We start from the raw sequence: 56,269 nt of genomic DNA, 5'->3' as shown, positions 1-56,269 counted from the left end.
GGCGGTGTTCGGGGAGGACCGGGTGGTCGCCGAGCCCAGCCTGGACGCGGCGGTGGAGACCGCGGTGGCGCTGGTCGAGGAGAGCGACGGCGGCGAACCGCTGGCCGGCGGCGGTGTGCTGATCACGGGTTCCGTCGTCACAGTCGGCGACGCGCGGACGTTGTTCGGGAAGGAGCCCGCGTGAGCGAGGAGAAGACGGTCCGGCCCCCGGCGAAGGACCCGATGAAGTCCTTCCGCGGGGTGATGGCCGGGACGCTGATCTGCGAGGCCATCACGGTCGGCCTGGCGCTGCCGGTGATCGCCAACCTGGGCGGCGGCATCGGCACCCTCGCGGGCTGGGGGATCATCGTGATCGCCGTGCTGCACGTGCTGCTGTGCGGCGTGCTGAAGCGGCGCTGGGCGGTGCCGGCGATCCTGGTGCTGCAGGTCGCGCTGGTCGCGTACTTCGTCGACACGGTGGCCATCGGCGTCATCGGCCTGCTGTTCCTCGCGTTCTGGCTGTGGGCGCTGTGGCTGCGCAACGACGTGGCCCGGCGCATGGCCGAGGGCCGTCTGCCCAGCCAGCAGCAGTAGCGGCGATCCGAAAAGAGAGCAGTGCTCTTGACAAGGGCGCTCCGCTCGGTCATTGTTGTCTTGTGAGAGCACTGCTCTCGAAATGGACAACCGATCTCGGAGGAGTGTTCCCATGAAGCGCACCGCCTGGGCCGTCGCCGGCGTCTTCCTGCTCGCGTTCGCCGTGTTCGAGGCCGTCAAGCACGGCGGCTGGACCGTCGGCGCCCTGCTGCTCGGGCTGATCGGGCCGGACCTGACGTTCCTGGCCGGGATCGGCGCGCCGCCCGCCGAGCGCGGCGTGCTGCCGCGCCGGGTGGTGCCGTTCTACAACGCCGCCCACCACTGGGCAGGTCCGGTGGTGCTGCTCGTGGTCTTCAGCTTCGTCGCGAGCCCCGCCGCCTTCACGCTCGGGCTGGCCTGGCTCGCGCACATCGTCGTGGACCGCGCCTTCGGTTACGGTCTGCGCACGGCCGACGGCAGGCAGCGCGCCACCGCGTGATTTCACCGTCCGGTCAGCCGGAGTTGGCCCGTCGGCCCCCGAGCCCGCATAGAACTCCGGCATGACCGAACAGACCCGCCGCTCCGCCCTCAGAACCGGCCTCGTCGGCGCCGGTGTCCTCGCCGCAGGCGTCCTCGGCAGCCCCTTCGCGAACGCCGCCCTCGTCCGCAAGGACCGCCCCGTCCTGACACACGGCATCCAGTCCGGCGACGTGACCCCGAACTCGGCACTGGTCTGGACCCGTGCCGACCGGCCGTCCCGCATGATCGTCGAGGTCTCCCGCGACCCGTCGTTCCGGCACGCGCGGACCGTCCGCGGCCCGCTGCTGACCCCGGACACCGGCGGTACCGGCAAACTGCGGATCTCCGCGCTCGCGCCGGGCACCGAACTGCACTACCGGGTCACCGCCGAATCGCTCGACGGCCGGGCCACCAGCGAGCCGCTGACCGGCACGTTCAAGACCGCGCCGGTGGGGCGCAGCGACGTGCGGCTGACCTGGTCCGGCGACGTGGCGGGCCAGGGCTGGGGCATCAACCCGGACATCGGCGGCATGACCGCCTACGCCGCGATGCTCGCCCGCAAACCGGACCTGTTCCTGCACAGCGGCGACACGGTTTACGCCGACGGCCCGCTCACCGAGACGGTCACGCTGCCCGACGGCCGCGTCTGGCGCAACATCGTGACCCCGGAGAAGACGAAGGTCGCCGAGACGCTCGACGAGTACCGCGGCCAGTTCGCCTACAACATGCTCGACGCGAACGTCCGCGCCTTCACCGCCGCCGTACCCAGCTACGTCCAGTGGGACGACCACGAGGTCACCAACAACTGGTACCCGGGCGAGATCCTGGACCTGCCGCAGTACACCGAAAAGCGCGTCGACGTGCTGGCCGCGCGGGCGTTCCAGGCGTTCCACGAGTGGCAGCCGATCGACCCGCGCCAGGCGGTGGACGGCCGGGTGTACCGCAGCTTCACCTACGGCTCGCGGCTGGAGGTGTTCGTGCTGGACATGCGGACCTACAAGGACGCCAACACCGCGGACCCGACGAAGCCCGGGCAGATCCTCGGCGAGAAGCAGGCGAAGTGGCTCGTCGACGGCCTGTCCCGCAGCCGCGCCACGTGGAAGATCGTGCAGGCCGACCTGCCCATCGGACTCGCCGTGCTGGACGGCTCCACCGGCATCGAGGGCGTGGCGAACAACCGGCCCGGTGCGCCCGCAGGCCGCGAGAGCGAGATCGCGTGGGTGCTGCGGGAACTGGCGAAGCGGAAGGTGCGCAACACCGTATGGCTGACCGCCGACGTGCACTACACCGCGGCGCACCACTATTCGCCGGACCGCGCCGCGGTGCAGGATTTCGACCCGTTCTGGGAATTCGTTTCCGGCCCGCTGCACGCCGGCGCGTTCGGCCCGAACACGCTCGACCCGACCTTCGGCCCGCAGGCCGTTTTCGTGCATGCCCCGCCCGCCGCGAACACCTCGCCGATGGCCGGATTCCAGCATTTCGGCGAAATCAACATCGACGGCGGCTCGGGTGAGCTGCGAGTCGATCTCCGCGACGGCACGGGCGCCTCGCTGTGGTCGACGACCCTGGAACCGCAGCGCTGACCAGGCCAGTAGGCTTCGGGCAATCCGTGCACGTGATGAAGGAGAAACACAGTCGTGAGTGAACGCACGCTGGTTCTGGTCAAGCCCGACGGCGTACAGCGCGGCCTCGTCGGCGAGGTCATTTCGCGCATCGAGCGCAAGGGGCTGAAGCTGGCCGCGCTGGAGCTGCGCACCGTCGAGCGTTCGGTCGCCGAGGAGCACTACGCCGAGCACAAGGACAAGCCGTTCTTCGGCGACCTGCTGGAGTTCATCACCTCCGGCCCGGTCGTCGCGATCGCCGTCGAGGGCGTGCGGGCCATCGCGGCCTTCCGCCAGCTGGCGGGCGGCACCGACCCGGTGGAGAAGGCCACCCCGGGCACGCTGCGCGGGGACTACGGCCTGGAGACCCAGTTCAACCTGGTGCACGGCTCGGACTCGCCCGAGTCGGCCGAGCGCGAGCTGAAGCTCTGGTTCCCGGACCTCTGAGCAATCGCGGGGGCTTCCGGTGGGATTGATCCTTACCGGGAGCCCCTTCCGGGAATTACCATCTGGGGCATGGCCGCAGGCGATGGCGATGTCCCGAAGTCGGTGCTGGCGCGCGGCCTGGTGTTGCTGGACGCGTTCGAACCCGCCGATGTCGAACTCTCCCTGGCCGAACTGTCCGCCCGCACGGGGCTGCCGAAGCCCACCGCCCACCGGATGATCGCCGAACTCGTCCGCTGGGGCGGGCTGGAACGCCACGGTGCCTCCTACCGGCTGGGAATGAAGCTCTTCGAGCTCGGCCAGCGCGTGCCGCGGCGGCGTGAACTGCGCGAAGCGGCGTTGCCGTACCTGCAGGACCTGTACGAGGCCACGCACGAGAACATCCACCTCGCGGTGCCGGACGGCGGTCACACGTTGTTCCTGGAGAAGGTCACCGGTCACCGGTCGACGCCCATCCGCTCGCGCGTCGGCGGCCGGATGCCGGTGCACTGCACCGCGACCGGCAAGGTCTTCCTCGCGCTCGGGCCGCCGGAGTACTTCCGGCGCGTCACCGAGGCCGGGCTGGCCCGCAAGACGCCACGCACGATCGTCGCGCCCGGGTTGCTGCGGCGGGAGCTGGACCGGGCTGTGGAGCGCGGGTACGGGGTCAACCACGAGGAAGCCGAGGTCGGCGTCGCCGCGGTGGCCGCGCCGGTGTACGACCGTCGGCGCAGGCTGGTCGCGGCCGTGTCGATCACCGGCAGCGCCGAGCGCCTCGACGTGGAACGGCTGGCGCCCGCGGTGCGGACCGCCGCCTCCGCGCTGACCCGGGAGCTGGCCGCGCCGTAAACCGATCGAAACTGTCGGTGCCCGGTCGTACTGTGCTTGGTGTGGACGAACCGAGCATGGTGCAGGCCAAGGCGCTGGTGAAGCGCTTCGGCGACTTCGAAGCGGTGCGGGGGATCGACGTCGAGGTCCGGCGCGGGGAGGCGTTCGGCTTCCTCGGGCCCAACGGTGCAGGGAAGTCGTCGACGATGCGGATGATCGCGTCGGTGTCGCCGCGGTCCGACGGTGATCTGAAGGTCCTCGGCATGGACCCGAACGTCGAGGGCCCGCGCATCCGCGCCCGGCTCGGGGTGGTGCCGCAGCAGGACAACCTCGACAACGAGCTGACGGTGCGGCAGAACCTGCACGTCTACGGCCGCTACTTCGGACTGTCCAGGGCGCACGTGCGGCGCAAGGCGGTCGAGCTGATGGAGTTCGCGCAGCTGTCCGACCGCGCCGAGGACGAGGTGGAGCCGTTGTCCGGCGGCATGAAACGCCGGCTGACCATCGCCCGCGCCCTGGTCAACGATCCCGAGCTGCTGCTGCTCGACGAACCGACCACCGGGCTGGACCCGCAGGCGCGGCACCTGTTGTGGGACAAGCTGTTCCGCTTGAAGGCGCAGGGCGTCACGCTGATCATCACCACGCACTACATGGACGAGGCCGAGCAGCTGTGCGATCGGCTCGTGGTCATGGACGGCGGCCGGATCGTGGCCGAGGGCTCGCCCGCCGAGCTGATCCTGCGGTACTCCACCCGCGAGGTGGTGGAGCTGCGGTTCGCGCCGGGGGAGGAGGTGCCCGCGGACCGGGTGGCCGACCTGGCCGACCGGGTCGAGGTGCTGCCCGACCGCCTGCTGCTGTACACCGCGGCGGGCGAGGCGGCGCTGGAGCAGGTGCACCAGCGCGGGGTGCGGCCGCTGTCGTCGCTGGTGCGGCGGAGCACGCTGGAGGACGTGTTCCTGCGCCTGACCGGACGGACGCTGGTGGACTGATGAGCGTTTCGTCGACGGGCCGGGTCGTCCCGGCGTGGCAGGGCGCGTGGTTGCGCGTCGAGGGGTACTGGGCGTGGTACCGCCGGTACTGGAAGTCCAATGTGTACTCGACCGGCCTGCAGCCGCTGTTGTTCCTGCTGGCGATGGGGCTCGGGTTCGGCTCGCAGGTGCAGGCCGGGCCCGCCACCGGCGGTCTGTCCTATGTGCACTACATCGCGCCCGCGCTGCTGGTGTCGGCGGCGATGCAGAACGCGGTGGGGGAGTCGACGTACCCGGTGCTGTCCGGGTTCAAGTGGCAGAAGGACTACCTGGCGGTCACGGCGACGCCCGTGTCGCCGGGGCAGGTGCTCGGCGGGCACCTGATCTGGGTGACGTTGCGGCTGTTGCTGTCCGGCGCGGTGTACGCCCTGATCGCGGTGCCGTTCGGGGCGTGGCTGAACGCCGGGGCGGCGCTGGTCGTGGTGGTCGGAGCGGTGACCGGCCTGGCGTGTGCCGCGCCGGTGACGGCCCTGGCCGCGACGACGTACGACGAGGGCGTCCGATTCAACGCCGTGTTCCGGTTCGTGGTGATGCCGATGACGTTGTTCGCGGGCACGTTCTTCCCGATCGAGCAGATCCCGGTGGCGCTGCGCTGGCTCGCCTGGATCTCCCCGCTGTGGCACGGCAACGAACTCGCGCGGGGCGTCACCCTCGGCGGCCTGGAGCCGCTGCCGGCGCTCGGCCACCTGGCGTTCCTGGCGGCCCTGTTCACCGTGGGGGCGTTGCTGGCGCGCCGCTACTTCTACCGTCGCCTGGTGGTGTGACGATGCCCGCCTGCTCCCCACCCACCACCCGACTCCGGCCGACCACGCGAGAGCCCCGATGACCACACTCACCGAAACCCCGCGCCGCGGCGTCCTCCTCCGGATCCTGCCGCCCGGCCTCTACGCGGGCCGCGCCAGCAAGCTCGTCGAGCGCTCGATCCTGGCCTACTCGCGCATGTGGCTGGTCTTCGCGTCCGGCGTGCTGGAGCCGCTCCTCTATCTCGTCGCGTTCCAGATCGGCTTCGGCAGGCTCGTCGGCGACGCGACCGGCCCGGACGGGCAGCCGATGAGTTACGTCGCGTTCGTCGCGCCCGCCCTGCTCGCCTCGTCCGCCATGAACGGCGCCGTCTTCGACAGCACGTTCAACGTGTTCTTCAAGTTCCGCTACGCCAAGACCTACGACGCGATGCTGGCCACCCCGATCGGCCCGCTGGACATCGCGATCGGCGAGATCTCCTGGGCCGTCCTGCGCGGCGGGCTCTACTCGGTCGCGTTCTTCGCCGTGATGGCCGCGATGGGCCTGGTCACCTCGGCGTGGGCGTTGCTGCTGATCCCGGTCGCGCTGCTGATCGCGCTGGCCTTCGCGGCGATCGGCATGGCCTGCGCGACGTTCCTCCGCTCGACGTCCCAGTTCGACTACATCCAGCTGGCCGTCGTCCCGATGTTCCTGTTCTCCACGACGTTCTACCCGCTGTCGGTCTACCCCGGGCCGCTGCAGGTGGTGGTGCAGTGCTCGCCGCTCTACCACGGGATCCAGCTGATGCGGGAATTCGCGGTCGGCGCCCTGCACCCGGGCATGATCGGCCACGTCGCCTACCTCGTGGCGCTGGCGATACTCGGCATCTGGGGCGCGGCCCGCCGCCTCAGCGGGCTGCTGCTGCGCTGACCCGTGCCGGGTGAGGTGCCCGCCGGCCGCGCCCGTTGCCGCCGCCTCGGGGCGCCCTGCACCCCGGCATGGTCGGCCACGTCGCCTACTTGGTGGCGCGATCGGGCATCTGGGGCGCGGCCCACCGCCTCAGCGGGCTGCTCCCGCCTCGAGACCCGTGCCCGGTGAGGTGGTAGCCCGCCGGGCACGGCACCGGCCGCACCGTTGCCGCCGCCTCGGGACGCCCTGCGCGTCGGCATGGGCGGGTCACGTCGTCACTTGATGGCGCGGCCGGGCATCCGGAGCGCGGCCCACCGCCTCAGCCGGCTGCTCCTGCGCCAGCCTGCGCCCACTGTCGCGGGAAAGCGCCGGACCACCCAGCACCCGGCGTGATCGGCCACACCGCCTCACAAATGGCGCGGTCCTGGCCATCCGGCGCACGGCCCACCGTCAGCCGGCGCCGACCCGCACCATCCCGTGCCCGTAGAAGCCGTTGTAGCCGGTGTACCCGGCGCAGAACGCGTCCTGCCGCCCGTCGCCGGTGAGGTCGTAGTCGGCGGGGCAGGGCACCGGCCGCGCGCGGTCCTCCAGCGCGCGCCGCAGCTGCCGGGCCGTCGACCCGGGCCGCTCGGCCGCGAGCACCGCCGCCGCGCCGGCCACGTGCGGCGCGGCCATCGAGGTGCCGCACATTTCGCCGTACCCGCCGGGCGTGGTGGACAGCACGCACCTGCCGCGGTCGCCCCCCGGCGCGGTCAGGTCGACCACACCGAGCCCGTACGAGCTGTACCCGGCTTTCACCTCGTCCGGCCCGACCGCCGACACGGCCACCACGTCCCGCAACGCGGCCGGCAACGCGTCGCACCCGCCCGCCCGGGACGCCGGGGTCAGGTCCACGGCGTCGTTCGTCGCCGCGGCCACGTTCACCGTGCCCCGCGACGCCGAGTAGGCCAGCGCCCGGCCGACCGCCTCGCGCACCGCCTCGCGCTCCGGTGACCAGGTGCACGACGAAGCCCACGTGTTGATCGCGAAGCTGCTGTTGGTGACCGCCATCCCGCGCTCGGCCGCCCACATCAGCCCGCACACCACGGCTTCCGGGGTGACCAGGCCCCGGTCGTCGATGACCTTGACCGACGCCACCCGCGTCCCCGGCGCGACCCCGGTCGTGCCGCGCCCGTCGTCGGCCGCGGCGATGATCCCGGCGACGTGGGTGCCGTGCGCCGACGTCGTGGCCCGCCACGCGCGCTCGGCCGGGTCGGGCACACCGCTGAGGCAGCCGGCCGAGTCGCCCCGGTCCAGCGCGTCCACGAGGTCGGGGTGGTCCGGGTCGATGCCCGAGTCCAGGACGCCGACCACGACGTCCGGGCTGCCCGCGCCGGGCCCGCCCACCGCGGCGAGGTTCCACTGCTCACCGGCCCGGTCCGCGGACGGCACCTCCGACGGCGGGATCACGCGCAGGCCGGGCCGCACCGGCCGCTGCCCGGCCCGCCGCTCGTGCTGCGCGCTGTAGGCACGCCCGGGGCCGATCCGCGGCGCGAAGTCCGGGTCGCCGGAGGTGGCGACGCCCACACCGATCTGCGGGTGGTATCCGATCAGCTGCCCGCACGCGGCCCGCGTTTGGGCCCGGGCCGCGGGTTCGGGCGTGTCGCGGTCGAAGACGACCAGGTAACGCACGTCGCGCCCGCTGTCCGAGCACGCCTGCTCCGGCTCCGCCGCCGCATGGGCCGGCGCCACCACCAGCACGGCGCACGCCACCGCCACCAGTGATCGTCCGAAGCCGGGCAACGGGGACCTCCAACAGGGCGAACAGCGGCCGGGGAGCCGTCGGCGTCCTGCCGCACGCTAAGCCACCCCGCGCGGCGGCGACAAGCGCACGCCGCAAGTTCGCCCGGCCGTGGTCACGTGCCTGTTGGCACCGAGTACGCCGCACCGGACGCACCGTGTGGGATACTCGGCTTGGCTGCTTCCGCCGACACGCCCGCGACCTGCGGTCCGTCCGGGGGTTGCGGTCCGGAGACAGGCCGGAAGAGCGCCAGGTCGTCGCCGCCAGGAACCACCTGGGTGGCTCGACGAGCGGCAGGCGGGCGGGAACCGCCGGCTCGGACGGCCCGTCACCGAGCGGACCTGCCATCGGCGGGTGCCGGACCCCGGCACCGTCGGGGCGAGACGAGGCACAGGATTCCCGCCGGCGGTGACCACCCCGGCGGAACAGACAGGAAGGGCCCCTGTGCGGCCGCGTCCGCCAGCCCAAGCGGCTGGGACGCGCCCGGGGGCGGAGGAGATGTATGTCGAACGCGGACACACCCGCCGAGAACACCGGCGGGAACACCGCCCTACCCGCAACCGGCCCGCTGGGCGAGTTGCCGCCCCGCGTCCGGGTGCACGCCCTGGCGAAGCTGCTCGGCTCCAACAGCCGGGTCGTGCTGGCGAAGCTCACCGAACTGGGTGAGACGGCGCGCAGCGCGCAGTCGAGCGTGCCGCGGGAGGTCGCGGTGAAGGTCGCCGAGGCGCTCGCCCCGGCCGACGAGCAGGCCGCCGAGGAGGCGGCTGCCCCCGAGGCGGTCGCCCCGGCCGAGGACGCGGCGCCCGACGCCGTTCCGGAGAGCACGCCCGAGCCGGTCGTCGAGACACCGGCCGCCCCCGAGCCCGCCACCCAGGCGACGCCGGAACCCGAGACCGCGCCGGCGGCCGCGGCACCCGAACCCGTCGCCGAGCCCGAGCCGGTGCGGCAGCCGCAGCGCCCGCCGCACATGCCGGTCTTCGCGGCCCCGTCGCCGGTGTTCCTGCCGCCGGAGGCCGGCGCCGTCGAGGAGGAGCCCGCCTCCAAGGCGGAGCGGGCCGCCGAGGTCAAGCCGGTGGACGAGGACGCCGACGAGGGTGAGGACGGCGCGGGCCGCCGTCGCCGCCGCCGGGGTCGTCGCGGCCGTGGCCGGGGCAAGGGCGGCGACGAGAACGCCACCGAGACCACCGAGGCCGACGAGACCGCGCCGGCCGAGGAGACCGCCAAGGCCGAGGACGAGGACACCGCCGACGAGGGCGAGCCGTCCGAGGACACCGACGAGACCGAGGGGTCGAGCCGTCGTCGCCGTCGCCGTCGCCGCCGCAAGGGCTCGGACGGGGACAGCGCCGACTCGACCACCGACGACCCGCCGAACACCGTCGTCCACGTCCGCGAGGCGAAGGCCGACGAGAAGAGCAGCAGCAGCTCGGACGGCGTGCGCAGCGTCCGCGGCTCCACGCGCCTGGAGGCGAAGCGCCAGCGCCGCCGGGACGGCCGCGAGGCGGGCCGCCGCCGCGCGCCGATCCTGTCCGAGGCCGAGTTCCTGGCCCGCCGCGAGTCGGTCGAGCGGACGATGGTGGTCGCCGAGCGCGGCGAGCACACCCAGATCGGCGTGCTCGAAGACGGTGTCCTGGTCGAGCACTTCGTGACGTCGCAGGGCAGCGGCTCGATCGTCGGCAACGTCTACCTGGGCCGTGTGCAGAACGTGCTGCCCTCGATGGAGGCCGCGTTCGTCGACATCGGCCGGGGCCGCAACGCCGTGCTCTACGCGGGTGAGGTCGACTGGGACGCCGCCGGCCTGGAGGGCAAGTCCCGCAAGATCGAGCAGGCCCTGTCCACCGGTGACAACGTGCTGGTGCAGGTCACCAAGGACCCGGTCGGGCACAAGGGCGCCCGGCTGACCACCCAGATCTCGCTGCCGGGCCGTTTCCTGGTCTACATGCCGTCGGGCGGCGCCACCGGCATCTCGCGCAAGCTGCCGGAGAACGAGCGGCGGCGGCTGAAGGACATCCTCAAGCGGATCGTCCCCGAGGACGCTGGCGTGATCATCCGCACCGCGTCGGAGGGCATCAGCGAGGAGGAGCTGGAGCGCGACGTCCGGCGGCTGAAGGCGCAGTGGGAGGTCGTCAAGGAGAAGGCCGACGCGGCCACCTCCGGCAAGAAGTCGTCCGCCCCGGTGATGCTCTACGAGGAGCCGGACCTGCTGGTCAAGGTGGTCCGCGACCTGTTCACCGAGGACTTCGTCTCGCTCGAGGTCCAGGGCGACACGGCGTGGGAGACCATCCGCGCCTACGTCGAGCACGTCGCGCCGGACCTCACCCCCCGGCTCAAGCGCTACGTCGGCACCGGTGACGTGCTGGCCGAGCACCGCATCGACGAGCAGCTCACCAAGGCGCTGGACCGCAAGGTGTGGCTGCCCTCGGGTGGTTACCTGGTCATCGACCGCACCGAGGCGATGACGGTGATCGACGTCAACACCGGCAAGTTCACCGGTTCGGGCGGCAACCTCGAGGAGACGGTCACCCGCAACAACCTGGAGTCGGCCGAGGAGATCGTGCGCCAGCTGCGGCTGCGCGACATCGGCGGCATCATCGTGATCGACTTCATCGACATGGTGCTGGAGTCCAACCGCGAGCTGGTGCTCAAGCGGCTGACCGAGTGCCTCGGCCGGGACCGCACGCGTCACCAGGTCGCCGAGGTCACCTCGCTGGGCCTGGTGCAGATGACCCGCAAGAAGATCGGCACCGGCCTGCTCGAAGCGTTCTCCACGACCTGCGAGCACTGCAAGGGCCGCGGCGTCATCGTCTCGACCGAGCCGGTGAAGTCGGGCAACGGCGGCAACGGTGGCGGTCACCAGCACGGCGGTGGTGGCGGCGGTTCGCGCCGGTCGCGCGGCCGGGCCAAGGTCGAGGAGCCGCAGGCGGAGAAGACGCCCGAGCCCTCGCCGGTGCAGCGGGAGAGCACGATCTCGGCCGTCGAGGCCATGGCCAAGGCCGCGAAGATCGCCTCGACGAAGACCGAAGGCGGCGACAAGGCGGAGACGGGCGCGGCCCCGGCCGACGCGGCTCCCGCCGAGGCCCACGGCGCGGAGAACGCCGCCTCGTCCGGCAGCGACCGCTCCGAACGGCGGTCCCGCTCCCGTGGGAAGGCCCGCGCGGAGACGGCTCAGCCCGAAGCCCAGACCCAGCCGAACGCGACGGTCCAGCCCGAGGCAGCACCCCAGCCGGAGACCGCGGGTGCGCCCAGTTCGCAGGCCGAGACCAGGCCGGAGGGCGCTCCTGCTGAGGCGCAGCCGCAGTCCGGGACGGCCCACGAGGCAGCTGCTCAGCCCGCGGTTCAGGCCGACGCAGCGGCTCCGTCCGCGCAGGCCGGTTCCGAGGCGCAGCCCGCGCCGTCGGAGCAGCCTGGAGCAACGACCCAGCCTGTGGCGCAGGCCCAGGGCGGGGCGGAGCAGGCCGGCCCGGAAGGCGCGGTCGAGCCCCCGGTCGAGGCGCAGCCCTCGCCGGAGGCAGCGGCGCAGCCGCAGACCGATGAGCCGGCCGCCGCGGAGCAGGCGAAGCCCTCCCGCGCCCGGACCCGACGCGTCGCCCGCAGGCCCGCGGCGCCCCCGGAGCCGGTCCAGGCCACCACCGAGACGCCCCAGGTCACCACCGTCCCGGCCGGCCCCGTGGCCGGCGGACCGGCGCCCACCCTGGAAACGTCCAGCCCGGAAGCCACCGGGCAGGAGGACTCCGGCGAGGCGTCGCCCGAGGTCAGCGTGCCCACCCCGGCCACCAGGACGGCCCGCAGGCGCCCGCGCCGCGCGGCCTCCCGTCCGGCCGGGCCGCCGGTGCACGCGTCGGACCAGAGCTGATCCACCTACGTGAGCCCCGGTGTCAACCGGCACCGGGGCGTCACGTAACCTGTAAGACGGCCCGTCCCCGGACGGGCTATGGCGCGATCACCGGACCGCACACAGCGGGACGTGGCGCAAGCCCTCACCCATTGTCGAGTTAGCAGGAGACTTCCGTGTCGGCGTACGCGATCGTCAAGACCGGCGGCAAGCAGTACAAGGTGGCCGTCGGCGACGTCGTCGAGGTCGAGAAGCTCGAGGGCAAGCCGGGCACCGAGCACTCTTTCCCCGCCGTGCTGTACGTCGACGGCAGCGATGTCACGGCGGATGCCGAAGCACTCGCGAAGATCTCGGTCACCGGCAAGGTCGTCGAGCAGACCAAGGGTCCCAAGATCCGCATCCACAAGTTCAAGAACAAGACCGGCTACCACAAGCGGCAGGGTCACCGTCAGAAGCTGACCCGCGTCGAGGTCACCGGAATCACGAAGTAAGGAGCTGCAGGAGCCATGGCACACAAGAAGGGTGCGTCCAGCTCCCGCAACGGGCGCGACTCCAACCCCCAGTACCTCGGCGTGAAGCGCTACGGCGGTCAGCTCGTGAACGCCGGTGAGATCCTGGTCCGCCAGCGCGGCACCAAGTTCCACCCCGGCCTGAACGTCGGCCGTGGCGGCGACGACACGCTGTTCGCTCTCGCGGCGGGCACCGTCGAGTTCGGCGCGAAGCGTGGCCGCAAGACGGTCAACATCGTCCCGGCCGAGGCCTGAGGGTCCGGCTAGACAACCCAGCACCTTCAGCGAGGGGCGGGCCCGGAACAGATCCGGTCCCGCCCCTTGTTGCTGAAGATGGCTGATATCCCTCCGAAGAAACGAGAAGAGGCTTCACGATGGCGTCCCGGTTCGTTGACCGCGCGGTGATCCACGTCGCCGCGGGCGACGGCGGGCACGGCTGTGCCTCGATCCACCGCGAGAAGTTCAAGCCGCTCGGCGGCCCCGACGGGGGCAACGGCGGCAACGGCGGCGACGTGCGACTCGTCGTCGACCCGAACGTGCACACGCTGCTCGACTTCCACTTCCACCCGCACGCCAAGGCCACCAACGGCCGCCAGGGCCAGGGCAGCCACCGCGCGGGCGCGGCAGGCGAGACCCTGGAGCTCAAGGTGCCCGACGGCACCGTCGTGATGTCCGAGGACGGCGAGGTCCTGGCGGACCTGGTCGGTCCGGGCACGACGTTCGTCGCCGCCCAGGGCGGCCGCGGCGGCCTCGGCAACGCGGCGCTGGCGTCCAAGGCGCGCAAGGCGCCCGGGTTCGCGCTGCTCGGCGAGCCCGGCGAGGAGCGCAGCCTCGTGCTGGAGCTGCGCTCGGTCGCCGACGCCGGTCTGCTCGGCTTCCCGTCGGCAGGCAAGTCGTCGCTGATCTCGGTGCTGTCCGCGGCCAAGCCGAAGATCGCCGACTACCCGTTCACGACGCTGGTGCCGAACCTCGGCGTGGTGAACGCGGGCGACACCGTGTTCACGATGGCCGACGTGCCCGGTCTGATCCCCGGCGCGAGCGAGGGCAAGGGCCTCGGCCTGGACTTCCTCCGCCACATCGAACGCTGCGCGGTGCTGGTGCACGTCGTCGACTGCGCGACCTACGACCCGGGCCGCGACCCGGTGTCCGACGTGGACGCGCTGGAGGCCGAGCTGGCCCGCTACACCCCGGCGCTCGGCGGCGAGCTGGACTCCCGGCCGCGGGTCGTGGTGCTCAACAAGATCGACGTGCCGGACGCGGCCGAGCTGGCCGAGATGGTGCGTGGCGAGTTCGAGGCGCGCGGCCTGCCGGTGTTCGAGGTTTCCACGGTGACCCGCCAGGGCCTGCGTGAGCTGACCTTCGCGCTCGCCAAGGAGGTCGAGAAGTACCGGGCGGCGCAGCCGGAGGCGGAGCCGACGCGGATCGTGCTGCGGCCGGTGGCGGTCGACGACTCGGGCTTCACCATCGAGGAGGACCCGGAGGAGCCGGGCGGCTTCATCGTGCGTGGCGCGCGCCCCGAGCGGTGGATCCGGCAGACCGACTTCGGCAACGACGAGGCCGTGGGCTACCTCGCGGACCGGCTCAACCGGCTGGGTGTCGAGGACGCGCTGGCCAAGCGCGGCGCCGAGCCGGGCTGCCCGGTGACGATCGGCAACATCACCTTCGAGTGGGAGCCCTCCACGCCGGGCGTGGCGGCGCGCATGACGGGCCGGGGCACCGACGCGCGGCTGGAGCAGAACAACCGCGTGTCGGCCGCCGAGCGCAAGGAAGCCCGGCGCATCCGCCGTGACGGGCCGGACCAGCCCGAGGACGAGGACGCGACAGCACGATGAGCGTGGCCCGCAAAGCCGTCGCGGCGGCGGAACGGCTGGTCGTCAAGGTCGGCTCGTCGGCGCTGACCACCGCTGGTGACGGGCTCGACGTGACGCGGCTGAACGCGCTGGTCGACGCCATCGCGGCGCGGATCGCGCAGGGCAGCCAGATCGTGCTGGTGTCCTCGGGTGCGATCGGCGCCGGGCTGGCGCCGCTCGCGCTCGGCAAGCGACCGCGGGACCTGGCGACCCAGCAGGCCGCGGCGAGCGTCGGCCAGTTGCAGCTCGCGCACGCCTACGCGGAGTCGTTCGGCCGGTACGCCCTGACGGTGGGCCAGGTGCTGCTCACTTCCGACGACGTCGTGCGGCGCGCGCACTACCGCAACGCGCAGCGGACTTTCTCCCGTCTGCTGGCGCTCGGCGCGGTGCCGGTGGTCAACGAGAACGACACGGTGGCCACCGAGGAGATCAAGTTCGGCGACAACGACCGCCTGGCGGCGCTGGTGGCGCACCTGGTCGGCGCCGACGCCCTGGTCCTGTTGTCCGATGTGGACGGTCTGTACGACGGGGATCCGCGGTCGGGTTCGACGCGGCGCATCGCCGAGGTGACCGGCCCGGCGGACTTGGAGGGCATCGCTGTCGGCATGTCCAGTTCGGGGCTCGGCACGGGCGGAATGGTGTCGAAGCTGGCCGCGGCGCGCACGGCCGCGTCAGCGGGGATCCCCGTGCTGCTGGCCGCGGCGTCGGACGCTTCGCGGGCGTTGTCGACGGCCGAGGTAGGTACCGCTTTCCGGGCGGCCGACAGCCGGCTGTCCGCGCGCCGGTTCTGGCTCGGCTACGCCGCGGGGACGCGGGGTCGTCTGCACCTGGACGACGGTGCGGTGGCCGCGGTGGTGCGCCGGCGCCGGTCGTTGCTGGCGGCGGGGGTCACCGGTGTCGACGGTGATTTCGAGGCGGGCGACGTGGTGGAGCTGGTCGACGCCGCGCAGCGTGTGGTGGCCCGTGGCGTGGTGGCGTTCGACGCGGGGGAGTTGCCCGAGCTGATCGGCCGGTCCAGCCATGAGCTGCCGGAGGAGCAGCGGCGGGAGGTCGTGCACGCCGACGATCTGGTGCCGTTCCGCCGTTAACGCAGTTCCGTGCCCTTCGTTTCGGGGAGGGTGAGCAGCACGAGGAACGCGATCACCGCGCCGGCCGCGACGTACCAGAAGAACAGGATCGACGCCCCGGCCGCGGAGAGCGCGCTGATGACCAGCGGTGCGGTGCCGCCGAACACGGCGACGGTGAGGTTGTACCAGGCGCCGATGCCGAGGCCGCGCAGTTCGGTGGGGAACAGTTCGCTCATGATCGCGGGCGCGAGGCTGGACAGGGCGGCGTAGAGCCCGAGGCCGACGCAGAAGACGACGAGCAGGTTGCCGAGGCCGGGTTTGACCAGTGTGGACAGCGGCACGATGAGGATCGCGGTGGCCGCGGACCACGCGAACAGCTGGGGTTTGCGGCCGATGCGGTCGGAGAGCGCGCCGTAGGGGTACTGGAGCGCGACGAACAGCGCGGTGCCGATGGACAGGGCGAGGAAGACGTCGACGTCGTTGGCGTGGCGGGTCTTGACCGCGAAGGGCGTGAGGGCGCTGAAGAACGTGTAGTAGCACAGGGTCGACAGCATCGTGATGCCGACGAGCTGGCCGACGGCCTTGGGGTGTTCGCGCAGGGTGGTCAGCAGCGGGCGGCGGACGCGTTGCGCGCGGCCCTTGTTCTGCTCGAACTGTTCGGTCTCGGAGAGGCTGCGGCGCAGCCACAGGCCGACGATGCCGAGGACGCCGCCGAGCAGGAACGGGATGCGCCAGCCGTAGGAGCTCATGGCGGCCTTGTCCATGGTGCGGGCGAGGACGAACCCGAGCACGGACGCGAGCAGCACCGCGGAGCCGGTGGAGATGTAGAAGAAGGACGAGTAGCGCCCTCGCCACTTCGGCGGCGCGATCTCACCGAGGTAGGCGGAGGCGTTGGACACTTCGCCGCCGAGGGACAGCCCCTGCGCGATGCGTGCGAGGAGCAGCAGGATCGGTGCCAGCCAGCCGACTTGCTGGAAGGTGGGCAGGATCGCGATGACGATCGAGCCGCCCGCCATCAACGTGATGGTGAGAATCATGGCCGGCTTGCGGCCACGCACGTCGGCGAACCGGCCGAGCAGCAGACCGCCGAGGGGCCGGAAGAAGAAGGCGAGCGCGTAGGTGGCGAACGTGTTGATCTGGGCGAGCAGGTCGTTGCCCGCGGGGAAGAACGCGGTGGCGAAGTAGATGCTGAACGTCGCGTAGATCGTCCAGTCGAACCACTCCAGCGCGTTGCCGACGCTGGCCGCGAACAACTTCCGGACGGGCAGCCGGTGCCGGACTGCTGTGCCCACCTTCGACTCGACCATGGCGCACCTCCACGTTCACCCGATGGGGTCGGACAATGCCACACCTCGGCCGCGACCGAAAGATTCTTTTCTGCCGGGAACGTGCTGAGCAGGGCTTTTCTCCCCGGGGGATGTCGAAGTGACACCCACGTGGCCGATGCACCCACACCACGATCTCACCCGCGCTCGCGGCACCACCCGACCCGCCGTCGGGGTGCCGCGCGGCCCGCCGTCGGTGTGCCATGCGACCGGCCGTCAGGGTGCCATGCGGCCCGACGGCGGGTGGCAGCTGGCCCGTCGTCGGGGCGTGACCCGGCCCACCGCGGCCCGCCGTCGGGGCCGTGACGCGGCCGCCATCGGTGCGCCGCCTGGCCCGCCGTTTGGGTCGCGACGCGCCCGTCGGGCGCCGCCCAGCCCGCCGGTCGGGGCGACGCCCAGCCCGCCGGTCGGGGCGCCGCTTGGCCGGCAGTGCCGCCCAGCGGCCCCGCAGCCTGTCCGGTCCGCAGTGCTGCCGGGCGAACCTTGCCGCCTCAGCGGCCCGGCCCTGCCAGGGCGAGCCTCGCCGCTTGCCCCGCAGGCCGCTCGGCGCGCGAGACCGCGGGCGAGCTTTGCCGCTTGGCCTGCAGCCTGTCCGGCCCGCAGTGCTGCCGGGCGAGCCGTGTCGCCTGCCCGATCGTGCCGCTGGGTGACGCGTGCTGTCCGGTCAGCCGGGCGTGCCCAGCCTGGAGAGTCGCAGCGCTGCCGTGCCACGTCGCCCGCCAGGCGCCAGCCGAGGCCTGCTGGCCGGGGCAGCGGGGCTGCCCGCCCGGAGCTGGCCGCGCGGCCAGCTGTGCCGCCCCGGGTGGTGGGTGGCGAGCTGTGCCGCTCCGGCTGGCGGGGTGCGTGGCTAGCCGTGCCGCCCGACTAGCAGGGAGGGCTGCGCCTGCTGCGACACCGATGGGCCTGCCGTGCCGCCAGGCGTGGCCTCAGTGTCACCAGGGCGCTGTCTTGATCGGCACCGATCAGGCCCGCCGCCGCGCGCCGCGCCGTCCTGATCGGCCCTGGCCAATGTGGCCGGCTGGCGAGGCTGTCGCTGAGCGAGGTGCCGTGCCGGACTGACCTGCCATCACATCTCTCCGGCACACGCTGGTGGCCAAAGCGTTGCGCCGCCGTGCTCTCCCAAGGCTGGGCGTCGCGATCAAGAATTCCCCGTCAAGTCCCTCCCTTCAGTTTGTGCTCGCCAGTGCGAACGGCAGCACTGCAGGCGCCCCGCCCTGACGCAGGAGCCGGGCGGCCAGCGTCATGCTCCAGCCGGTGTCCACGAGATCGTCCACAAGCAACACCGGACCCTCCACACCGGACAACTCCGCGGCCAGCGCACCCGGCACCGCAAGCGTTTGCCACAGGTCCGCGACCCGCTGTGCGCTGTTCGCCCGGCGTGGACGCCCGCCCCGGCTCTCCAATGCGCCCAGGAAGCGCAGCCGCCCGATCTGCGCCAGCCGGGTCGCCAGGTCGTGCACCAGGCGCGGCCGGGTCGCGGAGGGCATCGCCACCACTGCCGCCGGCCGCTGGTCCCACTGCCAGGACGCCAGAACCTGGACGCACGCCTGGAAAATGCGGTCCGGCACCTCGCCGTCGGCGGCCCGCTCGCCGACCAGCTCGCGCAACGGCCCGCTCCACCCGACGTCCGTCAGCCGTCCAAGCGTGCGTCCCGGCTCGGCCAGCTCACCCTTCCCGATCCGCCCGGACAGCGGCACGTCGAGCGAAGCCATACCCGTCGGCCACTGGCGACGCGGGCTCACCTCGACCCCCGGCCGCCGGAGCCGCTCGTCGGTCTTTTCCACCGCCTCCGCCGAAACGGTGACGTCCCGATGCTCACCCGTGCAGTTGTCGCACCGGCCGCACGGTTCGGCGAACGGGTCGTCGAGCTGGCGACGCAGGAACTCCATCCGGCACGAAGTGGTGGCCTGGTACTCCAGCATCGCCTGCTGTTCCGCCCGCCGCGCCTCGGCGACGCGCTCGTACCGTTCGCGTTCGTAGTGCCAGTCCTGCCCCGTCGCCTCCCATCCGCCTTTGACGCGCCGCACCGCGCCGTCCACGTCGAGCACCTTCAGCACCATCTCCAGCCGGGACCTGGACAGTTCGACCATCGGCTCCAGCGCCACCGTCGACAGTGGCCGGTCGGCGTAGGCGAGCGCGTTCAGCACCTGGTTGACGCGCTGCTCGTCCGGGAACGCGAGCGAGGAGAAGTACCGCCAGATCTCGGCGTCCTCCGCGCCCGGCAGGAGGATCACCTCGGCCCGCCGCACGCCACGGCCGGCACGGCCGACCTGCTGGTAGTAAGCGATCGGCGAGGACGGCGCCCCGACGTGGACGACAAAACCGAGGTCGGGCTTGTCGAACCCCATGCCCAGCGCGGACGTCGCCACGAGCGCCTTGACCCGGTTGGCCAGCAGGTCGTCCTCGGCCGCCTCGCGATCGGCCGGCTCGGTCTTGCCCGTGTACGCCGTGACCGAGAACCCGCGCTCGCGCAACATCTCCGCGATATCGTGCGCCGCGGCGACGGTGAGCGTGTAGATGATCCCGGAACCCGGCAGCTCGCCGAGCCGGTCCGCCAGCCACGCCAGCCGCGCCTGCGGGGTGGGCAGCTTCGCGACCGACAGGTGCAGGCTCTCCCGGTCGAGCGGACCGCGCAGCACCAGCGTGTCTCCGCCCTGACCGAGCCCGAGCTGTTCGGCGACGTCGGTGACCACCCGGTCGTTGGCGGTGGCCGTGGTCGCCAGCACGGGCACATCCTCGGGCAGCCCCGCGAGCAGCGTGCGCAGGCGGCGGTAGTCCGGCCGGAAGTCGTGACCCCAGTCGGAGATGCAGTGGGCCTCGTCGACGACGAGCAGGCCGGCCGTGGTGGTCAGTTTCGGTAATACCGTGTCGCGGAAGTCGGGGTTGTTCAGCCGCTCCGGGCTCACCAGCAGCACGTCGATCTCGCCGGCGGCGATGCGCGCCTGCACGTCGTCCCACTCCTGCTGGTTGGCCGAGTTCATCGTCGCCGCGTGGATGCCTGCCCGCCCGGCCGCTGCGATCTGGTTGCGCATCAGCGCCAGCAGCGGGGAGATGATGACCGTCGGACCCGCCCCTCGCTCGCGGAGCAGGGCCGTGGCCAGGAAGTACACGGCCGACTTGCCCCAGCCAGTGCGCTGCACGACGAGAGCGCGCCGGTGGTGGGCGACCAGGGCCTCGATGGCTGTCCACTGGTCGTCGCGCAGGGTCGCGCCGTCTCCGGCCAGTGCCCGGAGCAGCGTTTCGGCGCGTTCGCGCAGGAGGTGAAGGTCCACGGGTCAACGTCTACCCGAAGGCTGCGACGAAACCGAGCCGAGTACCGCACGAGTGGACCAGTCGTCGAGTAATGTGACGCAAGACACAGCGAATGTCCGCATCAGGACACCCGAACGGCCGAGTCTCCTAGCTGTCGGGGTTCACTTGCGGGTTCGCCGGCGCCTCCGGAGGTTCCCCTCGAACCGCCGGCGGAGCGAGGCGCGCGGGTGCTGTTACCGGGGAGCGGGGCAGTACCCGCGCACTCGCGCTTCTACGATCCGTTCATGTCACCACGCCGAATCGGGGTCATGGGCGGCACGTTCGACCCCGTCCACCACGGCCACCTTGTCGCGGCCAGTGAGGTGCAGTCCCGGTTCGACCTCGACGAAGTGATCTTCGTGCCGACCGGCCAGCCGTGGCAGAAATCCGGCAGGCAGGTCACCAGGGCCGAGGACCGGTACCTCATGACCGTCATCGCCACCGCCTCCAACCCGGTCTTCTCCGTGAGCCGGGTGGACATCGACCGTGGCGGCGAGACCTACACCGTCGACACCCTGCGTGACCTCAAGGCCGAGTACCCCGAGGACGAGCTCTTCTTCATCACCGGCGCCGACGCGCTGGAGCAGATCCTGACCTGGCACAACGCCGACGAGCTGTTCACCCTCGCGCACTTCATCGGCGTCACCAGGCCCGGGTACAAGCTCAACGACCACCACCTGCCCAGCGGCAAGGTGAGCCTGGTCGAGGTGACCGCCATGGCCATCTCCTCGACCGGCTGCCGCGAACGCGTCGAGCACGGCGAACCGATCTGGTACCTGGTGCCCGACGGCGTCGTCCGGTACATCGACAAGCGCGGGCTGTACCGCAAGCCTGCCTGACACGCCGCCGGGGCCGCGGACGGCGGCAGGTACCCTCGGTGGACCGACGGTCTCAGGATGAGGGAGCACAGGAGTGGCAGCGACGTCCCAGGCACGTGACATCGCGACCGTGGCGGCGTACGCCGCTGCGGACAAGAAGGCCACCGACGTGGTGGTGCTGGACGTCTCCGAGCAGCTCGTCATCACCGACGTGTTCGTCATCGCCTCGGCGCCCAACGAGCGCCAGGTGGGCGCCATCGTCGACAACGTCGAGGAGAAGCTGCGGGAGGCCGGGCACAAGCCGGTCCGCCGCGAAGGCGCGCGCGAGGGCCGCTGGGTCCTGCTCGACTTCGTCGACGTCGTGGTCCACGTGCAGCACGACGAGGAGCGCTCGTTCTACGGCATCGAGCGGCTGTGGAAGGACTGCCCCCGCATCGAGGTCGACGGGCTCGCCGAGGCCGTCGACGCCGGGGACGCCTCGTGAGTTTCCGGCGCCTCGTGCTGTGGCGTCACGGGGAGACCGACTACAACGCCGCCGGCCGCATGCAGGGCCACCTGGACTCGGCGCTCACCGAGGTGGGCTGGAACCAGGCCCGCTTCGCCGCGCCCGCGCTCGCCCGCTTCCAGCCCGACCTGGTCATCTCGTCCGACCTGCACCGGGCCATGGACACCGCGATGGTGCTCACCGAGGCGATCGGGGTGCCGTTGCGCATCGACAAGCGCCTGCGGGAGACCCACCTCGGCGAGTGGCAGGGGCTCACCGGCGCCGAGGTCGACGAGGGCTGGCCCGGCGACCGCGCCATCTGGCGCGTGGACGCCACCTGGGCGCCCCCGGGCGGCGAGTCCCGGGTCGAGGTCGCCGAGCGCGCCTCCGAGGTCGTCAGCGACCTGCTGGCCAGTGACGACCCGGGTGAGACCGTGCTGCTGGCCGCGCATGGCGGCCTGATCACGGCGCTCACCGGCAAGTTGCTGGCCCTGCCCGTCGCGGCGTGGCCGCAGCTCGGCGGGATCGGCAACTGCCACTGGGTCGAGCTGGGCCTGCGCGACGGTCACTGGCGGCTGCACGCCTACAACGCCGGAATGCTCGGCTGAGATGCCGAGGCTGCTGGTCTTCGGGGACTCGCTGAGTTTCCAGGGCCCGGAAAGCCCCTGCGCTGCCGACGAGCCGCGACTGTGGCCGAACATCGCCGCCTCGGCGCTCGGCGGTAGCGCGGAGCTCGTGGCGTCCGCGGGCTGGACGGCGCGCGACGCATGGTGGGCGATGATCGGCGACCCGCGGGTGTGGGCCGATCTGAAGCACGCCGACGTCGTGGTGCTGGCCGTGGGAAGCATGGACACGCTGCCGTCGCCGCTGCCGACCTACCTGCGCGGCGGCCTGCGTTACCTCCGGCCGTCCGGGCTCCGCCGCGCCGTCCGCAAGGCGTATCTGGCCGCCCAGCCGCGGCTGGCGGTCGCGATGCGCGGCCGCCCGCGGGTCCTGCCCGCGAAGCTGACCGTGCACTACCTGGACCGGGCGGTCTACGCGCTGCGCATCCTGCGGCCGGAGCTGCCGATCGTGGCCGTCCTGCCCAGCGTCCACCGCGCGTCGTCCTACGGCAACGTGCACACCGGCCGGGAGGAGACGGCGGCCGCGATCGCCGCCTGGTCGCGGCGGGTGGACGTGCCCTTGCTGAATCTGGCGGAGGTCGTCGGGGAGCACGTCCTGAGCGGCCGCGGCAACCCGGACGGGATGCACTGGGGCTGGGAGGGGCACGCGCTCGTGGGCAAGGCGATGGCCGCGTTGATCGGTCCGCTCCTGGCCCCCGGCGAATCGCCCGCCGGCACGTAGGCTGACCGTCGTGCCGGTTGCCGTCATCACGGATTCCACCGCCCATCTGCCCGAGGGCTTCGCCGAGCGCCACGCCCTGCGCGTCGTCCCGCTGCACGTGCTCATCGACGGGGTCGCGGCGCTCGACGGTGTCGAGGTGGGGGCGGCGGCGCTCGCCGAGGCGCTGGGGCAGCGCCGGATCGTGACCACGTCGCGGCCGACGCCCGGCGAGTTCGTCAAGGCCTTCCGCGAAGCGCTGGAGGCGGGCGCGGACTCGGTCGTGTCGATCCACCTGTCCAGCGAGATCTCCGGGACCTGGGAGTCCGCGGTGCTGGCCGCGCAGGAGGTCGGGCCGGACCTGGTGCGGGTCGTCGACTCGCGGGGAACCGCGATGGGACTGGGGTTCGCGGCGTTGCACGCGGCGCGCGCGGCGTCGGCCGGCGCGTCGGCGGCCCAGGTGGAAGCGGCCGCGACGGCGGCCGTGCGCTGTTCGGAGACCCTGTTCGTGGTCGAGACGCTGGAGTACCTGCGGCGGGGTGGCCGGATCGGCGCGGCGGCGGCGCTGCTGGGCACCGCGCTGGCCATGAAACCGGTGCTGCACCTGGACGACGGCCGGATCCAGCCGCTGGAGAAGGTGCGCACGATGAACCGCGCCACCGCGCGCCTGGTCGAACTCGCCGAGGAGGCCGCGCGCGGGGAGCCGGTCGAGGTCGCCGTGCACCACCTCGCCTCGCCGCGGCGGGCGGTGGAACTGGCGAACCGCATCGAGGAGCGGCTGACCGTCGTCGACGGTTGCGTGGTGTCGGAACTGGGTGCCGTGATCGGCGCGCACACCGGGCCGGGTGTGGTCGGCGTCGTGGTGCAACGGAATCCGGGCGGCCCTGGCTCTATTTGACGAGGAACGTGGCCGTGGCCATGAGAGCGGAAACCGCCGTTCCCGCGGCACCGACCGCCGCGGCGCGGTTGGCCACATTCCCCCAGAACCGCCCCAGCAACTCCGCCCACCTTTGCCGCTTGACGACCATCTTGAGCTTCTCCCATTTGTGCGATCGGTAGCTGCAGCCCATCAGCAGTCCGTTCGCGTTGTTCCGGCAGGGCAGGTTGTTGCGAGTGGGTGCCATACACCACGTCGGGGCGGCGAAAAGCATGTAGAGAAACGCTAGCGAGGATCCCGCGATGATGAACGGGAGTCCGACGTCCTTGCTCGTCCAACCGTATACGACCGCGGCAAGCAGGAAGTAGCCCCAGAACCGGAAAACAGCTCGCCTTGTTCTTCTTCGCTTCGATCTCCCCATGGGGAGCAAGAATATGAAGTGGCCATGATCAGTTACAGGTTCTTTCGTGTTGCGCTCGTGTCATCCGCCGCTACCTTACGTACGAATTGCACTGGTGTTATTGGTTCGGTCGTGGAACTCGGGCCGCTACCGGAGTAGTCGCGCGATGATGGACGGGCGCGAACCCTTTACCATGCCACACGGCACCGACAGAAAACCGTGGCGTCGCGGTAGAACGCGCCACTTGTCCACAGACCCCTACTTGTCCACAGCCTCCCCGATTCCCACTTCTCCCTCCTTCCCGCGCCCCCTAGCGTCGAATGCGTGTTCGAACGATCAGCCCCGGAATCGCCGGGCATCCCCGTCAACCGCCGGCTCGAGCAGCTCGCCGGTCAGGCCCTCGCGGCCGACCGGGACACCGGGCCGCCGGGCGCCGTCGGACGGCTGGTCGAGCGATGGGTCCCCGAGTCGATCACCGGCAGCCCCCAGCGGCGGCGCCGGACCACGGTGCTCCTGGCCCTGGTTGGCGTCCTGGTGCTCGTCGGGACGTCGATCGTGCTCCTCGGTGGCAGCCCGCCCGTCGAACGCGCGCCGGTGCTGCCCGCGGCGCCGGAACGGCCCGCACCGGTCACCGCGTCGGCGAGCCGGGTGGCCGACAGTTCGCTGGTGATCAGCGTGGTCGGCAAGGTCCGGAACCCAGGGCTGGTCACGGTCCCCGGCGGCGCACGGGTGGCGGACGCTCTCCGCGCGGCGGGCGGCGCGATCGAGGGCACCGACGTCACGGCGCTGAACCTCGCGCGCAAGCTGGCCGACGGCGAGCAGATCTACGTCGGCATCCCGCCGCCTGCCGGCGCGCAGCAACCGGCCGAGAGCGGCGGCGCCCCCGCGCTCGTCGACCTGAACACGGCCAGCGCCGAGCAACTCGACGCCCTGCCGGGAATCGGCGAGGTCACCGCCCAGCGCATCATCGACTGGCGCACCAAGCACGGGTCGTTCCGGTCGATCGACCAGCTGCGCGAGGTCGAGGGCATCGGCGAGACTCGACTGTCCCGGCTGCGAGAGCAGGTGACGGTGTCGTGATCGCGGAACCTGCTGTGCGGCACGACTTCCGCCTGGTGCCGGCCGCATTGTCGTTGTGGCTCGGAGCTCTGCTCGGACTGGTGTGGACGTGGTGGCTGGCCCTCGCGTGCGGTGCTGCGGCGGTGCTGGTGTCCGTGGGGCTGCTGATCAAGCTACGTCCGGCTCGGTCGCGCTGGTGGGCGGGCGCGGCGGCGCTGCTCGTGGCCGGTCTCCTGCTCGCCGGTCCGCTCGGCCTCCGCTTGCACCGGGCGGAGCACGACCCGCTCCACGGCCTCGCGCAGCGCGGCACGGAGGTCACCCTGCGGGTGCTGGTGACGGAACGCCCGAAACCGGTGCGGTCCGCCGGATATGCCGATCAGCAAGCAGGGCCGAGGTCGGTCGTGATCGCGGCGGATGTCCTGCACGCCGAACGTGGCGCCCAGCCGGTGGTCTCGACCGGGCGGGTCGCGCTGCTCGCGCCGTTCGCGACGTGGAGCGAGATCATCCCGGGGCAGGAGGTCACCGCTAGCGGCGAGCTGGCCCCGCCGCGCGACGCCGACCTGACCGTAGCCGCGATCTACGTCCGCGGGCCACCGGTGGCAGCGACGGAGGCTCCCTGGTGGCAGCGCGCCGCGGAGTCGATGCGCGAGGCGCTTCGCAACGCGTGCGGGGTCCTGCCCGAGGAGCAGGCCGGGCTGGTGCCGGGGCTCGTCGTGGGCGACACGAGCGGGTTGTCCGAACGGCTCGACCGCGAGTTCACCGACGCCGGCCTCACCCATCTGATGGCGGTCAGCGGGTCCAACGTCGCGATTGTGTGCGGCGCGGTGCTGCTGCTGTTACGGCTGTTGCGGGCAGGGCCACGGTTGTCCGCGGCGCTGTCCGGGGCGGCCCTGGCCGGGTTCGTGGTCCTGGCGGGTGGGGAGCCGAGTGTCCTGCGGGCCGGAGTCATGGGCGGGATTGCCCTGCTGGCGCTGGCGCTGGGACGGGAAAGATCAGTCGTGCCCGCACTGGCCGCCGCGACCTGCGTCCTCGTGGCGTGGGACCCGGCGATGGCGGTCAGCTTCGGCTTCGCGTTGTCGGTGATCGCGACCGCCGGTCTGGTGCTCCTCGCGCCGCGGTGGGCGGAGAGCCTCCAGCGGCGCGGCGTTCCGCCGGGCTTCGCCGAAGGGCTGGCGGTGCCTGCGGCGGCGTTCGTCGTGACGGCGCCCGTCGTGGCCGGGATGGCCGGGCAGCTCAGCCTGGTCAGCGTGGCGGCGAACGTGCTGGCCGCGCCGGTGGTCGCGCCGGCGACCGTGTTCGGGGTGCTCGCGACCCTCGTCGCAGCCGCGTGGCCCGCCGGCGGGGAGCTGATCGTCCGGCTGGCCGGGCCGGAGGCGGGCTGGCTGATCGTCGTGGCGCGGCGGGCGTCGGAGGTGCCCGGCGCGGTGCTGGCGTGGCCCAGCGGCTGGTGGGGCGGGTTTCTTGCGCTGGTGGCCGCCGTCGCCGTGGTGCTGGCGTTGCGCCATCGGCGCTTGCGGGTGCTGTTGGCGTTGACGCTGGCCGGGGCGCTGTTACTCGTCGTCCCGGGCAAGGTGATCGCGCCCGGCTGGCCGCCGCCGGGATGGGCGGTGGTGGCGTGTGACGTCGGTCAGGGCGACAGCCTCGTGCTCGCCACCGGTGAGCCAGGACGGGCGGTGGTGGTCGACGCCGGGCCCGAGCCGGGACCGGCTGACCGCTGTCTGGACCGGCTGGGCATCGAGCGGGTGCCGCTGGTGGTGCTGAGCCACCTGCACGCCGACCACATCGGCGGACTCGACTCGGTGTTCGAGGGGCGCTCGGTGGGCGCGATCGCGGTCGGGCCAGGGCGGCAGCCCGGCTGGGCGTGGCGGCAGGCCGGCCAGATCGCGGCTCGCCAAGGGGTTCCGCTGCTCGAACTCGACCTGGGGCGACGGCTCGAATGGCCGGCGCTGAGTCTCGAAGTGCTGGGTCCCACTTACGTGTCCGAAGGAGAGGACGACGACGGAACACAGATCAACAACGGCTCGGTCGTGCTACGAGCTCGCACCACGGCGGGCAGCGTGCTGCTGACCGGCGACGTCGAACTCGCGGCACAGGCTGACCTGCTGGCCGCCGGAACGGATCTGCACGCGGAGATCCTGAAGGTGCCGCACCACGGCAGCAGGTTCTCGCTGCCGCAGTTCCTGGCCGCGGTGTCCGCGCGGCTGGCGCTGGTCAGCGTCGGTCCGGGCAACCGCTACGGCCACCCGAACCGGACGACACTCGAAACACTGACCGCGGACGGCGCACTCATCGCCCGCACGGACACCGACGGCGACACCGCGGTGATCCCCGACCAGTCCGGCCCAGCCGTTGTGCGCCGGGGAAAGTGAGGTGGCACCTTGATCGGAGACCGAGGAGCTGTCAGAGACCCAGAGCCTTGTGGACGGCCGCCGCCGACGGCGGGACCGTCGCCTTCGGGCCGACCTCGTTCTCGATCGCGTCCAGGGTCTTCAGGCCGTCACCGGTGATGAGCAGGACGGTCTCGGCGTCCGGGTCGATCTTGCCGGCTTCGATGAGCTTCTTCGCCGTCGCGACGGTGACGCCGCCGGCGGTCTCGGTGAAGATGCCCTCGGTGCGGGCGAGCAGGCGGATGCCCTCGACGACCTCTTCGTCGGTCACGTCCTCGATCGCGCCGCCCGTGCGGCGAACCGTGTCGAGCACGTAGGGGCCGTCGGCCGGGTTGCCGATCGCGAGCGAGCGGGCGATGGTGTCCGGCTTGACCGGCTGCACGACGTCGTGACCGTTGCGGAACGCCGCGGAAACCGGCGAGCAGCCGGCCGCCTGCGCGCCGAACACCTTGTACGGGGTGTCCTCGACCAGGCCCAGCTTGGCGAACTCGCGGAAGCCCTTGTCCACCTTGGTCAGCTGGGAGCCCGAGGCGATCGGCACGACGATCTGCTCGGGGATCCGCCAGCCGAGCTGCTCGGCGACCTCGTAGGCGAGCGTCTTCGAGCCCTCGGAGTAGTACGGGCGGACGTTGACGTTCACGAACGCCCAGTTCTCGTGCTCGGCGGCCAGCTCGGTGGCCAGGCGGTTGACGTCGTCGTAGTTGCCGTCGACAGCGATCAGGTTGCCGTCGTAGACCGCGGTGGTCAGGACCTTGGCGCGCTCGAGCGAGGACGGGATGAGCACCACGGACTGCCAGCCGGCGCGGGCCGCGGCCGCGGCGACGGCGTTGGCCAGGTTGCCGGTGGAGGGGCAGGCCAGGGTGTCGAACCCGAACTCGCGAGCCGCGGCCAGTGCGACGGCGACGACGCGGTCCTTGAACGAGTGGGTGGGGTTGCCGGTGTCGTCCTTGACCCACAGGCTCTTCACACCGAGAGCCTTGGCGAGCCGGTCGGCCTTCACCAGCCTGGTACAGCCGGGCTCGGTGTTCGGGATCTCCTCGACGTTCGAAGGCACCGGCAGCAGCCGCTTGTAGCGCCAGATGTTGCGCGGGCCCGCCTCGATGTCCTCACGGCGGACGCGACCGAAGTCGTAGGCGACCTCCAGCGGCGAGAAGTCCTCGGCGGAGACGAACTCCGGGGCGAGCGGCTGGCGGTGGCCCTCTTCCTTGGAGACCAGTTCCACGGCCGGACCGAGGTCGACGGTGCGACGGGTGGTGGTCGAATCGAGGGCTGCAGTCATCGCGAGGTTCCTTTCCTCATCTGCCCCGCTGACGCGGGCCGGAATTGGCACCGTGATCGTCAGCTACCTCGCGGAATCGAGATGACAGGCTGACGCCGGTTGCCGGGGCTTCGTCGGGCCGTTCCCTCTGCCCCTCTGGATGAGCGGTATTCGGTTGTGGTGGCTGTCGCGCTCGCGCGATGCCTGGTTGACAACATACGGCACCACGCTCGGAGCACGCCATGCCCCTGCGGGTTTCATCACGCTCCGGAGCTGTCGGTGGTCCGTGGGAGGATCTGAACCGTGACCGCGCCGGCAACCACCTCCGCCCCCCTGCAGCTCGTGCTCGGTGAAGAGGAGCTGCTCGTCGAGCGCGCCGTCCGCGCCGCCCTGGAACAGGCGCGCCGGGAGGACGCGACGGCCGAGCTGACGAAGGTCCGGGTGTCCGATCTCACGCCGCCCGGCCTGGCCGAGCTGGTCAGCCCGTCGCTGTTCAGCGAGGGCCGGGTGATCGTGCTGGAAGGCGCGCAGGACATCGGCCAGGAGCTGGCCGACGCGGTGCTCGCCTACGCGAAGATGCCTGCCGACGGTGTCGTCCTGGTCGTCGTGCACACCGGTGGTGGCCGCAGCAAGGCGGCCAAGTCGCTGCCGGCGGCGCTGCGCAAGGCCGGCGCCCAGGTCACCGAATGCCCGAAGATCACCCGGCCGGTCGATCGGGAGTCGTTCGTCCGCAACGAGGTCCGGCAGGCCGGCGGCAAGATCGACCCGGCCGGGGTGGCCGCGCTGATCGACGCCGTCGGATCCGACCTGCGAGAGCTGGCCGCGGCGGCGTCGCAGCTGGTGGCCGACTCGGGCGGCCGGGTCGACGAGGAAGCCGTGCGCCGCTACCACCGGGGCCGCGCGGACGTGACGGGTTTCGCGGTGGCGGAGAAGGCCGTCGCGGGCGAGCGCGGCGCGGCGCTCGAAGCGATGCGGTGGGCGCTCCAGATCGGCGTGGCGCACGTCCTGATCGCCGACGCCCTCGCGGACGCCGTCCGCACGATCGCCCGCGTGTCGGCGGCGGGCCGCGGCAACCCGAACCAGATGGCCGGTGAGCTGGGCATGCCGCCGTGGAAGATCCGCAAGGCGCAGGGGCAGTCCCGCGGGTGGACGCAGGCCGGACTGGCCGAGGCGATGGCCGTGGTGGCGCGGGTGAACGCCGAGGTCAAGGGCCAGGCCGCGGACCCGGCCTACGCGCTCGAGCGGGCCGTCCTGGAACTAGCCGCCGCCCGCGACAAGCGCTGAGTTCGGCGCCGCGTTCCGTTGCGGTCAGCCCGGAGGCGGGGCGCGCCGCTGCTCGGGACGAGCGTTGGGTCCGGCGCGCGGGTCGGACTGCGGTTGTCTGGTGGGCGTGGCGGTGGGTGCGGGGCTCGCCGTCGCTCGAGCCGAGAGGTGTGTTCGGCCCCGGGGGCCAAGCGGAAGTGTTCGGTGTGTTGGATCAGGCTCGCCGTTGCTCGGGGCGAGCGGTGGCGCCAGGGGCGGGCGGTCTTTTGACGCGCGGGAGCGCGGGCTCACCGTTGCTCGGGATGTGCTTGAGTTCGCCAGCCGACGGGCCCGGGTGAGGGGTTGTGCCCAAGCTGTATCCCCGGCTGTGCGGACGCCGGAGTCGGGGGCGCAGGAAGTCTCAGGTCCCCGCCGCTCACGAACCCGTCACCCCTGCACGGCAGAAGGGCGGGCACCCAGCCGGATGCCCGCCCCTCGGAAGATCAAGCTCAGAGCTGGTTGACGCGCTTGGCCATCGCCGACTTCTTGTTGGCGGCCTGGTTCGCGTGGATGACGCCCTTGCTGGCGGCCTTGTCCAGGGCGCGAGCGGCAGCCTGCTGCAGCTCGACGGCCTTGGCCTTGTCGCCCGCCTCGGCGGCCTCGCGGAACTTGCGGATCGCGGTCTTCACCGAGGACTTGACCGACTGGTTGCGCTGGCGCGCCTTCTCGTTGGTCTTGATGCGCTTGATCTGGGACTTGATGTTGGCCATGAAGGCGCTCCTTCGATCTGTCGGTGGGTTCGCTGCCGCGCTGTACCGGCCCCGGCGTGCGGGTTTCCTCCCTGGCGGAATGCCGCACGGCAACGACCGACAAGGTTAGCAGGGCGCTACCGTGGCACTCGCACTGGCTGGGGGAGGCTGCAGGTGAACGGCACGGCGCTCGGGCTCGTCCTCGTCGCGGCCGTGGTGCACGCCGGGTGGAACCTCGCCGCCAAGCGGGTCGACGACGGGGCCCGGTTCGTCTTCCTCTACTACACCGTCTCCGCGGTGGTCTGCGCTCCGGTCGCCGTCGTGGCCCTGGTGATCGAGGGGCAGCATCCACAATGGATCTGGCTGCCCGCGGCGCTGCTGACCGCGGTCTTCCATGTCGCCTACGGCATCGTGCTGCAGCGCGGCTACCGCGTCGGCGACCTGTCCGTCGTCTACCCGCTGGCGCGGGGGAGCGGGCCGCTGCTGTCGGTGCTCGCGGCGGTCGTCCTGCTCGGCGAGCGGCCCGGGTGGCTCGGGCTCGCCGGTGCCCTTCTCGTCGTGACCGGGGTGCTGGTCATCGGGCTCGGCCCGCGCTCGGCGGCGGACGCCCGCGCCCGCCGGGCCGGGGTCTTCTACGGGCTGCTCACCGGCGTCGCCATCGCGGCCTACACGCTCTGGGACGACCACGCCGTCAACGCCCTCGCCGTCCCGCCGCTGACCTACTTCGCCGCCGGTTCGGTGCTGCAGAGCCTGCTGCTCGCGCCCGCGGCCCTACGCGCAGACGGGCGGATCGGCGCGCTGTGGCGGGCGCATTGGCGGGAGGCGGTGGCCGTCGGGGTGCTGTCGCCGGTCGCCTACGTGCTCGTGCTCTACGCGATGCGCATGGCGCCGGTCAGCCTGGTCGCGCCCGCGCGCGAGGTGAGCATCGTGCTGGGCGGGATCGCGGCCTGGCTCGTGCTGGACGAGCCGCACCCGGCGCGCCGCCTGGCCGGCTCGGTCGTCGTCCTGGCCGGAATTGCCGCGATTGCGGCTTCCTGACCAGGTGGGGTAGGCAGGAGGTATGGACGTCCTGAGCAGCCGGGTGCTGATCCACCCCCGCGATCCCGAGAAGACCACGGCGTTCTACCGGGACGTGCTCGGCCTGGCCATCTACCGCACGTTCCCCGGCGGGACCGTGTTCTTCACCGGCCAGGGCTACCTGGAGGTCGTCGGCCGCGGCGAGCAGGGCACCAGCCCCGACGTCGAGCTGTGGTTCCAGGTCCGCGACCTCAAGGCCACGCTCGACGAGCTGGCCGAACGCGGGGTCGTGCCGGACCGCGAGGCCCGCCGCGAGCCGTGGGGCCTGGACGAGGCGCGCATCTCCGACCCGGACGGCACGTCGATCGTGCTGGTGGAGATCCCGCCGGACCATCCACTGCGGACGGACATCCGCGCGCAGTGAGCCGCCACACGGGACCGGCGGCGGGCCTGGGCTTGTTCCGGTGCGTCGGCGGATCCCGCGGGGCCGGGGTTCGTCTCGCGGCGCTGGTGGTGCCTGGGGCTGGTTCTTGGGGTGCGTTGACCGTGGATCTCGCCGGAGCTGGTTCTCGACTTGCGCCGCCGATCGTGCGGCGCCGGTGACGGCGGATCTCGCGGGGCCGGTTTTGATTTGGGGTGGCAGGTGGCGCAGGCTCAGGCGGGCCGTCGGGCGCGGAACTGGGCGGCCAGCGGCGCGGTGACGCCCGGGGGTTGCCACACCCACGTCTGCAGCTCGGTGAAACCGGCCTCGACCAGTTCGGCCGCCAGCGCGTGCCGCGGCACGGGGAGCCACTTCTCGTGCGCCGAGAGGATCAGCCGGCCGCCCGGGCGCAGCACCCGCCGCAGCTCGTGGAAGCCCGCGAGGCGGTCGTCCCACAGTTGGACGTTGTTCACGCTCACCACCACGTCCACGGAGGCCTCGTCCAGGCCCGTCCGCTCCGCCGAACCGCGGGCCAGCCGGATCCGGCCCGCCGCGATCTCCGCCGCGCAGCGGGCCTGCGCCAGCGCCAGCATCTCCGGCGACGGGTCCACCCCGTGCGCCACCGCCGCGCGCCGGCCGGCCAGTCGCAGGCCCACCCCGGGACCGGGGCCGACCACCAGCACCGTCTCCTCCGGGGTGAGCCTCGCCACGTCCACCACGTGCGATTCGGTCGCGCCGTTCGCCTGGGCCATCACGGCGCCGCCGATGCGGCCCAGCAGGCCGCGGGGGTGACCGAAGGCCCGGTCCAGGATCTGCTCGATGGTTGTGCTCATACCTCCAGGTCAGCACTCGCCACCGCTCACCGGCATCGGGGATGACCCGGAAATCGGGCATGGGAACATGGAGTCGTACCCCACGACGAGCCGAGGATCCGAGTGAGCACGTTCGCCGACCAGACCTTCACGCCGCCGGAGCAGATCCGGAACTTCTGCATCATCGCGCACATCGACCACGGCAAGTCCACCCTGGCCGACCGGATGCTGCAGCTCACCGGCGTGGTCGAGGAGCGGGCCATGCGCGCGCAGTACCTCGACCGGATGGACATCGAGCGCGAGCGGGGCATCACGATCAAGGCCCAGAACGTGCGCCTCCCGTGGCAGGTCGACGGCCGCGACCACGTCCTGCACCTCATCGACACCCCGGGCCACGTGGACTTCACCTACGAGGTCTCCCGGGCACTGGAGGCGTGTGAGGGCGCGATCCTGCTGGTCGACGCGGCGCAGGGCATCGAGGCGCAGACCCTGGCCAACCTGTACCTGGCGCTGGAGAAGGACCTGCACATCATCCCGGTCCTGAACAAGATCGACCTCCCCGCCGCTGACCCGGACAAGTACGCCGCCGAGCTGGCGCACATCATCGGCTGCGACCCGTCCGAGGTCCTGCGCGTCTCGGCGAAGACCGGCATGGGCGTGCCCGACCTGCTGGACGAGGTCGTCCGCCAGGTGCCGCCGCCGGTCGGCGACGCCGATGCCCCGGCCCGCGCCATGATCTTCGACTCGGTCTACGACACCTACCGCGGCGTCGTCACCTACATCCGCGTCGTGGACGGCAAGATCACCCCGCGCGAGCGGATCCGGATGATGTCCACCGGCGCCACGCACGAGCTGCTGGAAGTCGGCATCATCTCGCCGGAGCCCAAGCCCAGCGCGGGTCTCGGCGTCGGCGAGGTGGGTTACCTCATCACCGGCGTGAAGGACGTCCGCCAGTCCCGGGTCGGTGACACCGTCACCTCCGAGCGCAAGGGCGCCACCGAGCCGCTGGCCGGCTACCGCGACCCCAAGCCGATGGTGTTCTCCGGCCTCTACCCGGTGGACGGCTCGGACTATCCGGAGCTGCGTGAGGCGCTGGAGAAGCTGCAGCTCAACGACGCGGCCCTGACCTACGAGCCGGAGACGTCGGTCGCACTCGGCTTCGGCTTCCGGTGCGGCTTCCTCGGCCTGCTGCACCTGGAGATCACCCGTGACCGGCTGGAGCGCGAGTTCGGCCTGGACCTGATCGCCACCGCGCCGAACGTCGAGTACCGCGTGGTGCAGGACGACGGCACCGAGGTGCACGTCACCAACCCGTCCGACTGGCCGACCGGTGTGAAGATCGCCGAGGTGCACGAGCCGTTGTCGAAGGTCACCGTGATCGCCCCGTCGGAGTTCATCGGCGCGATCATGGAGCTGTGCCAGAGCAAGCGCGGCAACCTGCTCGGCATGGACTACCTGTCGGAGGACCGCGTCGAGCTGCGCTACAACCTGCCGCTCGCCGAGATCATCTTCGACTTCTTCGACTCGCTGAAGTCCCGCACCCGCGGCTACGCCTCGCTGGACTACGAGGAGGCCGGCACGCAGGTTGCCGACCTGGTGAAGGTCGACATCCTGCTGCAGGGCGAGCCGGTCGACGCGTTCTCCGCGATCGTGCACAAGGACGCCGCCTACGGCTACGGCAACAAGATGGCGGGCCGGCTGCGCGAGCTGATCCCGCGGCAGCAGTTCGAGGTGCCGATCCAGGCCGCGGTCGGGTCGCGGATCATCGCGCGCGAGACGATCCGCGCGATCCGCAAGGACGTGCTTTCCAAGTGCTACGGCGGTGACATCTCGCGGAAGCGGAAGCTGCTGGAGAAGCAGAAGGAAGGCAAGAAGCGGATGAAGAACATCGGCCGGGTCGAGGTTCCGCAGGAGGCCTTCGTCGCGGCGCTGTCCACCGACGAGCCCTCCGGCGACAAGGGCAAGAAGAAGTAGCGGCCGCTCACGCGGTGCCGGAGATCCGGGCCGCCTCGACGAACACGGCGCAGCGGCGCTCTTCGGCCATCACGCGGTCGTAGGTTTCCCAGTCGTCGTGGGTGCCGCCGGCCGCGGTGAAGATGTCGCGCAGCAGCCGGGGCAGGCCGGCCGGGTCGAAGGCCTCATCCGGGTGGTCCGGGCCGATCAGCCGCACCGGTCCCTGCACCGCCGCCCACGTCCAGCCGCGCCGGAACACCACCGTCGCGTTGCCACGAGCGCTGAGCAGGTCCAGCTTCTTCGCGTGGCCGACCGCCACGAACGCGACGGACGGGCGGCCGGACACCGGGTCGTCGAGGACCCCGGCGTTGACCACCGAAGCGTGCACCGAGCCGTCCGCCCGCGCGACCGCCACCGTGGCCAGGCCGGTCTCCTGGGCGGCGAGCGAGCGGACGGCGTCGAGGTTCGTCATGGAGCCAAGCTAGCGCCGGGAGCGCCGCCGGAACAACGCGCCCGCGACCGGCACCGCGACCAGCGTGATCCCGCCCCACCACAACACCGCGAGCCAGGCCGAGTTCCCGACCGGCCCGCCGAGTAGCAGCGCCCGCACGCTGTCGACCACCGGGGTGACCGGCTGCACCTCCACGACCGCGCGCAGGCCGTCCGGCATGGTGCTCGGCGGCACGAACGCGCTGCTCAGGTACGGCACGAACACCAGGATCATGCCCAGCCCGGCGGCGCTTTCCGTGCCGCCGGCGAGCAGCCCGAGGATCGCCGCGACCCACGAGATCGCCACCGTGAACACCAGCAGGATGCCGAGCGCGCCCAGCCACCCGCCGACACCCGCGGCAGGGGAGAAGCCGATGAGCAGGCCGACGCCGATCATGATCGCGAGCGACAGCGCGTTCCGGACGATCGCGCCGGCGATGTGCCCGGTGAGCACCGCGACGCTGGACATCGGCATCGAGCGGAACCGTTCCACCACACCGCGTTCGAGGTCGTCCGCGACGCCGACCGTGGTGGAGGTCGAGTTGAACGTGACGCTGATGGCGATGATCCCGGCGAGCACGTAGTCGATGTAGGCCGTGCCGCCGGTGTTGATCGCGCCGCCGAACACATAGCGGAACATCAGCATGATCGCGACCGGCAGGAAGATCGCCGTCATCGCCTGGTCGGGGGAGCGCAGGATGTGCCGCACCGACCGTCCGATGAGGACGGCCGAGTTGTTCGCGTTCCAGTACAGGGTGCTCATCGGGCCGCTCCGATCGTCGGCGAGCCGGTCAGGGACAGGAAGACGTCGTCGAGGGACGGGCGGGTCAGCGCGAGGTCGGCGACGTCGGCACCGGCCCGGTCGAGGCGTTCCAGGACCTCGCGGACGTCGCGGGCACCGTCGACCGGCACGTTCAGAACCAGTCCCTCCCCGGAGTGCGCCTCACCGAGCACCAGCCGGGCCACCTCGAACGCCTCCGCGGTGGCGAAGGTCAGGTCGAGGCGCTCGCTGCCGACGCGCTGCTTGAGCGACGCCGGGGTGCCTTCGGCCACGACCCGCCCGCCGTCGATCACGGCGACCCGGTCGGCCAGCTCGTCGGCCTCCTCCAGGTACTGGGTGGTGAGCAGGACCGTCACGCCGCCGGCCAGCAGGTCGCGCACCGTCTCCCACACGCCGGCGCGGCTGCGCGGGTCGAGCCCGGTGGTGGGCTCGTCGAGGAACAGCACCGGCGGCGCGGTGATCATGCTGATCGCCAGGTCGAGGCGCCGTTCCATGCCCCCGGAGTAGGTCTTCACCGGCCGTCCGGCGGCCTCGGTCAGGTCGAACCGCTCGAGCAGTTCGGTCGCCCGGCGGCGGGCCGCGGCGGCGCCGAGCCGGAACAGGCGGCCCATCATCACCAGGTTCTCGTAGCCGGTGAGCAGGCGGTCGACCCCGGTCTGCTGGCCGGTCACCCCGATGATCCGCCGCACGTCCGGCGCCTGCCGCACCACGTCGAACCCGCCGATCCGCACGGTGCCCGCGTCCGGCGCGAGCAGGGTCGTCAGGATGCGGACGGTGGTGCTCTTGCCCGCGCCGTTGGGCCCGAGCAGGGACACGACGCTGCCGCGCTCGACGGTGAGGTCGACACCGCCGAGCACCTCTCTGCCCCCGAATGCCTTGCGCAGGCCGCTGACCTCGATCATCACGCTCTCCCCTGGAACTGTGTATGGCGTAGACTGCTTTGTGTAAGTGATACACAGTTCTAGGATGGCCGTCAAGGACGAAAGGACGGCGATGACGGCGGAACGCACGCGAACCCTCGAACTGCTGTGGGGCGGCGGCGAACGGCCCACCCGGGGGCCGAAGCCCGCGCTGAGCGTGGAAAAGATCGTCCGCGCGGCGATCGAACTCGCCGACGCCGAGGGCGTCGAGGCGCTCTCCATGCAGCGGGTCGCGGCGGCGGTCGGCAAGACGACCATGTCGCTGTACCGGTACGTGTCGGGCAAGGACCAGCTGATCGAGTTGATGGTCGACTACGCGGCCGAGGAGGAACCGCCGAAGCCGGCGGGCGAGGACTGGCGTGCCGAGGTCGCGGTGTGGGTGCGCGCGGTGTGGGAGTTCCACCTGCGGCACCCGTGGATGCTGCGGATCCGGATGAACGGCCCGCCATCGGGACCCCGGCAGCTGGCCTGGATGGAAGCCGGGATGCGGGCGATCTCCGGGCTCGGCCTCACCGGTGCCGAGATGATCTGGGCGATGACGTTCCTGGACGGCGCCGTGCGCGAGCTCGCGCGGATCTCGCTGGACATGGCGGAGGCGCAGCGCGAGGCCGGCATCACGGGCCTGGAGGCGGACGCGGACTTCGCCGCCGGGCTGCGGAAGTACCTGGACCCGGAGCGGTTCCCGATGCTGGCCGCCACGATCGCCGAGGGCACGTTCGACCCGGGCACGGAGGAATCCGGGATCCTGCCGGACCTGGAGTTCGGCGTGCAGCGCCTGCTGGACGGCCTCGAGGCGTACGCGCGGCGCCGGAAACCCTAGGGTGGGGAGCATGTTCGAAGAGTTGCGTGTCCCCGTTCTCGTGGCGCCGATGGCGGGCGGGCCCACGACACCCGAACTCGTCGCCGCCGTTGCCGAGGCCGGCGGATCCGGGTTCCTCGCCGCCGGGTACCTGACCGCGGACGCGCTCGGCGAGCGGATCGCGAAGACGCGGGAGCTGACGAGCCGGCCGTTCGGGGTCAACCTGTTCGTCCCCGGACGGAAGTCCGATGTGGATTTGTCGCCCTACGTGCGGCGGATCGAGGAGGAGGCCCGGCACTACGAGGCCGAGCCGGGCGACCCGCGCTGGGAGGACGACGACTACCCGGCGAGGGTCGACCTCGTGGCGGCGCAGCGGATCCCGTTCGTGTCGTTCACGTTCGGGCTGCCGTCCACAACGGACGTAGCGCGGCTGCGCGAGGCCGGTTCGCAGGTGATCGTGACCGTCACCACGCCCGAGGAGGCCGTGCGGGCGGTCGAGGTGGGCGCGGACGCCCTGTGCGTGCAGGGGTTCGAGGCGGGCGCGCACCGCGGGCTGTTCGTCGACGATCCGGAGCACCCGGCCGGGGGCGAGGTGTACGGGCTGCTGGCGTTGCTGCGGCTGATCGGGTCCGCCGTGGACCTGCCGCTGATCGCGGCGGGCGGGATCGTGCACGGCGCGGACGTCGCCGCGGTGCTGGCCGCCGGCGCGGACGCGGCGCAGCTGGGCACCGCGTTCCTGCGCGCCGACGAGGCGGGGACGCAGCTCGCGCACCGCAAGGCGCTGGCCGAGGGCGGGCGCGTCACGGCCATCACGCGGGCCTTCAGCGGCCGCCCCGCGCGCGGGCTGGTGAACCGGTTCCTGACCGAGCACTCGCCGTACGCGCCCTCGGCGTACCCGCAGGTGCACCACCTGACCAAGCCGGTGCGGGCAGCCGCGCACGCCGCCGGCGACCCGGAGGGCGTGAACCTGTGGGGCGGGCAGACGTACTCGGTGGCGCCGGAGGGCCCGGCGGCGGAGATCGTGGCGCGCCTGAAGGCCGAGGCGAAGGCGGCGCAGGAGCGGGTGACCCGACGACTGGGGTAGGTGCGCGGCGCCCGGGCGGGATGGGCTAAGATTTCGGCACACCGGGCGATTAGCTCAGGGGGAGAGCGCTTCGTTCACACCGAAGAGGTCACTGGTTCGATCCCAGTATCGCCCACCGGTTGTGTTAGCTGTTCAGACGGCCTGCCGACGACCATCGTCGGCAGGCCGTCTGCGTTTGCGGGGAGCACGGCGTGGCGACCACGTTCGCGAATCCGAAGAGGCCACGCTACTGGCGCCCCGACCCACGATCGCCCTCCAGCTTCACCTGTGCTGCTCGGCGGGCTCGGTGCGCGGGCACTGCCGTGCCTTCTTGTCAAGCGACTCAGTGCGCGGTCCATCCGCCGTCGACCCGCAGGGTGCTGCCGGTCACGTAGGACGACGCGTCGCTGGCCAGGAAGACCGCCGCGCCGGCCAGTTCGTTCGCGTCACCGATGCGGCGTTGCGGCACGGCGTTGACGATGACCTCACCCCAGCGGCTGTTCATCAGGCCGTCGGACAGGTCCGTGGCGAAGTACCCGGGCGCGAGCGCGTTCACCCGCACGCCGCGGTCGGCCCACTCGACCGCGAGCACCCGCGTGAGGGCCTCCACCCCGCCCTTGCTCGCGGCGTAGGCGGCGATCCGCTGGAAGCCGGTGGTGGCGTGCACCGAGGACACGTTCACGATGCTGCCCGCCCCCTGCTCGAGCATGCGGCGACCCGCGGCGCGGCAACAGAAGTACGTGCCGTCGAGGTTCACGCGCAGCACCTGATGCCAGTCGTCGTCGCTCAACGATTCGCTGCGCGTGAAGACAGGGCTGATCCCGGCGCAGTTGACGAGGGCGTCGACGCGTCCGAGGCGTCGCACACAGTCATCGGCGAACCCGGGCTGGTCCACGGATCCGGGCAGCACGACCGTGTCCGGCCCGGTCTCCTCCGCCAGCGTGCGCAGGTCCTTCTCGGTCCGGGAGGTCACGGCGAGCCGTGCGCCCGCCTTCGCCAGCGCCAGGGACATCGTGCGGCCGAGGCCTTTGCCGGCCCCTGTCACCCACACCGTCTTCCCGGTGAGATCGAAGCTGTTCACGCGATCACCGGCAGGGACCGCAGGTCGCGCTTGAGCACCTTGCCCGACGGGGTGCGCGGGAGCTGATCGATGAACTGGATCTCGGCGGGTACCTTGAACTTCGCGAGGCGTTCGCGGCAGAACGCGACGAGTCCGGCGGTGTCCACGTCGGCGCCGGGCCGCAGCACGACGAAGGCCTTCGGCACCTCGCCCCACCGCTCGTGGGGCATGCCCACGACCGCGGCCTCCACGACGTCGGGGTGCTCGTAGAGGACGCGCTCGACCTCAGGCGTGGCGATGTTCTCCCCGCCGGAGACGATCATGTCCTTCTTCCGGTCCTCGACGTAGAGGTAGCCGTCGTGGTCGATCCGGCCGATGTCGCCGGTGTGGAACCACCCGTCGCGCAAGGCCTTGGCCGTCGCCTCGGGGTCGCGCCAGTACCCCGCGAACACCTTGGGGCCGGAGAGCGCGATCTCACCGAGCTCACCGCGCGGCACCTCGCGGCCGGTGTCGTCGACGATGCGCACTCGCAGGTGCGCGACCGGCCTGCCGACCGACCCGACCTTCGACAGCATGTGCTCGGCGTCGTTGAACGTGTCGCCGGAGACGGTCTCGGTGAGCCCGTAGGCGTCGGCGAACCACGCGGCGGGGAACGCGGCGCGGATGCGCTCGATGAGCGGCACCGGCATCTTCTCCCCGCCGCCGATGACGAACCGGATCGAGGAGGTGTCCCGTTCGGTGAGCCCTGGCAGGTGCAGCAGTGCGTTCATCATCGAGGGGGCGAGCCAGACGTTGGTCGGACGCTCCCGCTCGATGATGTCGACGACCTCGGCTGCGTCGAACTTCCGCGTGAGGATCAGCGAACCGCCGGCGTGCAGGGTGGCCAGTGCGGGCAGGTCGAGCCCGCCCACGTGGTAGAGCGGTCCGCACACCAGCGTGGTGTCCGCGCTGGTGATGCCGAATTCCACGATCTGGCCGAGGTTCTTGTACAGCAGGTTGGCATGGGTGATGCACACACCCTTCGGGCGGGAGGTGGTGCCGGAGGTGTACATCAGGCGCTGGAGCGTATCCGGGCCGACGTCCTCGATCGGCACCACCTCGCCGAGGTGCCGTGCCACCAGGTCGTCATAGGACGCCCAGCCCTCCCGCCGCTCGCCGAGCATCAGCCGGTTCCGGACCGGGATCGCCGACGCGGCGTCGGCGAACTCCGGCTCGGTGAGGATCGCCGCCGCCTCGGCGTTGCCGACGATGTAGTCCCATTCGGCGGGGGAGAGCCGGTAGTTCAACGGCAGGAACGCCGCACCGAGGTGGTTGAGCGCGAGCACCGTCTCGACGAATTCGATGTGGTTGTAGAGCAGCAGCGCGACGATGTCACCGCGGCCGATGCCCAGTTCACGCAGGCCGGCGGCGAGCGCGTGCACCCTGGCGGCCAGCTCGCGGTTGGTCACGTGGCGCTCGCCCTGGGACAGCACGACCTTGTCCGGGTAGCGGCCCAGGTTGTGCTCGAGCACGGCGGCGAAGTTGTACATCAGCGCTCCTCCGTGTGGAAGCTGTGCAGTTGTGCGCCCGCCTTGCCCCAGTGGATCGTGCTGATCATGCCGCCGTCGGCGACCAGGTCGGCCCCGGTGACGAAGTCGGACTCGGGGCCGGCGAGGAAGGCGACGACGCGCGCGATGTCGTCCGGTTCACCCAGCCGTCCGAGCGGGATGTTGTCCACAGTGGCCGAACGGATGGCCTGGTTGGCCAGGGTGTCCCGGTTCAGCCCGCTCTGGACCACACCCGGGCTCACCGAGTTGATGCGGATCCGGTGCTCGGCCAGTTCGGCGGCGAGCTGCTTGGTCAGTGCGAGCACCCCGCCCTTGGCCGCGGTGTAGGAGGAGAACCCGTACCCGGTGTGCCCGGCGATCGAGGCGATCTGCACGATCGAACCCCCGCCCGCCTCGGTCATGGCCGGGATGACGTGCCGCAGCAGGATGAAGTAACCGGTGAGGTTGACGTCGACCACGCGCCGCCACTCCTCGACCGAGCACTCGAGCAGCTTCTTGCGCACGATGATGCCCGCGGCGTTGACCAGTACCCGCGGCGCCCCGGGCAGGGCACCGATCACGTCCCGCACGGCGTCGTCGTCGGTGACGTCGACCGCGTACTCGGTGGCCTTGCCGCCGTGTTCCTCGATCTCCCGCAGGGTGCCGCTCGCCCCGTTGACGTCGAGCAGCGCGACGGTCGCCCCCGTCGCGGCCAGGCGCACCGCGCAGGCCCGCCCGATACCGGAGGCAGCTCCGGTGATGACAGCGCAGTCCATGTTGTTTCCTCTCAACCCATCGCGTATCCGCCGTTGACGTCGACCACGGCGCCGGTCATGTAGCTGGCCGCGGGGGAGGCGAGGAACGCCGCCACCCGCGCGATCTCCTCCGGCTGGGCGAGCCTGCCCAGCGGGCAGTAATCCGGCCGGTAGCCGCGACCGGCGACCATTTCGGTGTCCACCACTCCGGGAGCCACGCCGTTGGCGGTGATCCCGTGCGCCGCTTCGGTCTTGGCGAGCCACTTGACCATCGCGTGCACGGCGCCCTTGCTTGCCACATAGTGCGGCCCGGCGAGCACACCGCCGACCTTGCCCGCGACGGAGCCGATGCAGACCACGCGGCCACCGTGCCGTCGCAGGAGCGGCAACGCCGCCTTGATGGTCCACAGGGTGCCCTTCACGTTGACGCCCAGCACGTGGTCCACTTCGGACTCGTCAAGGTCGTCGACGGACACCGTGTCGCCGTACACCGCCGCCGAGGTGACCAGCGCGTCGAGTGCGGGCAACCCGGACAGGATCGCGCGCACCCCGGCCAGGTCGGTGACGTCCACCGTGTGCCCGGTGGCGGTCCCGCCCTCGGCCCTGATGGTGGCGACGGTGCGGGCGGGGTCGTTGACGTCGAGCACCGTCACCTCGGCGCCCGCGGCCGCCAGCTCGCGAGCGATGTGCGCGCCGATGCCGCGGGCGGCGCCGGTCACGACGGCCTGACGGCCGTGCATCCCGGCGGCGCCGCCCGCGGCGAGAACACCGGTCACGAGCCGGCGCCGTTGCGGCGCTCGTGGGCTTCCAGTTCCTCCATCAGCACCGGCACGCCGAGAGTGCAGGTGTGGATGCCCAGGACGCTGGTCAGCTCCAGGACCTCCATGATCTCTTCCTTGGTCGCCCCGTAGCCCAGCGCGTTGCGGATGTGCTGGCGCAGACCGGGCTCGTAGAGGTGCGTGGTGGAAGCGTCGATGGCGGTGTAGATCAGCTCCCGCACCTTCGGCTCGAGGACACCCTTGCGCCACGGCACCGACGAGAAGGTCAGGTAGGCCTCGAAGAACTCGGGGTCCAGGCTGAGCAGCCCCTCCCAGAAGGGGTTCCAGTAGCCCCGTTCGGACACGAACCGCTCACGCAGCTCCCGTTGGCTCTCGTTGAGCTCGATCGATGTCATGCTGGTCTCCTTCACTGAGCGGCCAGTTCGGCGCGGCGGCGGCGGGTGGCTTCTTCGTCGACGCGCAGCCCCTCCGGATCGGTGCGCGGATCGCCGGTGATGACGACGCCGTAGTCGCGGTAGGCGCCCTCGACTGTCACGTACTCGTCACGCACGTCCCGCTTGACCCGTTCCGGGTCGCGGTCGAGCGGGTTGCCCCAGCCGCCACCGCCATTGGTGAGGTAGCGGAACACCGCGTGCGGCTTGGTGTGCCACACGGGGGTGCTGGCGAAGTAGAAGTACTCCCCGTCCGGGTCGACGCACTTGGTCTCCGGGTCGAGCATCCCGGCCACCGGGGTGGCACGTGCGTACACCTCGTCGGAAGTCCCGAGCAGTTCCCTGGTGCGCACGACGTCGCGGTCCTCGGCGTGGAACAGCCACGTCGCACCGAGCGCGCCGCTCTTGCCGCCGTACACCCCGAGACCGCTGGGGCTCTTGGTGTGCAGCGGGCTGGACCAGTGCTCGGCCGCGGTCAGGTACAGGGTGTCCTTGAGGACCGCGGCGCCGCCGCGGTTGGTGCCCGCACCGGAGCTGTCCGGGACGTACTCCTTGCGCAGCACCACCGCGGGCAGCTCGGACTCGATCGCCTCGGTCGCCGGATCGAGGTTGTTGGCCTGGTAGACCACGGAGTAGCTGTCCGCGTCGCCGGCCTCGGTGGCGCCCCACGGGCCGTGCTCGCCACCGCACTGCGCGGTGGTCACCCACGGCGTCCCGTCCTCGAGCACACCGTTGGCGTTGTGGATGTTGAGCGAGCCGTAGTCACCGCCGACGGCCTTGCGGCCCAGTGCCTTCTCCAGCGCACGGAACACCGCCAGCAGGACCGGTCCGGTGCTCTCCCAGTACAGGAACACCGCGCCGTCCGGTGGGGTGGCGCTGATGAACGTCCCGGCGGGCAGCACGATGTCGATGTCCCGGTAGGCACCGGAGGTGAACGGTGTCGCCGGGTCGATCAGGAATTTCAGTGCGACACCCACGGCGGTCTTGGTGTCCAGGATTCCCGCGTTGATGCTGGTGCGCGCCTGCGGCGAGGTTCCGCTGAAGTCCAGCTCCATGCGGTGCCCGGCCTTGGTGATCCTGACCTTGATCCGGTATTCGACCGAGTCGTCGATGCCGTCGCAGTCAATGCCCTCCTCGGCCTCGTACACGCCGTCGGGCAGCTCGGCCAGCGCGGTGCTCATCGCCTCGGCGGAGACGTCGGTGCTGTACCGGATAGCCCCGAGGTAGGCCTCGACCCCGTAGCGTGCGACGCTTTCCTGGATCAGCTGCTCGCCCAGCAACAGGTTCGCGTAGATGGTCTTGATGTCGGGCAGCAGCAGCGCGCAGTAGCGAGCGTTGTCGAAGATCAGGTTGAACGCGGACTTGACCGGCTTGTCGTCCCGGTAGAGCAGGGTCGGTGCGATGACCAGGCCGTTCTCGTAGACGTTGCGCTTGGTGCCGCTGAACCCGGCGGGCACGACGCCGCCCATGTCCAGCTGGTGGGCGCGCAGCGTGACGAAGGAAATGATGCGGCCGTCCGCGAACACCGGCCGGATGAAGCAGATGTCGTTGACGTGGTTGCCCGCGCGGTACGGGTCGTTGCAGATCACCACGTCGCCGGGACGCAAGTTCTCCGGCCCGTACTCTTCGATGGTGTTGCGGACCGCCTCGGACATGGTGCCGAGGAACATCGCGAGGCTGTTGCTCACCGACGACATCGGGTAGTTCTGCTCCGGCGGTCCGGAGATGGTGGCCGCGAAGTCGTACCAGTCGCGCAGGATCAGCGAGAACGCGTTGTTGAGCAACCCGGTGCACATGTGCTGCACGATGTAGCGCATCCGGCTGGACAGCACCGTCGCGGTGAACCGGTCGGCGCCGTACCGCTCGGCGAACTGCGCATCGTCGAGGTCCTTGAGTGAAACGGTCACGGGTTTCTCCTTCACGCCTTGCGAATTCGCAGCTCACCGTGGGAGCCGACGTGGGCGGTCTGGCCGGGTACGAGGAACGTGGTGGACAGCGGTTCCCTGATCACGGCGGGGCCGGGGATCTGGTCGCCGGCGCGCAGATCGGCCCGCTGGTACTCGTGTGCGGGGAGGTCTTCGTCGGTGAGGTAGCGGATGGTCAGGGTCCGGGTCGGCTCGGGGCGCTCGCCCGCGGGCCGCTCCGGCAGCACCGGGTACTCGACCTTGTCGGCGTTCACCACGGCCTGCACCCGGTAGGTCACGCCCTGCACCGGCAGCGCCTCGAACTTGTTGCCGCTGCGCTCGGCGTAGGCCTCGTGGAAGTTGGCCACCATCTGCTCGACGCCCTCGGCGGTGATCTCGCCGTTCGGCACCGCGATGAACGGCGTCTCCCAGGTCTGGCCCGCCAGCCGTCCGTCGAAGCTGCGGACGAAGGTGACCTTGCCGCGGTCGGCGTCCTTCAGCCGCTCCGAGAGCCGCTGTTCCATGGAGCGGTAGACCTTGTCGATCGACTCGGCGGCTTCCGCGGTGAGCAGGGTGTAGGCGCTGCGGCTGTCGGCGTAGACCAGGTCGGTGCTGACGAGGCCCAGCGCGGAGAACAGGCCGGGGTGCGGCGGCACGATGACCTCGGCCGCGTGCACCAGGTCGAGCACCGCGGGAAGCAGCATCGGACCCGCGGCACCGTAGGCGACCAGGCTGTAGTCGCGGGGATCGACGCCGTGCTGGATCGCGATGTTGGTGACGCCTTCGGCGATGTTGTTGATCCCGATGTTGAACGCGTAGGACACGCGCTGTTCGAACGACAGCTTGGTGTCCAGTGCCTCGAAGGCCTGCCGGGACAGCTCCGGGTCGAGTTTCATCCGGCCGCCCGCGAAACCGTCCGGGTCGATGATCCCCATGAGCAGACAGGTGTCGGTGGTCGCGGGTTGCGTGCCGCCGATGCCGTAGCACGCCGGTCCGGGATCCGCGCCCGCGCTGCCCGGCCCGACCTTCAGCTCGCCCGCCGCGTTGATCGTGACAAGGCTGCCGCCGCCGGCGCCGATGCTGGAGATCTCGTTGGACAACGCGTTGACGATGAGGTCGTGTTCCAGTTCGAAGGTGGTGTTCACGAACGGCGTGCCGTCGGTGACCATGCTGATGTCGCACGAGGTTCCGCCCACGTCCGCGCACAGCAGGTTCCGGGCGCCGATCAGGCTGCCGAAGTGTGCACTGGAGACGGTGCCCGCGGCCGGGCCGGCGAACACGATCCGGAACGGGTGCTCCATCGCGACGTCGGAGCGAACCAGCTGGGCGGCGCAGTCGGCGAAGTTCAGATCGCCAGTGAACTTCAAGTCGCGCAGTCCGGCGTCGAGGCGACGGGTGTATTCGCCGTAGATCAGGCGCATGAACACGTCGACGACGGTCGTGGAGGCGCGGGCGAACTCCTTGGCCAGCGGGGAGACCTCGCTGGAGATCGACACCGGGATGTCGCCCAGTTCCTCCTGCACCAGCTGGCGCAGGCGCTCCTCGTGGTGGTCGTTGACGTAGGCGTTGATCAGGCAGATCGCCACGCCCTCGACGCCGCAGCGGCGCAGCACCGCGAGTTCGGCGCGGGTCTGGTCCTCGTCGAGCGGGATCAGCACACCACCGTCGGCGGTGAGCCGCTCGCGGATACCGCGGCGAAGATAACGGGGCACCAGCGGGCGGTTGGCGTCGCCGTACGAACGGCGCCACGCCGGGTTCATCAGGCCCTCGACGGGTCGCCAGGTGCGCCCGACGTCGAGGATGTCGCGGTGGCCCTCGGTGGTGAGGAACGCGATCTTGGGCAGCCGGCGGGTGATCACGGCGTTGAGGCCGTGGGTGCTGGCGTGGTTGAAGACCTCGGCCGCCTCGACGCCGATCTCCTCGGCTCCCTTGAGCACGCCCCGCTCGGTGGTGCGCACGTCCGTGGCGACTTTGACGGTCTTGATCTTGCCGTCCTCGATGGCCACGACGTCCGTGAACGTCCCGCCGACATCGACTCCGATCATGGTGGCTTCTCCCTTCTCAGTTGACGTCGAGGCCATCGGAGGCCAGAGCGATCGGGCCGAGCAGCGGGCCCGGCTCGCGGGCCACCGACTCGAGCGTCTTCTGGTGTTTCACGACGGTGAACCAGCCGCCCTCGGACAGCACCGGGTAGCGCCGGAAGTCGGCGGCGGTGCTGCCGGGGAAGTCGCGGGCGAGCTCGACGCCCAACGCGCGCAGGTCCTCTTCGGAAACGTCCTCCCGCGGCACGGAAAGGCCTTGCGGAGCAGGGGACTTCTCATCACTCACGGGCCATCACTCCAGTGTGCTGCCGGTGGATTTGTTTCGTGTACCAGTCGGTCTACGAAACGGTGACGGGAAGCACTCTAAGGCGCGGGTCGGAACCTGACAAGCCCGGACCGGGTGAGCTTCCGTGATCGGTGTGGACGGTGGGTGAGCGAGCACGACGTGGTGCGAGCGGAATAGGCTCTGGTGTCATGCCAAGACCACCAGGGCACGGGCCGGGTTACGAGATCAAGCGGCAGGAGATCATCGACCAGGCGGCGCGGCTGTTCGCCAAGCAGGGTTACGCGGCCACCGGGATCGCCGAGATCGGGCAGGTCGCCGGCCTTGCGAAGGGTGCGCTCTACTACTACATCGGGTCCAAGGAGAACCTTCTCGTCGAGATCCAGAACCGCGTCCTGAACCCGTTGCTGGCGGCTGCCCGGCGGATCGCGGCCCTGGACGAGGATCCGGTCCTGCGTCTGCGACTGCTGTCCCAGACCCTGCTGGAGCTCATCCTGGCTCGGCTCGACCACATCTGGGTCTACGAACACGACTACCGGCACCTGCGCGGTGCGAACCGAACGCGGCTGCTCCACCAGCGGCAGGAGTTCGAGAAGATCGTGCGGGACCTGCTCGTGGAGGCGATGGAGACGGGCGCGTTCCGCAAGATGGACGCGCGCCTGGCGATGCTGCAGTTCCTCAACATGCACAACCACACCTACCAGTGGGCCAAGCCCGGCGGTAAGTGGGATGCGGAGTTCCTGTCCCGGGAGTACTGCGCCACGCTGATCTCCGGCTTCCGCAGCCCGTCCTACGACGCCGGCGACCTCGAGGAGCGGGTGCGGCGGTTCCGGGAGCACGAGCAGGGATGAGGCCGTTCCCGCCGCCGCGTCCGTGTGGGACGGACGCGCGTCCATCCCACACGGCGCTTCGCTAGTTGATCTTTCCCGTGAGGTTGGGTAAGCGCGTGGCGGGTGGGCCGTCGATGCTGGTGTGGTGTCGGTGATGGTTGTGGTCGTGGAGGAAGCCGGGCAAGGTGGCGCGCCGTGCGGTTTGTGAGTGGTAGGGCCCTGCGTAGGCCCATTCGTCGAGCAGGGTGCGGTTGAACCGCTGGACTTTGCCGTTGGTTTGCGGACGGTAGGGGCGGGTGCGTGTGTGGTGGATGCCGGCGGCGGTGAGGGTGTTGCGCCAGTTGCGTGAGCGGTAGCAGGAGCCGTTGTCGGTCAGCACTCGCTGCACGGTGATGCCGTGGGAGGCGAAGAACGCCTGTGCCCGGGTCCAGAACGCGACCGCAGTGGTCTTGGTCTCGTCGGGCAGGATCTCGGCGTACGCCAGCCGGGAGTGACCGTCCATGGCGTTGTGCAGGTAGCTGTAGCCGATCTGGGGTTTGCCGTGCGGGTAGCGGGCGGTGGTGGTGGCCTTGCGGTGCTGGTTGCCAGTGGCGCGGTTACAGACCCGGTGGCCGCCGTCGGGGATGTTGCCCAGCTTCTTGATGTCGACGTGCACCAGCTCACCCGGTGTGGCGCGTTCGTAGCGGCGCACCACCCGCCCGGTGGCTCGGTCCAGGTGCCTCAGACGGGCCAGGCCATAGCAGGTCAGCACGCGATGCACGGTGGAGGCAGCCAACCCCAGCAGGGCGGCGAATGCGCGCCGGCCCCCACCGGCGCGCCACCGTTTCGCGGTGGCCACCGACACCTGGAATCGCTCCGCTGCCAGCCGCAGCGGCCACCCCTCCTCCACGACACACCGGGCCAGACGCAGTCTGCCGGTCGGGGTCAACGGCGCGTTACGGTGAGACACGAGGACCTCCTGCGGCGCGGTGCAGATTGTGGTGATCCACACCGAACCCGGAGGTCCTCCCTCATTTCAAGATCATCCAACTCCGTGTCCCCGCGTTCACAACCTCCCCGAGCAATACACCTAGCCGAGCACGGATTTCCGCACGGCGGCGGCGATCCGCTCCTGGTCCGGGAGCCACTCGCGCTCCAGCGAGGGTGCGTAGGGCGCGGGGGTGTGGGCGGCGCCGACCCGCAGGACGGGCGCGTCGAGCGTCCAGAACCCGTGCTCGGCCGCGACTGCGGCCAGTTCCGCTCCGACGCCGAAGGCTTCCACGGCCTGGTGCGCCACCACGAGCCTGCCGGTCTTGGCCAGTGACCGCAGCACCGTCTCGGTGTCCAGTGGAGCGATCGTGCGCAGGTCGATCACCTCGACGCTGATCCCGTCCTGGGCGAGTTGCTCCGCCACCGCGGTGCACTCGTGCACCAGTTTCGAGTACGACACCAGCGTCACGTCGGTGCCCTCGCGCCGGATGGCTGCCTTGCCCAGCGGCACCAGGTGGCCGGGTCGCGGCCGCGGGCCCTTGCGCCCGTACAACAGCCGGTTCTCCACGAACACCACCGGGTTCGGATCGCGGATGGCAGCCCGGAGCAGGCCGTAGGTGTCCGCCGGGGTCGACGGCATCACCACGGTGAGCCCGGGGATGTGCGCGAGCAGCGCCTCCAGGCTCTGGGAGTGCTGGCTGCCCGAGGATTTGCCCGCGCCGAACTGGGTGCGCACCACCAGCGGCATGCTCACCGCGCCGCCGGTCATGAACCGCAGCTTCGCGGCCTGGTTCATCAGCTGGTCCAGGCACACGCCGAGGAAATCGAAGTACATCAGCTCCACGACCGGGCGCAGGCCGGCCATGGCCGATCCGACACCCGCGCCGATGATGGCGCTCTCCGAGATCGGGGTGTCGCGCACCCGCCCCGGGTAGGCCTCTGCGAGTCCGCGGGTGAGCCCGAAGACGTTGCCGCCCGCGCCGACGTCGATCCCGGCCAGGAACACGTCCTCATCGGCGGCCAGCTCGTGCTCGAGCGCCTCCCGGACGGCGTCCATGGTGCGAAAGACCTCGCCGTCCGGTTCGGGCGGCTCCGGAACCGGCTCCCTGGGCACGCCTACGAAGTGGTGGAGGGTCTCTGGTTCCGGCTCGTCCGCGGCCTGCGCCTGCTCGACCGCGGCGTCGATGACCGCGTCGACCTCGCGGTCGATCTCGGCCACCCGGTCCGGGGCGAGCCGGGCCGCGAGCACCGTCAACGGGTCGCGCATCTTCCATTCCGTGAGCTCGGCTGGTTCCCGATAGCGTTCCGGGTCACCCTCGTAGTGCCCGTGCCAGCGGTAGGTCTCGGCCTCCACCAGCACCGGTCCCCCGCCTGCCCGCAGGTCGCGCACCAGGCCGCTCACCGTGTCGGCCACCGCGAGCACGTCGTTCCCGTCGACGTGCGCGAAGTCGATCCCGTACCCGCGGGCCCGGTCGGCCAGCGTCGCGCGGTGCTGGTCCTTCGCCGCCGAGAACTCGGCGTAGTGGTTGTTCTCGCAGAAGAAGATGATCGGGAGCCGCCACACGGCGGCGAGGTTGACCGCCTCGTGGAACATGCCCTGCGCCACCGCGCCGTCCCCGAAGAACGCGACGACCACGCCGCCGCGGGAGCGCAACTGCGCAGCGGTCGCCGCTCCGGTGGCGATGGGCAGCCCGGCCGCCACGATGCCGTTGGCGCCGAAAATGCCCTTGCGCGGATCGGCGATGTGCATCGAACCGCCGCGGCCCCGGCACGTCCCGGTGCTGCGGCCCATCAGTTCCGCGAACATGCCGGTGACATCGAGCCCCTTGGCGATGCAGTGGCCGTGGCCGCGGTGTGTGGAGGTGACCACGTCGCGGTCGTCGAGCGGCCAGCAGGCCCCCACGGCTGTGGCCTCCTGGCCGATCGACAGGTGCAGGAACCCGGGGATCTGGTTGACGCGGTAGAGCCGGGAGGCGCGGTCCTCGAACTGCCGGATCAGCCGCATCCGCCGGTACATCTCGGTTTGCGCCGCGACGTCGGCGCCGACGTCGCTCGCCTGGGTGGAAGTCATCTCGATCTCGCCCTTGTCGTGCTGGGGTTTCGGCCCGCCCCCTTGACATCTGGCGGGGAACCACGATTCTTGTACCGATTGTTCGAAAAAACAACTCTGACGCGAAGGTGGGTCGGATGCGAGCGTTGCGGTGGCACGGCCGGGGTGATCTGCGACTGGACGAGGTGCCCGAGCCGCCCGAGCCCGGCCCAGGCGAGGCGCTGGTGGCGGTCGCCTACGCGGGCATCTGCGGTACCGATCTGCACGAGCACACCCACGGTCCGAACCTGATCAGGGAAAAGCCCCACCCGCTGACCGGGTTCAGCCCGCCGGTGACCCTGGGGCACGAGTTCAGCGGCCGGGTCGTCGCACTCGGCTCCCCGGTGCCGGGTATCGAACCCGGCACCCGGGTTGCCGTCGACCCCTGCCTGCGCTGCGGCAGCTGCCGCTGGTGCCGCCACGGCGAGTACCACATCTGCGCCAAGGGTGGTTCCGTCGGCCTCGCCTCGCCGGGCGCGTTCGCCCCGCTGGTCACGGTGCCCACCTACGGGCTCGTCCCGGTGCCGGACGGGGTGTCCGACGAGCTCGCCGCGCTGGCCGAGCCGCTCGCCGTGGGACTGCACGCCGTGCGCCGGGCCGGCGTGCGCCCGGGTGACAACGTTCTGCTCCTCGGTGCCGGGCCGATCGGCGTCGCGGTGCTGATGGCGCTCGAACTCGCCGGTGCGGCGGGAATCTACGTCAGCGAGCCGGTCGCCGACCGGGCCAAACGGGCGGCTGAACTCGGCGCGACCGAGGTCTACGACCCCGCCGTCACCGACGTGCGGCGCGAGGTGTTCCTGCGCACCGGGCGAATCGGACCGGACGTCGTCGTCGAGGCCACCGGACGGCCCGAGCTCGTCGAGCTCGCCGTGTCCGCGGTGCGGCGCGGAGGCCGGGTGGTGCTCGCCGGAATCAGTGGTGGCGCGGCGTCGCTGCCGCTGAAGCAGATCGTGCCGTTCGAGCGGACCGTGCTCGGCACGCTCGGCTACAACTTCGACATCCCCCGGGTGCTCGACCTGGTCGCCGCGGCCCGGTTCGACCCCACGCCGCTTCTGACCGGTGTGTACCCGCTTGCCCGGGGACTCGACGCGTTCCACGACCTCGCCTCCCGTTCCCACCTGAAGATCCTGCTCGACCCCGAGGAGCACTGAGATGGATTTTGATCTGCCCGCGGAAACCGTTGCGCTGCAGCGGATGTGCCGCGATTTCGCCGCGAAGGAGATCGCGCCGTACGCAGCCGACTGGTCCGAACGGTGCCACTTCCCGGCGCAGGTGTTCCGCAAGCTGGGCGAGCTGGGGCTGATGGGCATGCTCGTCGACGAGTCCTACGGCGGGGCGGACGCGGGGTTCGTGTCCTATGTGGCCGCAATGGAAGCGCTGGGCGAGGCGGACCAGTCGGTGGCGTCGGCGTGGAACGCGCATTCCACGATCGCAACCCTGCCGCTGGCGCGTTTCGGGACCGAGGAACAGAAGAAGCGCTGGCTCGTCCCGCTCGCCACGGGCGAGAAGCTCGGCGCGTTCGGGCTGACCGAGCCCACCGCGGGTTCGGACGCCGCGGGTATCCGCACCACGGCTCGGCGCACCGAGGACGGCTGGGTGCTCAACGGCACCAAGATGTTCATCAGCAATGCCGGCACCGAGATGAGCCTCGGCGTGACCGTGCTGGCCGTCACCGGCACCGACGACAACGGCAAGAAGCGGTACGGGACTTTCTTCGTACCGGACGGCACCGCCGGTTACGACAAGGGGCGGCCGCTGCGCAAGCTCGGGTGGCACGCACTGGACACCCGCGAGCTCGTGTTCACCGACTGCTGGGTCCCGGAGGACCACCTGCTGGGGGAGGAGGGCAACGGGCTCCGGCAGTTCCTCGAGGTGCTGGACGCGGGACGGATCAGCGTCGCCGCGTTGTCACTGTCGCTCGCGCAGGCCGCACTCGACCTCGCCGTCCGCCACGCGGGTGAGCGCGAGCAGTTCGGCCGTCCGCTCAACAGGTTCCAGGCGGTTGGGCACAAGCTCGCCGACATGGCCACGGAGGTCGAAGCCGCGCGCTGGCTGGTCTACCGCGCCGCGTGGCTGGGGGACCAGGGCCGCCCGTTCGCCAAAGCCGCGGCCATGGCGAAGCTGTACGCGTCCGAAGTGGCCAATCGCGCGGCCAGCGCGAGCGTGCAGATCCACGGCGGGTACGGGTTCATCCGCGAGTCCGCGATCTCGCGCTTCTACGCCGACGCGAAGATCCTGGAGATCGGCGAGGGCACCAGCGAGGTGCAGCGCAACGTCATCGCCCGCTCCCTCGTCCCGACCGGTAAGGAGATGCCGCGATGAGCGATGAGGTGCTGGTCGAGGAACAGGACCGGGTCCTGGTCATCACGATCAACCGCCCACGGGCCCGCAACGCCGTGAACGCGGCGGTCGCCACCGCCGTCAACGCGGCACTCGAACGACTGACCGAGCGCGACGACCTGCTCGCCGGTGTGCTGACCGGTGCCGGGGACACGTTCTGCGCGGGGATGGATCTCAAGGCCTTCCTGCGAGGGGAGACCGTCTCGCTGCCCGGGCTGGGACTGGCTGGGCTGACCGAGCGACGACTGACGAAGCCGATGATCGCCGCGGTCGAGGGCTACGCGCTCGCCGGCGGGTGCGAGCTTGCGCTGGCCTGTGACCTGATCGTCGCGGCGGACAACGCCCAGTTCGGCATACCCGAGGTCAAACGCGGCCTCGTCGCCGCGGCGGGCGGGCTGCTGCGGCTGCCCACGCGCATGCCCTACCAGCTGGCCATGGAATACGCGCTCACCGGCGACCCGTTCGACGCGACCGTGGCGCACCGCCACGGCATGGTCAACCGGTTGACACAGCGGGGCCGGGCACTGACCGAGGCGATGGCGCTCGCGCGCCGCATCACCGCCAACGCACCGCTGGCAGTGCGGGTGTCCAAGGCGGTCGTCAGCCGGGCACCCGGGTGGAGCGAGGAGGTGGCCTTCGAGCGCCAGCGGGAGCTGGTGCAGCCGGTCTTCGTCTCCGAGGACGCCCGGGAAGGTGCACGGGCGTTCGCGGAAAAGCGGGATCCGGTGTGGCGGGGTAAGTGAGGCTCCGAGGGCACACGCGGAGCGAACCCGGATCACGCGATCTTGATGCGCGGCAGCACAGCTTTGAGGGTCTGCCTCTGCTCCCTCCACCTTCAACATATCCCGGACCAGGGGGCTTGCGGCAAGCCCCGGTCGGTGCCGCAGAATTGCCGACCGCCGGCCGGACGAGCCGGGGAACCGGGGGGATCGCGAAATGCGTGTGCTGCTTACGTCGTGGGGATCGCGCGGGGATGTCGAACCGCTGGTGGCGCTCGCGGTGGCGCTGCGGGAGCTCGGCGCCGAGGCGCGGCTCTGCGTGCCGCCCGACGAGGAGTTCGCGGAATTGCTCGGCCGGGCCGGTGTGCCGCTGGTGCCGTTCGGCCCCGCGGTCCACTCCATCGTCGCCAGGCCGGAGCCGCCGACGGTGGAGGACGCCTTCCGGCTCGCCCGCGAGCTGGTCACCGCGCGGTTCGAAACGCTGACCGCCGCCGCCGAGGATTGTGACGCGCTCGTGGCGACCGGCCTGATGCCCGCCGGCGCCCGGGACGTGGCCGAAAAGCTCGGCATCCACTACGTGCTCGCCTGCTTCCACCTCCTCGGGCTGCCGTCGCGGCACTTCCCGCCGGGGCGGCGGCCGGGCAAACCCTCCCAGCGGGAGGAAACCGACAACCGGGCGTTGTGGGAGCAGGACGCCCAGCGGGTGAACGACCTGTACGGCGAAGTGCTCAACAGCCACCGCGCGGCGATCGGCCTGCCACCGGTCGCCAACGTCCGCGACCACGTCCTGACCGGACGGCCCTGGCTGGCCGCGGACCCGGTGCTGTGCCCGTCGGAGGGCCGGACGGAACTCGACGTCCTGCAGACCGGGGCGTGGATCCTGCCCGACGAACGACCGCTGCCGGACGACCTGGAGGCGTTCCTGGACGACGGCGCGCCACCGGTGTACGTCGGGTTCGGCAGCATGGCCCCGCACGTCGCGCGGGAGGCCGCGCGGGTGGCCGTCGAAGCGATCCGCGCTCAGGGTCGCCGGGTCCTGCTCGCCCGCGGCTGGGCCGGGCTGACCCCGGACGGCGGCGACTGCTTCGTCATTGGCGAGGTCAACCAGCAGGCGCTGTTCCGCCGGGTGGCCGCCGTCGTGCACCACGGCGGCGCGGGCACCACCACGACCGCCGCCCGCGCGGGTGCGCCCCAGGTCATCGTGCCCCGCATCGCAGACCAGCCGTTCTGGGCCGGGCGCGTGACCGAGCTGGGCATCGGCGCGACGCACGACGGCCCGGCGCCGACCGTCGACTCCCTGTCCGCCGCGCTCGCCGCCGCCCTGGCACCCGGGACGCGCGCCAGGGCGACCGAGGTGGCCGGCCAGGTCCGCGGCGACGGCGCGGCGGTGGCAGCGAAACTGCTCCTGTCGGAAGCCGCCTGACTGGGGGTGTCAGGACCAGGCGAGCCGGCCGTGCCGCGG

General features: G+C 71.4%; 52 protein-coding genes, 1 tRNA gene and 1 riboswitch (1 of these 54 cut by a window edge). Of the genes, 33 read left to right on the top strand and 20 right to left on the bottom strand.

Annotated features, from left to right (window positions below; translation table 11 throughout):
- The 9 genes from folC to ACCP09_RS03455 form a co-directional block, all read left to right on the top strand.
- On the top strand, window positions 1-184 hold the 3' end of the coding sequence (folC, locus tag ACCP09_RS03495) for a bifunctional tetrahydrofolate synthase/dihydrofolate synthase (RefSeq protein WP_433743103.1). The gene continues 1,286 nt to the left of window position 1, outside the view; the window shows 184 of its 1,470 coding nt (coding positions 1,287-1,470); its start codon lies beyond the left edge, outside the window; it ends in the stop codon at window positions 182-184.
- A complete protein-coding gene (locus tag ACCP09_RS03490) occupies window positions 181-573 on the top strand; it encodes a DUF4233 domain-containing protein (RefSeq protein ID WP_017987720.1) in 393 nt (130 codons plus the stop codon). Before folC ends, ACCP09_RS03490 begins: the two co-directional genes overlap by 4 nt.
- 112 nt (window positions 574-685) lie before the next feature.
- The gene (locus ACCP09_RS03485; RefSeq protein WP_017987721.1) at window positions 686-1,051 is read left to right on the top strand and encodes a DUF4260 family protein; all 366 of its coding nucleotides are present in this window, start codon (window positions 686-688) and stop codon (window positions 1,049-1,051) included.
- Between the two features lie 61 nt (window positions 1,052-1,112).
- A complete protein-coding gene (locus ACCP09_RS03480) occupies window positions 1,113-2,654 on the top strand; it encodes an alkaline phosphatase D family protein (RefSeq protein WP_123683373.1) in 1,542 nt (513 codons plus the stop codon).
- 54 nt (window positions 2,655-2,708) lie between these two features.
- Window positions 2,709-3,119 (top strand): nucleoside-diphosphate kinase, encoded by a 411-nt coding sequence (gene ndk, locus ACCP09_RS03475; RefSeq protein ID WP_017987723.1) that lies wholly within the window; start codon window positions 2,709-2,711, stop codon window positions 3,117-3,119.
- 69 nt (window positions 3,120-3,188) lie between these two features.
- The gene (locus ACCP09_RS03470; protein WP_027931664.1) at window positions 3,189-3,944 is read left to right on the top strand and encodes an IclR family transcriptional regulator; all 756 of its coding nucleotides are present in this window, start codon (window positions 3,189-3,191) and stop codon (window positions 3,942-3,944) included.
- 56 nt (window positions 3,945-4,000) lie between these two features.
- Window positions 4,001-4,912 carry an ABC transporter ATP-binding protein gene (locus ACCP09_RS03465; protein ID WP_123687092.1) on the top strand — a complete coding sequence of 304 codons (912 nt, stop codon included), beginning with the start codon at window positions 4,001-4,003 and terminating at the stop codon, window positions 4,910-4,912.
- The gene (locus ACCP09_RS03460) at window positions 4,912-5,715 is read left to right on the top strand and encodes an ABC transporter permease (RefSeq protein ID WP_123683372.1); all 804 of its coding nucleotides are present in this window, start codon (window positions 4,912-4,914) and stop codon (window positions 5,713-5,715) included. The genes ACCP09_RS03465 and ACCP09_RS03460 overlap by 1 nt, the downstream gene beginning before the upstream one ends.
- Window positions 5,716-5,773: 58 nt before the next feature.
- Window positions 5,774-6,601 (top strand): ABC transporter permease, encoded by an 828-nt coding sequence (locus tag ACCP09_RS03455; RefSeq protein ID WP_433743099.1) that lies wholly within the window; start codon window positions 5,774-5,776, stop codon window positions 6,599-6,601.
- A gap of 429 nt (window positions 6,602-7,030) precedes the next feature.
- Here ACCP09_RS03455 and ACCP09_RS03450 read toward each other — a convergent pair whose 3' ends face one another.
- Entirely contained in the window at window positions 7,031-8,338 is a 1,308-nt protein-coding gene (locus tag ACCP09_RS03450) for a S8 family peptidase (RefSeq protein ID WP_433743097.1), read from the bottom strand.
- A gap of 524 nt (window positions 8,339-8,862) precedes the next feature.
- Between ACCP09_RS03450 and ACCP09_RS03445 the strand changes: the two genes are divergently transcribed.
- The 5 genes from ACCP09_RS03445 (at window position 8,863) to proB (ending at window position 15,636) form a co-directional block, all read left to right on the top strand.
- Window positions 8,863-12,210 carry an Rne/Rng family ribonuclease gene (locus ACCP09_RS03445; RefSeq protein ID WP_433743095.1) on the top strand — a complete coding sequence of 1,116 codons (3,348 nt, stop codon included), beginning with the start codon at window positions 8,863-8,865 and terminating at the stop codon, window positions 12,208-12,210.
- A gap of 155 nt (window positions 12,211-12,365) precedes the next feature.
- Complete coding sequence (gene rplU, locus ACCP09_RS03440; protein WP_017987730.1) at window positions 12,366-12,680, top strand: 50S ribosomal protein L21; 315 nt, start codon at window positions 12,366-12,368, stop codon at window positions 12,678-12,680.
- Window positions 12,681-12,695: 15 nt separating this feature from the next.
- Window positions 12,696-12,953 carry a 50S ribosomal protein L27 gene (rpmA, locus tag ACCP09_RS03435; RefSeq protein ID WP_017987731.1) on the top strand — a complete coding sequence of 86 codons (258 nt, stop codon included), beginning with the start codon at window positions 12,696-12,698 and terminating at the stop codon, window positions 12,951-12,953.
- A 119-nt stretch (window positions 12,954-13,072) separates the two neighbouring features.
- Complete coding sequence (gene obgE, locus ACCP09_RS03430; protein ID WP_017987732.1) at window positions 13,073-14,530, top strand: GTPase ObgE; 1,458 nt, start codon at window positions 13,073-13,075, stop codon at window positions 14,528-14,530.
- A complete protein-coding gene (proB, locus tag ACCP09_RS03425) occupies window positions 14,527-15,636 on the top strand; it encodes a glutamate 5-kinase (RefSeq protein WP_017987733.1) in 1,110 nt (369 codons plus the stop codon). Before obgE ends, proB begins: the two co-directional genes overlap by 4 nt.
- Here proB and ACCP09_RS03420 read toward each other — a convergent pair.
- Both ACCP09_RS03420 and ACCP09_RS03415 read right to left on the bottom strand, forming a co-directional pair.
- Window positions 15,633-16,922: an MFS transporter gene (locus ACCP09_RS03420; protein ID WP_027931658.1), complete on the bottom strand. Its 1,290-nt coding sequence runs from the start codon at window positions 16,920-16,922 to the stop codon at window positions 15,633-15,635. The genes proB and ACCP09_RS03420 overlap by 4 nt on opposite strands.
- Window positions 16,923-18,106: 1,184 nt before the next feature.
- The gene (locus ACCP09_RS03415; protein WP_433743091.1) at window positions 18,107-20,212 is read right to left on the bottom strand and encodes a RecQ family ATP-dependent DNA helicase; all 2,106 of its coding nucleotides are present in this window, start codon (window positions 20,210-20,212) and stop codon (window positions 18,107-18,109) included.
- Window positions 20,213-20,476: 264 nt separating this feature from the next.
- Between ACCP09_RS03415 and nadD the strand changes: the two genes are divergently transcribed.
- The 5 genes from nadD (at window position 20,477) to ACCP09_RS03390 (ending at window position 23,751) form a co-directional block, all read left to right on the top strand.
- Window positions 20,477-21,070, top strand: coding sequence for a nicotinate-nucleotide adenylyltransferase (gene nadD / locus ACCP09_RS03410; protein WP_081617688.1), 594 nt, complete (start codon window positions 20,477-20,479; stop codon window positions 21,068-21,070).
- A gap of 73 nt (window positions 21,071-21,143) precedes the next feature.
- Window positions 21,144-21,533 carry a ribosome silencing factor gene (gene rsfS / locus ACCP09_RS03405; RefSeq protein WP_027931656.1) on the top strand — a complete coding sequence of 130 codons (390 nt, stop codon included), beginning with the start codon at window positions 21,144-21,146 and terminating at the stop codon, window positions 21,531-21,533.
- Complete coding sequence (locus ACCP09_RS03400; RefSeq protein WP_433743088.1) at window positions 21,530-22,141, top strand: histidine phosphatase family protein; 612 nt, start codon at window positions 21,530-21,532, stop codon at window positions 22,139-22,141. The genes rsfS and ACCP09_RS03400 overlap by 4 nt, the downstream gene beginning before the upstream one ends.
- A 1-nt stretch (window position 22,142) precedes the next feature.
- Window positions 22,143-22,877, top strand: a complete 735-nt coding sequence (gene octT / locus ACCP09_RS03395; RefSeq protein ID WP_123683367.1) for a diglucosylglycerate octanoyltransferase — start codon at window positions 22,143-22,145, stop codon at window positions 22,875-22,877.
- Window positions 22,878-22,887: 10 nt separating this feature from the next.
- A complete protein-coding gene (locus tag ACCP09_RS03390) occupies window positions 22,888-23,751 on the top strand; it encodes a DegV family protein (protein ID WP_433743086.1) in 864 nt (287 codons plus the stop codon).
- On the opposite strand, the gene ACCP09_RS03385 is transcribed toward ACCP09_RS03390, so the two are convergent.
- Window positions 23,744-24,151, bottom strand: coding sequence for a hypothetical protein (locus ACCP09_RS03385; RefSeq protein WP_433743084.1), 408 nt, complete (start codon window positions 24,149-24,151; stop codon window positions 23,744-23,746). The genes ACCP09_RS03390 and ACCP09_RS03385 overlap by 8 nt on opposite strands.
- A gap of 303 nt (window positions 24,152-24,454) precedes the next feature.
- Between ACCP09_RS03385 and ACCP09_RS03380 the strand changes: the two genes are divergently transcribed.
- Window positions 24,455-25,210 (top strand): helix-hairpin-helix domain-containing protein, encoded by a 756-nt coding sequence (locus tag ACCP09_RS03380; protein ID WP_433743082.1) that lies wholly within the window; start codon window positions 24,455-24,457, stop codon window positions 25,208-25,210.
- Window positions 25,207-27,558, top strand: coding sequence for a ComEC/Rec2 family competence protein (locus tag ACCP09_RS03375; protein WP_433743080.1), 2,352 nt, complete (start codon window positions 25,207-25,209; stop codon window positions 27,556-27,558). Before ACCP09_RS03380 ends, ACCP09_RS03375 begins: the two co-directional genes overlap by 4 nt.
- A 31-nt stretch (window positions 27,559-27,589) precedes the next feature.
- Here the strand turns inward: ACCP09_RS03375 and thrC are convergent, their stop codons facing one another.
- On the bottom strand, window positions 27,590-28,855 hold the full coding sequence (gene thrC, locus ACCP09_RS03370) for a threonine synthase (protein ID WP_123683364.1): 1,266 nt from the start codon (window positions 28,853-28,855) through the stop codon (window positions 27,590-27,592).
- A 13-nt stretch (window positions 28,856-28,868) separates the two neighbouring features.
- Window positions 28,869-29,001: riboswitch (SAM riboswitch) on the bottom strand.
- A 136-nt stretch (window positions 29,002-29,137) separates the two neighbouring features.
- On the opposite strand from thrC, the gene holA reads away from it, so the two are divergent.
- On the top strand, window positions 29,138-30,118 hold the full coding sequence (gene holA / locus ACCP09_RS03365) for a DNA polymerase III subunit delta (RefSeq protein ID WP_433743078.1): 981 nt from the start codon (window positions 29,138-29,140) through the stop codon (window positions 30,116-30,118).
- Window positions 30,119-30,585: 467 nt separating this feature from the next.
- Here holA and rpsT read toward each other — a convergent pair whose 3' ends face one another.
- The gene (rpsT, locus tag ACCP09_RS03360; protein ID WP_020420811.1) at window positions 30,586-30,846 is read right to left on the bottom strand and encodes a 30S ribosomal protein S20; all 261 of its coding nucleotides are present in this window, start codon (window positions 30,844-30,846) and stop codon (window positions 30,586-30,588) included.
- Between the two features lie 153 nt (window positions 30,847-30,999).
- On the opposite strand from rpsT, the gene ACCP09_RS03355 reads away from it, so the two are divergent.
- The gene (locus tag ACCP09_RS03355; protein WP_433743075.1) at window positions 31,000-31,863 is read left to right on the top strand and encodes an EamA family transporter; all 864 of its coding nucleotides are present in this window, start codon (window positions 31,000-31,002) and stop codon (window positions 31,861-31,863) included.
- 22 nt (window positions 31,864-31,885) lie between these two features.
- Window positions 31,886-32,266 carry a VOC family protein gene (locus ACCP09_RS03350; RefSeq protein ID WP_027931647.1) on the top strand — a complete coding sequence of 127 codons (381 nt, stop codon included), beginning with the start codon at window positions 31,886-31,888 and terminating at the stop codon, window positions 32,264-32,266.
- Between the two features lie 230 nt (window positions 32,267-32,496).
- Here the strand turns inward: ACCP09_RS03350 and ACCP09_RS03345 are convergent, their stop codons facing one another.
- The gene (locus ACCP09_RS03345; RefSeq protein ID WP_431905805.1) at window positions 32,497-33,096 is read right to left on the bottom strand and encodes a class I SAM-dependent methyltransferase; all 600 of its coding nucleotides are present in this window, start codon (window positions 33,094-33,096) and stop codon (window positions 32,497-32,499) included.
- A gap of 102 nt (window positions 33,097-33,198) precedes the next feature.
- On the opposite strand from ACCP09_RS03345, the gene lepA reads away from it, so the two are divergent.
- Window positions 33,199-35,049: a translation elongation factor 4 gene (gene lepA / locus ACCP09_RS03340; RefSeq protein WP_020420815.1), complete on the top strand. Its 1,851-nt coding sequence runs from the start codon at window positions 33,199-33,201 to the stop codon at window positions 35,047-35,049.
- Between the two features lie 7 nt (window positions 35,050-35,056).
- Here the strand turns inward: lepA and ACCP09_RS03335 are convergent, their stop codons facing one another.
- Genes ACCP09_RS03335 through ACCP09_RS03325 form a run of 3 tightly spaced genes read right to left on the bottom strand, consistent with a single transcriptional unit; the run spans window position 35,057 to window position 37,200 of the window.
- Window positions 35,057-35,500, bottom strand: coding sequence for a pyridoxamine 5'-phosphate oxidase (locus tag ACCP09_RS03335; protein ID WP_433743072.1), 444 nt, complete (start codon window positions 35,498-35,500; stop codon window positions 35,057-35,059).
- A gap of 9 nt (window positions 35,501-35,509) precedes the next feature.
- Window positions 35,510-36,280, bottom strand: coding sequence for an ABC transporter permease (locus tag ACCP09_RS03330; protein WP_378361961.1), 771 nt, complete (start codon window positions 36,278-36,280; stop codon window positions 35,510-35,512).
- Window positions 36,277-37,200 (bottom strand): ATP-binding cassette domain-containing protein, encoded by a 924-nt coding sequence (locus tag ACCP09_RS03325; protein WP_433743070.1) that lies wholly within the window; start codon window positions 37,198-37,200, stop codon window positions 36,277-36,279. The genes ACCP09_RS03330 and ACCP09_RS03325 overlap by 4 nt, the downstream gene beginning before the upstream one ends.
- 64 nt (window positions 37,201-37,264) lie before the next feature.
- Between ACCP09_RS03325 and ACCP09_RS03320 the strand changes: the two genes are divergently transcribed.
- The 3 genes from ACCP09_RS03320 to ACCP09_RS03310 all read left to right on the top strand — a co-directional run bounded on the left by ACCP09_RS03320 (window position 37,265) and on the right by ACCP09_RS03310 (window position 39,216).
- Entirely contained in the window at window positions 37,265-38,038 is a 774-nt protein-coding gene (locus tag ACCP09_RS03320) for a TetR/AcrR family transcriptional regulator (RefSeq protein ID WP_400980962.1), read from the top strand.
- A 10-nt stretch (window positions 38,039-38,048) separates the two neighbouring features.
- A complete protein-coding gene (locus ACCP09_RS03315) occupies window positions 38,049-39,101 on the top strand; it encodes a nitronate monooxygenase (RefSeq protein WP_433743067.1) in 1,053 nt (350 codons plus the stop codon).
- A 43-nt stretch (window positions 39,102-39,144) separates the two neighbouring features.
- Window positions 39,145-39,216 (top strand) — tRNA-Val (locus ACCP09_RS03310).
- Window positions 39,217-39,423: 207 nt separating this feature from the next.
- On the opposite strand, the gene ACCP09_RS03305 is transcribed toward ACCP09_RS03310, so the two are convergent.
- Genes ACCP09_RS03305 through ACCP09_RS03270 form a run of 8 tightly spaced genes read right to left on the bottom strand, consistent with a single transcriptional unit; the run spans window position 39,424 to window position 47,824 of the window.
- Window positions 39,424-40,161, bottom strand: coding sequence for an SDR family NAD(P)-dependent oxidoreductase (locus ACCP09_RS03305; RefSeq protein WP_378332764.1), 738 nt, complete (start codon window positions 40,159-40,161; stop codon window positions 39,424-39,426).
- Window positions 40,158-41,669, bottom strand: coding sequence for an acyl-CoA synthetase (locus ACCP09_RS03300; RefSeq protein ID WP_433743065.1), 1,512 nt, complete (start codon window positions 41,667-41,669; stop codon window positions 40,158-40,160). The genes ACCP09_RS03305 and ACCP09_RS03300 overlap by 4 nt, the downstream gene beginning before the upstream one ends.
- A complete protein-coding gene (locus tag ACCP09_RS03295; RefSeq protein ID WP_037322604.1) occupies window positions 41,669-42,442 on the bottom strand; it encodes an SDR family NAD(P)-dependent oxidoreductase in 774 nt (257 codons plus the stop codon). The genes ACCP09_RS03300 and ACCP09_RS03295 overlap by 1 nt, the downstream gene beginning before the upstream one ends.
- 11 nt (window positions 42,443-42,453) lie before the next feature.
- Entirely contained in the window at window positions 42,454-43,197 is a 744-nt protein-coding gene (locus ACCP09_RS03290) for an SDR family NAD(P)-dependent oxidoreductase (RefSeq protein WP_228684868.1), read from the bottom strand.
- Window positions 43,194-43,595, bottom strand: a complete 402-nt coding sequence (locus ACCP09_RS03285; protein WP_017987778.1) for a carboxymuconolactone decarboxylase family protein — start codon at window positions 43,593-43,595, stop codon at window positions 43,194-43,196. The genes ACCP09_RS03290 and ACCP09_RS03285 overlap by 4 nt, the downstream gene beginning before the upstream one ends.
- 11 nt (window positions 43,596-43,606) lie before the next feature.
- Window positions 43,607-45,538, bottom strand: coding sequence for a hydantoinase B/oxoprolinase family protein (locus tag ACCP09_RS03280; RefSeq protein ID WP_027931637.1), 1,932 nt, complete (start codon window positions 45,536-45,538; stop codon window positions 43,607-43,609).
- An 11-nt stretch (window positions 45,539-45,549) separates the two neighbouring features.
- Entirely contained in the window at window positions 45,550-47,580 is a 2,031-nt protein-coding gene (locus ACCP09_RS03275) for a hydantoinase/oxoprolinase family protein (protein WP_027931636.1), read from the bottom strand.
- Between the two features lie 16 nt (window positions 47,581-47,596).
- On the bottom strand, window positions 47,597-47,824 hold the full coding sequence (locus ACCP09_RS03270) for a hypothetical protein (RefSeq protein ID WP_017987781.1): 228 nt from the start codon (window positions 47,822-47,824) through the stop codon (window positions 47,597-47,599).
- Window positions 47,825-48,051: 227 nt separating this feature from the next.
- Here ACCP09_RS03270 and ACCP09_RS03265 point away from each other — a divergent pair, with 227 nt between their 5' ends.
- Complete coding sequence (locus tag ACCP09_RS03265; protein ID WP_017987782.1) at window positions 48,052-48,711, top strand: TetR/AcrR family transcriptional regulator; 660 nt, start codon at window positions 48,052-48,054, stop codon at window positions 48,709-48,711.
- A 61-nt stretch (window positions 48,712-48,772) separates the two neighbouring features.
- Here ACCP09_RS03265 and ACCP09_RS03260 read toward each other — a convergent pair whose 3' ends face one another.
- The gene (locus tag ACCP09_RS03260; RefSeq protein WP_433743114.1) at window positions 48,773-49,639 is read right to left on the bottom strand and encodes an IS481 family transposase; all 867 of its coding nucleotides are present in this window, start codon (window positions 49,637-49,639) and stop codon (window positions 48,773-48,775) included.
- Window positions 49,640-49,759: 120 nt separating this feature from the next.
- Window positions 49,760-51,730, bottom strand: a complete 1,971-nt coding sequence (locus ACCP09_RS03255) for an alpha-ketoacid dehydrogenase subunit alpha/beta (protein WP_433743060.1) — start codon at window positions 51,728-51,730, stop codon at window positions 49,760-49,762.
- A 116-nt stretch (window positions 51,731-51,846) separates the two neighbouring features.
- On the opposite strand from ACCP09_RS03255, the gene ACCP09_RS03250 reads away from it, so the two are divergent.
- The 4 genes from ACCP09_RS03250 (at window position 51,847) to ACCP09_RS03235 (ending at window position 56,230) form a co-directional block, all read left to right on the top strand.
- Window positions 51,847-52,899 carry an alcohol dehydrogenase catalytic domain-containing protein gene (locus ACCP09_RS03250; protein WP_433743058.1) on the top strand — a complete coding sequence of 351 codons (1,053 nt, stop codon included), beginning with the start codon at window positions 51,847-51,849 and terminating at the stop codon, window positions 52,897-52,899.
- 1 nt (window position 52,900) lies between these two features.
- Window positions 52,901-54,070: an acyl-CoA dehydrogenase family protein gene (locus ACCP09_RS03245; RefSeq protein ID WP_123683355.1), complete on the top strand. Its 1,170-nt coding sequence runs from the start codon at window positions 52,901-52,903 to the stop codon at window positions 54,068-54,070.
- Complete coding sequence (locus tag ACCP09_RS03240) at window positions 54,067-54,831, top strand: crotonase/enoyl-CoA hydratase family protein (RefSeq protein ID WP_433743056.1); 765 nt, start codon at window positions 54,067-54,069, stop codon at window positions 54,829-54,831. Before ACCP09_RS03245 ends, ACCP09_RS03240 begins: the two co-directional genes overlap by 4 nt.
- Before the next feature lie 193 nt (window positions 54,832-55,024).
- Complete coding sequence (locus tag ACCP09_RS03235; RefSeq protein WP_433743054.1) at window positions 55,025-56,230, top strand: glycosyltransferase; 1,206 nt, start codon at window positions 55,025-55,027, stop codon at window positions 56,228-56,230.
- Window positions 56,231-56,269 lie beyond the last annotated feature (39 nt).

Origin of the sequence: Amycolatopsis sp. 3B14 (assembly GCF_050958625.1) — a bacterium.
Lineage (GTDB): Bacteria > Actinomycetota > Actinomycetes > Mycobacteriales > Pseudonocardiaceae > Amycolatopsis_E > Amycolatopsis_E thermoflava.
The sequence above is the reverse complement of the archived record's forward strand: the minus strand, read 5'-3'. Positions and strand labels throughout refer to the sequence as shown.

Excerpts from the sequence above, each read along its gene's own strand:
- ACCP09_RS03335 (WP_433743072.1), bottom strand. The coding sequence starts at position 35,500 with ATGACGAACCTCGACGCCGTCCGCTCGCTCGCCGCCCAGGAGACCGGC.
- ACCP09_RS03275 (WP_027931636.1), bottom strand. The coding sequence starts at position 47,580 with ATGATCGGAGTCGATGTCGGCGGGACGTTCACGGACGTCGTGGCCATC.
- ACCP09_RS03255 (WP_433743060.1), bottom strand. The coding sequence starts at position 51,730 with ATGACTTCCACCCAGGCGAGCGACGTCGGCGCCGACGTCGCGGCGCAA.
- thrC (WP_123683364.1), bottom strand. The coding sequence starts at position 28,855 with ATGACTGCAGCCCTCGATTCGACCACCACCCGTCGCACCGTCGACCTC.
- ACCP09_RS03385 (WP_433743084.1), bottom strand. The coding sequence starts at position 24,151 with ATGGGGAGATCGAAGCGAAGAAGAACAAGGCGAGCTGTTTTCCGGTTC.
- ACCP09_RS03445 (WP_433743095.1), top strand. The coding sequence starts at position 8,863 with ATGTCGAACGCGGACACACCCGCCGAGAACACCGGCGGGAACACCGCC.
- ACCP09_RS03465 (WP_123687092.1), top strand. The coding sequence starts at position 4,001 with ATGGTGCAGGCCAAGGCGCTGGTGAAGCGCTTCGGCGACTTCGAAGCG.
- ACCP09_RS03240 (WP_433743056.1), top strand. The coding sequence starts at position 54,067 with ATGAGCGATGAGGTGCTGGTCGAGGAACAGGACCGGGTCCTGGTCATC.
- ACCP09_RS03420 (WP_027931658.1), bottom strand. The coding sequence starts at position 16,922 with ATGGTCGAGTCGAAGGTGGGCACAGCAGTCCGGCACCGGCTGCCCGTC.
- ACCP09_RS03295 (WP_037322604.1), bottom strand. The coding sequence starts at position 42,442 with ATGGACTGCGCTGTCATCACCGGAGCTGCCTCCGGTATCGGGCGGGCC.
- ACCP09_RS03285 (WP_017987778.1), bottom strand. The coding sequence starts at position 43,595 with ATGACATCGATCGAGCTCAACGAGAGCCAACGGGAGCTGCGTGAGCGG.
- ACCP09_RS03480 (WP_123683373.1), top strand. The coding sequence starts at position 1,113 with ATGACCGAACAGACCCGCCGCTCCGCCCTCAGAACCGGCCTCGTCGGC.
- rpmA (WP_017987731.1), top strand. The coding sequence starts at position 12,696 with ATGGCACACAAGAAGGGTGCGTCCAGCTCCCGCAACGGGCGCGACTCC.
- ACCP09_RS03300 (WP_433743065.1), bottom strand. The coding sequence starts at position 41,669 with ATGTACAACTTCGCCGCCGTGCTCGAGCACAACCTGGGCCGCTACCCG.
- octT (WP_123683367.1), top strand. The coding sequence starts at position 22,143 with ATGCCGAGGCTGCTGGTCTTCGGGGACTCGCTGAGTTTCCAGGGCCCG.
- ACCP09_RS03330 (WP_378361961.1), bottom strand. The coding sequence starts at position 36,280 with ATGAGCACCCTGTACTGGAACGCGAACAACTCGGCCGTCCTCATCGGA.
- ACCP09_RS03325 (WP_433743070.1), bottom strand. The coding sequence starts at position 37,200 with ATGATCGAGGTCAGCGGCCTGCGCAAGGCATTCGGGGGCAGAGAGGTG.
- ACCP09_RS03245 (WP_123683355.1), top strand. The coding sequence starts at position 52,901 with ATGGATTTTGATCTGCCCGCGGAAACCGTTGCGCTGCAGCGGATGTGC.
- obgE (WP_017987732.1), top strand. The coding sequence starts at position 13,073 with ATGGCGTCCCGGTTCGTTGACCGCGCGGTGATCCACGTCGCCGCGGGC.
- proB (WP_017987733.1), top strand. The coding sequence starts at position 14,527 with ATGAGCGTGGCCCGCAAAGCCGTCGCGGCGGCGGAACGGCTGGTCGTC.
- ACCP09_RS03485 (WP_017987721.1), top strand. The coding sequence starts at position 686 with ATGAAGCGCACCGCCTGGGCCGTCGCCGGCGTCTTCCTGCTCGCGTTC.
- rpsT (WP_020420811.1), bottom strand. The coding sequence starts at position 30,846 with ATGGCCAACATCAAGTCCCAGATCAAGCGCATCAAGACCAACGAGAAG.
- ACCP09_RS03235 (WP_433743054.1), top strand. The coding sequence starts at position 55,025 with ATGCGTGTGCTGCTTACGTCGTGGGGATCGCGCGGGGATGTCGAACCG.
- ACCP09_RS03455 (WP_433743099.1), top strand. The coding sequence starts at position 5,774 with ATGACCACACTCACCGAAACCCCGCGCCGCGGCGTCCTCCTCCGGATC.
- ACCP09_RS03265 (WP_017987782.1), top strand. The coding sequence starts at position 48,052 with ATGCCAAGACCACCAGGGCACGGGCCGGGTTACGAGATCAAGCGGCAG.
- ACCP09_RS03250 (WP_433743058.1), top strand. The coding sequence starts at position 51,847 with ATGCGAGCGTTGCGGTGGCACGGCCGGGGTGATCTGCGACTGGACGAG.
- ACCP09_RS03350 (WP_027931647.1), top strand. The coding sequence starts at position 31,886 with ATGGACGTCCTGAGCAGCCGGGTGCTGATCCACCCCCGCGATCCCGAG.
- ACCP09_RS03345 (WP_431905805.1), bottom strand. The coding sequence starts at position 33,096 with ATGAGCACAACCATCGAGCAGATCCTGGACCGGGCCTTCGGTCACCCC.
- ACCP09_RS03320 (WP_400980962.1), top strand. The coding sequence starts at position 37,265 with ATGGCCGTCAAGGACGAAAGGACGGCGATGACGGCGGAACGCACGCGA.
- nadD (WP_081617688.1), top strand. The coding sequence starts at position 20,477 with ATGTCACCACGCCGAATCGGGGTCATGGGCGGCACGTTCGACCCCGTC.
- ACCP09_RS03315 (WP_433743067.1), top strand. The coding sequence starts at position 38,049 with ATGTTCGAAGAGTTGCGTGTCCCCGTTCTCGTGGCGCCGATGGCGGGC.
- ACCP09_RS03460 (WP_123683372.1), top strand. The coding sequence starts at position 4,912 with ATGAGCGTTTCGTCGACGGGCCGGGTCGTCCCGGCGTGGCAGGGCGCG.
- ACCP09_RS03470 (WP_027931664.1), top strand. The coding sequence starts at position 3,189 with ATGGCCGCAGGCGATGGCGATGTCCCGAAGTCGGTGCTGGCGCGCGGC.